This is a genomic window from Actinoplanes sp. CA-015351 (assembly GCF_050955685.1).
In the GTDB taxonomy this organism is placed as follows: Bacteria; Actinomycetota; Actinomycetes; order Mycobacteriales; family Micromonosporaceae; genus Actinoplanes.
In genome coordinates, this window is record NZ_CP192102.1 from 8,200,445 (window position 1) to 8,257,006 (window position 56,562).

At 67.4% G+C, this 56,562-nt stretch carries 55 protein-coding genes, 2 tRNA genes and 1 other RNA gene (2 of these 58 only partly in view); 33 read left to right on the top strand and 25 right to left on the bottom strand.

Annotation, left to right across the window (positions count from 1 at the left end; all coding sequences use genetic code 11):
• Positions 1–730, bottom strand: partial view of a DNA polymerase III subunit gamma and tau gene (locus tag ACQP2E_RS37300; RefSeq protein ID WP_433827632.1) — the 5' end (the start) only. The gene continues 2,255 nt to the left of window position 1, outside the view; the window shows 730 of its 2,985 coding nt (coding positions 1–730); it begins with the start codon at positions 728–730; its stop codon lies beyond the left edge, outside the window.
• Positions 731–801: 71 nt separating this feature from the next.
• Positions 802–898, bottom strand: an RNA gene (ffs, locus tag ACQP2E_RS37305) — signal recognition particle sRNA small type.
• A gap of 85 nt (positions 899–983) precedes the next feature.
• Between ffs and ACQP2E_RS37310 the strand changes: the two genes are divergently transcribed.
• A tRNA-Ser gene (locus tag ACQP2E_RS37310) sits at positions 984–1,071 on the top strand.
• 312 nt (positions 1,072–1,383) lie between these two features.
• Positions 1,384–3,102, top strand: a complete 1,719-nt coding sequence (locus tag ACQP2E_RS37315) for an ATP-binding protein (RefSeq protein ID WP_433827633.1) — start codon at positions 1,384–1,386, stop codon at positions 3,100–3,102.
• 334 nt (positions 3,103–3,436) lie between these two features.
• Here the strand turns inward: ACQP2E_RS37315 and ACQP2E_RS37320 are convergent, their stop codons facing one another.
• The 5 genes from ACQP2E_RS37320 to ACQP2E_RS37340 form a co-directional block, all read right to left on the bottom strand.
• Positions 3,437–7,375, bottom strand: coding sequence for a hypothetical protein (locus ACQP2E_RS37320; RefSeq protein ID WP_433827634.1), 3,939 nt, complete (start codon positions 7,373–7,375; stop codon positions 3,437–3,439).
• On the bottom strand, positions 7,372–9,831 hold the full coding sequence (locus ACQP2E_RS37325) for a hypothetical protein (protein WP_433827635.1): 2,460 nt from the start codon (positions 9,829–9,831) through the stop codon (positions 7,372–7,374). Before ACQP2E_RS37325 ends, ACQP2E_RS37320 begins: the two co-directional genes overlap by 4 nt.
• 145 nt (positions 9,832–9,976) lie before the next feature.
• A complete protein-coding gene (locus ACQP2E_RS37330) occupies positions 9,977–10,318 on the bottom strand; it encodes an STAS domain-containing protein (RefSeq protein ID WP_433827636.1) in 342 nt (113 codons plus the stop codon).
• Positions 10,319–10,486: 168 nt separating this feature from the next.
• A complete protein-coding gene (locus tag ACQP2E_RS37335; protein ID WP_111654164.1) occupies positions 10,487–10,696 on the bottom strand; it encodes a hypothetical protein in 210 nt (69 codons plus the stop codon).
• A gap of 350 nt (positions 10,697–11,046) precedes the next feature.
• A tRNA-Ser gene (locus tag ACQP2E_RS37340) sits at positions 11,047–11,136 on the bottom strand.
• A gap of 115 nt (positions 11,137–11,251) precedes the next feature.
• On the opposite strand from ACQP2E_RS37340, the gene deoD reads away from it, so the two are divergent.
• Entirely contained in the window at positions 11,252–11,959 is a 708-nt protein-coding gene (gene deoD, locus ACQP2E_RS37345; protein WP_433827637.1) for a purine-nucleoside phosphorylase, read from the top strand.
• Positions 11,960–12,004: 45 nt separating this feature from the next.
• On the opposite strand, the gene ACQP2E_RS37350 is transcribed toward deoD, so the two are convergent.
• The 4 genes from ACQP2E_RS37350 to ACQP2E_RS37365 form a co-directional block, all read right to left on the bottom strand.
• Positions 12,005–12,421 (bottom strand): nucleoside deaminase, encoded by a 417-nt coding sequence (locus ACQP2E_RS37350; RefSeq protein ID WP_433834242.1) that lies wholly within the window; start codon positions 12,419–12,421, stop codon positions 12,005–12,007.
• Between the two features lie 26 nt (positions 12,422–12,447).
• Complete coding sequence (locus ACQP2E_RS37355) at positions 12,448–12,963, bottom strand: tRNA adenosine deaminase-associated protein (protein WP_433827638.1); 516 nt, start codon at positions 12,961–12,963, stop codon at positions 12,448–12,450.
• Positions 12,964–13,053: 90 nt separating this feature from the next.
• Complete coding sequence (locus ACQP2E_RS37360) at positions 13,054–13,236, bottom strand: hypothetical protein (protein WP_433827639.1); 183 nt, start codon at positions 13,234–13,236, stop codon at positions 13,054–13,056.
• 102 nt (positions 13,237–13,338) lie between these two features.
• Positions 13,339–13,725 carry a hypothetical protein gene (locus ACQP2E_RS37365; RefSeq protein WP_433827640.1) on the bottom strand — a complete coding sequence of 129 codons (387 nt, stop codon included), beginning with the start codon at positions 13,723–13,725 and terminating at the stop codon, positions 13,339–13,341.
• 137 nt (positions 13,726–13,862) lie between these two features.
• Between ACQP2E_RS37365 and ACQP2E_RS37370 the strand changes: the two genes are divergently transcribed.
• Genes ACQP2E_RS37370 through ACQP2E_RS37380 form a run of 3 tightly spaced genes read left to right on the top strand, consistent with a single transcriptional unit; the run spans position 13,863 to position 16,158 of the window.
• Positions 13,863–14,591, top strand: coding sequence for a M23 family metallopeptidase (locus ACQP2E_RS37370; protein ID WP_433827641.1), 729 nt, complete (start codon positions 13,863–13,865; stop codon positions 14,589–14,591).
• Positions 14,588–15,556 carry a prephenate dehydrogenase gene (locus tag ACQP2E_RS37375; protein ID WP_433827642.1) on the top strand — a complete coding sequence of 323 codons (969 nt, stop codon included), beginning with the start codon at positions 14,588–14,590 and terminating at the stop codon, positions 15,554–15,556. Before ACQP2E_RS37370 ends, ACQP2E_RS37375 begins: the two co-directional genes overlap by 4 nt.
• Positions 15,557–15,585: 29 nt before the next feature.
• Positions 15,586–16,158 (top strand): DinB family protein, encoded by a 573-nt coding sequence (locus ACQP2E_RS37380; RefSeq protein ID WP_433827643.1) that lies wholly within the window; start codon positions 15,586–15,588, stop codon positions 16,156–16,158.
• Here ACQP2E_RS37380 and mtnA read toward each other — a convergent pair.
• Complete coding sequence (gene mtnA / locus ACQP2E_RS37385; RefSeq protein ID WP_433827644.1) at positions 16,155–17,117, bottom strand: S-methyl-5-thioribose-1-phosphate isomerase; 963 nt, start codon at positions 17,115–17,117, stop codon at positions 16,155–16,157. The two genes, ACQP2E_RS37380 and mtnA, sit on opposite strands and share 4 nt — an antisense overlap.
• Before the next feature lie 31 nt (positions 17,118–17,148).
• Here mtnA and ACQP2E_RS37390 point away from each other — a divergent pair, with 31 nt between their 5' ends.
• The 13 genes from ACQP2E_RS37390 (at position 17,149) to ACQP2E_RS37450 (ending at position 32,352) form a co-directional block, all read left to right on the top strand.
• Positions 17,149–18,207, top strand: coding sequence for a PHP domain-containing protein (locus tag ACQP2E_RS37390; protein ID WP_433827645.1), 1,059 nt, complete (start codon positions 17,149–17,151; stop codon positions 18,205–18,207).
• A 19-nt stretch (positions 18,208–18,226) separates the two neighbouring features.
• Complete coding sequence (locus ACQP2E_RS37395) at positions 18,227–19,897, top strand: DUF885 domain-containing protein (protein WP_433827646.1); 1,671 nt, start codon at positions 18,227–18,229, stop codon at positions 19,895–19,897.
• Positions 19,898–20,340: 443 nt separating this feature from the next.
• Complete coding sequence (locus ACQP2E_RS37400; protein WP_433827647.1) at positions 20,341–21,489, top strand: hypothetical protein; 1,149 nt, start codon at positions 20,341–20,343, stop codon at positions 21,487–21,489.
• Positions 21,476–24,625 (top strand): nitrate- and nitrite sensing domain-containing protein, encoded by a 3,150-nt coding sequence (locus tag ACQP2E_RS37405; protein ID WP_433827648.1) that lies wholly within the window; start codon positions 21,476–21,478, stop codon positions 24,623–24,625. The genes ACQP2E_RS37400 and ACQP2E_RS37405 overlap by 14 nt, the downstream gene beginning before the upstream one ends.
• Positions 24,622–25,068 (top strand): roadblock/LC7 domain-containing protein, encoded by a 447-nt coding sequence (locus tag ACQP2E_RS37410; protein WP_111654151.1) that lies wholly within the window; start codon positions 24,622–24,624, stop codon positions 25,066–25,068. Before ACQP2E_RS37405 ends, ACQP2E_RS37410 begins: the two co-directional genes overlap by 4 nt.
• Entirely contained in the window at positions 25,065–25,526 is a 462-nt protein-coding gene (locus ACQP2E_RS37415; RefSeq protein ID WP_433827649.1) for a DUF742 domain-containing protein, read from the top strand. The genes ACQP2E_RS37410 and ACQP2E_RS37415 overlap by 4 nt, the downstream gene beginning before the upstream one ends.
• A complete protein-coding gene (locus ACQP2E_RS37420; protein WP_111654149.1) occupies positions 25,504–26,133 on the top strand; it encodes a GTP-binding protein in 630 nt (209 codons plus the stop codon). Before ACQP2E_RS37415 ends, ACQP2E_RS37420 begins: the two co-directional genes overlap by 23 nt.
• A gap of 92 nt (positions 26,134–26,225) precedes the next feature.
• Positions 26,226–27,029, top strand: coding sequence for a hypothetical protein (locus ACQP2E_RS37425; protein ID WP_433827650.1), 804 nt, complete (start codon positions 26,226–26,228; stop codon positions 27,027–27,029).
• A gap of 322 nt (positions 27,030–27,351) precedes the next feature.
• Positions 27,352–28,686, top strand: a complete 1,335-nt coding sequence (locus ACQP2E_RS37430) for a glycosyltransferase (RefSeq protein WP_433827651.1) — start codon at positions 27,352–27,354, stop codon at positions 28,684–28,686.
• 45 nt (positions 28,687–28,731) lie between these two features.
• Positions 28,732–29,910 (top strand): non-hydrolyzing UDP-N-acetylglucosamine 2-epimerase, encoded by a 1,179-nt coding sequence (wecB, locus tag ACQP2E_RS37435; RefSeq protein WP_433827652.1) that lies wholly within the window; start codon positions 28,732–28,734, stop codon positions 29,908–29,910.
• Positions 29,910–31,529 carry a DUF2334 domain-containing protein gene (locus tag ACQP2E_RS37440; RefSeq protein WP_433827653.1) on the top strand — a complete coding sequence of 540 codons (1,620 nt, stop codon included), beginning with the start codon at positions 29,910–29,912 and terminating at the stop codon, positions 31,527–31,529. Before wecB ends, ACQP2E_RS37440 begins: the two co-directional genes overlap by 1 nt.
• A gap of 6 nt (positions 31,530–31,535) precedes the next feature.
• Positions 31,536–31,886, top strand: coding sequence for a hypothetical protein (locus ACQP2E_RS37445; protein ID WP_433827654.1), 351 nt, complete (start codon positions 31,536–31,538; stop codon positions 31,884–31,886).
• 37 nt (positions 31,887–31,923) lie between these two features.
• Positions 31,924–32,352: a VOC family protein gene (locus tag ACQP2E_RS37450; protein WP_433827655.1), complete on the top strand. Its 429-nt coding sequence runs from the start codon at positions 31,924–31,926 to the stop codon at positions 32,350–32,352.
• On the opposite strand, the gene ACQP2E_RS37455 is transcribed toward ACQP2E_RS37450, so the two are convergent.
• Positions 32,345–33,079 (bottom strand): dienelactone hydrolase family protein, encoded by a 735-nt coding sequence (locus tag ACQP2E_RS37455; RefSeq protein WP_433827656.1) that lies wholly within the window; start codon positions 33,077–33,079, stop codon positions 32,345–32,347. The two genes, ACQP2E_RS37450 and ACQP2E_RS37455, sit on opposite strands and share 8 nt — an antisense overlap.
• 90 nt (positions 33,080–33,169) lie before the next feature.
• Here ACQP2E_RS37455 and ACQP2E_RS37460 point away from each other — a divergent pair, with 90 nt between their 5' ends.
• Together ACQP2E_RS37460 and ACQP2E_RS37465 are read left to right on the top strand one after the other, a co-directional pair.
• On the top strand, positions 33,170–33,730 hold the full coding sequence (locus tag ACQP2E_RS37460; RefSeq protein WP_433827657.1) for a TetR/AcrR family transcriptional regulator: 561 nt from the start codon (positions 33,170–33,172) through the stop codon (positions 33,728–33,730).
• Between the two features lie 89 nt (positions 33,731–33,819).
• The gene (locus tag ACQP2E_RS37465) at positions 33,820–35,319 is read left to right on the top strand and encodes a cellulose binding domain-containing protein (RefSeq protein WP_433827658.1); all 1,500 of its coding nucleotides are present in this window, start codon (positions 33,820–33,822) and stop codon (positions 35,317–35,319) included.
• Positions 35,320–35,413: 94 nt separating this feature from the next.
• On the opposite strand, the gene ACQP2E_RS37470 is transcribed toward ACQP2E_RS37465, so the two are convergent.
• Entirely contained in the window at positions 35,414–36,016 is a 603-nt protein-coding gene (locus ACQP2E_RS37470) for a TetR/AcrR family transcriptional regulator (protein ID WP_433827659.1), read from the bottom strand.
• A gap of 104 nt (positions 36,017–36,120) precedes the next feature.
• On the opposite strand from ACQP2E_RS37470, the gene ACQP2E_RS37475 reads away from it, so the two are divergent.
• The 4 genes from ACQP2E_RS37475 (at position 36,121) to ACQP2E_RS37490 (ending at position 40,865) form a co-directional block, all read left to right on the top strand.
• A complete protein-coding gene (locus ACQP2E_RS37475; RefSeq protein ID WP_433827660.1) occupies positions 36,121–36,588 on the top strand; it encodes a MarR family winged helix-turn-helix transcriptional regulator in 468 nt (155 codons plus the stop codon).
• Complete coding sequence (locus tag ACQP2E_RS37480; protein ID WP_433827661.1) at positions 36,585–38,165, top strand: MDR family MFS transporter; 1,581 nt, start codon at positions 36,585–36,587, stop codon at positions 38,163–38,165. The genes ACQP2E_RS37475 and ACQP2E_RS37480 overlap by 4 nt, the downstream gene beginning before the upstream one ends.
• 167 nt (positions 38,166–38,332) lie before the next feature.
• Positions 38,333–39,934, top strand: a complete 1,602-nt coding sequence (locus ACQP2E_RS37485; protein ID WP_433827662.1) for a diguanylate cyclase — start codon at positions 38,333–38,335, stop codon at positions 39,932–39,934.
• A 118-nt stretch (positions 39,935–40,052) separates the two neighbouring features.
• Positions 40,053–40,865, top strand: a complete 813-nt coding sequence (locus ACQP2E_RS37490) for an SAM-dependent methyltransferase (RefSeq protein WP_433827663.1) — start codon at positions 40,053–40,055, stop codon at positions 40,863–40,865.
• 127 nt (positions 40,866–40,992) lie between these two features.
• Here ACQP2E_RS37490 and ACQP2E_RS37495 read toward each other — a convergent pair whose 3' ends face one another.
• Together ACQP2E_RS37495 and ACQP2E_RS37500 are read right to left on the bottom strand one after the other, a co-directional pair.
• Positions 40,993–41,298 (bottom strand): hypothetical protein, encoded by a 306-nt coding sequence (locus ACQP2E_RS37495; protein WP_433827664.1) that lies wholly within the window; start codon positions 41,296–41,298, stop codon positions 40,993–40,995.
• Between the two features lie 61 nt (positions 41,299–41,359).
• Positions 41,360–41,611 (bottom strand): hypothetical protein, encoded by a 252-nt coding sequence (locus tag ACQP2E_RS37500; protein WP_433827665.1) that lies wholly within the window; start codon positions 41,609–41,611, stop codon positions 41,360–41,362.
• A 260-nt stretch (positions 41,612–41,871) separates the two neighbouring features.
• Here ACQP2E_RS37500 and ACQP2E_RS37505 point away from each other — a divergent pair, with 260 nt between their 5' ends.
• A complete protein-coding gene (locus ACQP2E_RS37505; protein WP_433827666.1) occupies positions 41,872–42,108 on the top strand; it encodes a DUF397 domain-containing protein in 237 nt (78 codons plus the stop codon).
• Between the two features lie 74 nt (positions 42,109–42,182).
• On the opposite strand, the gene ACQP2E_RS37510 is transcribed toward ACQP2E_RS37505, so the two are convergent.
• Positions 42,183–43,073, bottom strand: a complete 891-nt coding sequence (locus tag ACQP2E_RS37510; RefSeq protein WP_433827667.1) for a helix-turn-helix domain-containing protein — start codon at positions 43,071–43,073, stop codon at positions 42,183–42,185.
• 272 nt (positions 43,074–43,345) lie between these two features.
• On the opposite strand from ACQP2E_RS37510, the gene ACQP2E_RS37515 reads away from it, so the two are divergent.
• The 3 genes from ACQP2E_RS37515 (at position 43,346) to ACQP2E_RS37525 (ending at position 44,881) form a co-directional block, all read left to right on the top strand.
• Positions 43,346–43,675, top strand: coding sequence for a hypothetical protein (locus ACQP2E_RS37515; RefSeq protein WP_433827668.1), 330 nt, complete (start codon positions 43,346–43,348; stop codon positions 43,673–43,675).
• 200 nt (positions 43,676–43,875) lie between these two features.
• Positions 43,876–44,202, top strand: a complete 327-nt coding sequence (locus ACQP2E_RS37520) for a winged helix-turn-helix transcriptional regulator (RefSeq protein ID WP_433827669.1) — start codon at positions 43,876–43,878, stop codon at positions 44,200–44,202.
• 67 nt (positions 44,203–44,269) lie between these two features.
• Positions 44,270–44,881 (top strand): malonic semialdehyde reductase, encoded by a 612-nt coding sequence (locus ACQP2E_RS37525; protein ID WP_433827670.1) that lies wholly within the window; start codon positions 44,270–44,272, stop codon positions 44,879–44,881.
• Between the two features lie 44 nt (positions 44,882–44,925).
• Here the strand turns inward: ACQP2E_RS37525 and ACQP2E_RS37530 are convergent, their stop codons facing one another.
• The 7 genes from ACQP2E_RS37530 to ACQP2E_RS37560 form a co-directional block, all read right to left on the bottom strand.
• The gene (locus tag ACQP2E_RS37530; protein WP_433834244.1) at positions 44,926–45,765 is read right to left on the bottom strand and encodes a phosphoribosylaminoimidazolesuccinocarboxamide synthase; all 840 of its coding nucleotides are present in this window, start codon (positions 45,763–45,765) and stop codon (positions 44,926–44,928) included.
• Positions 45,766–45,885: 120 nt separating this feature from the next.
• On the bottom strand, positions 45,886–47,208 hold the full coding sequence (locus tag ACQP2E_RS37535) for a YDG/SRA domain-containing protein (protein ID WP_433827671.1): 1,323 nt from the start codon (positions 47,206–47,208) through the stop codon (positions 45,886–45,888).
• A 164-nt stretch (positions 47,209–47,372) separates the two neighbouring features.
• Positions 47,373–48,473, bottom strand: coding sequence for a PQQ-binding-like beta-propeller repeat protein (locus ACQP2E_RS37540; protein WP_433827672.1), 1,101 nt, complete (start codon positions 48,471–48,473; stop codon positions 47,373–47,375).
• A 146-nt stretch (positions 48,474–48,619) separates the two neighbouring features.
• The gene (locus ACQP2E_RS37545; RefSeq protein WP_433827673.1) at positions 48,620–49,237 is read right to left on the bottom strand and encodes a DUF305 domain-containing protein; all 618 of its coding nucleotides are present in this window, start codon (positions 49,235–49,237) and stop codon (positions 48,620–48,622) included.
• Complete coding sequence (locus tag ACQP2E_RS37550; protein ID WP_433827674.1) at positions 49,234–50,112, bottom strand: lytic polysaccharide monooxygenase; 879 nt, start codon at positions 50,110–50,112, stop codon at positions 49,234–49,236. Before ACQP2E_RS37550 ends, ACQP2E_RS37545 begins: the two co-directional genes overlap by 4 nt.
• A gap of 90 nt (positions 50,113–50,202) precedes the next feature.
• Positions 50,203–51,522 carry a HAMP domain-containing protein gene (locus ACQP2E_RS37555; RefSeq protein WP_433827675.1) on the bottom strand — a complete coding sequence of 440 codons (1,320 nt, stop codon included), beginning with the start codon at positions 51,520–51,522 and terminating at the stop codon, positions 50,203–50,205.
• Positions 51,523–51,532: 10 nt separating this feature from the next.
• Entirely contained in the window at positions 51,533–52,219 is a 687-nt protein-coding gene (locus tag ACQP2E_RS37560) for a response regulator transcription factor (protein ID WP_111654219.1), read from the bottom strand.
• Positions 52,220–52,247: 28 nt separating this feature from the next.
• On the opposite strand from ACQP2E_RS37560, the gene ACQP2E_RS37565 reads away from it, so the two are divergent.
• The 3 genes from ACQP2E_RS37565 (at position 52,248) to ACQP2E_RS37575 (ending at position 55,706) form a co-directional block, all read left to right on the top strand.
• Entirely contained in the window at positions 52,248–52,889 is a 642-nt protein-coding gene (locus tag ACQP2E_RS37565) for a DNA mismatch repair protein MutL (RefSeq protein ID WP_433827676.1), read from the top strand.
• Between the two features lie 107 nt (positions 52,890–52,996).
• On the top strand, positions 52,997–54,958 hold the full coding sequence (locus ACQP2E_RS37570) for a M4 family metallopeptidase (RefSeq protein WP_433827677.1): 1,962 nt from the start codon (positions 52,997–52,999) through the stop codon (positions 54,956–54,958).
• Between the two features lie 136 nt (positions 54,959–55,094).
• Positions 55,095–55,706 (top strand): biotin transporter BioY, encoded by a 612-nt coding sequence (locus ACQP2E_RS37575; RefSeq protein ID WP_433834246.1) that lies wholly within the window; start codon positions 55,095–55,097, stop codon positions 55,704–55,706.
• A 131-nt stretch (positions 55,707–55,837) separates the two neighbouring features.
• Here the strand turns inward: ACQP2E_RS37575 and ACQP2E_RS37580 are convergent, their stop codons facing one another.
• Positions 55,838–56,209 (bottom strand): hypothetical protein, encoded by a 372-nt coding sequence (locus tag ACQP2E_RS37580; RefSeq protein ID WP_433827678.1) that lies wholly within the window; start codon positions 56,207–56,209, stop codon positions 55,838–55,840.
• 220 nt (positions 56,210–56,429) lie between these two features.
• On the opposite strand from ACQP2E_RS37580, the gene ACQP2E_RS37585 reads away from it, so the two are divergent.
• Positions 56,430–56,562, top strand: the beginning of a protein-coding gene (locus tag ACQP2E_RS37585; RefSeq protein WP_433827679.1) for an ArsR/SmtB family transcription factor. It continues 203 nt past the right edge of the window; 133 of the gene's 336 nt are visible here — the first part of the coding sequence; its start codon is at positions 56,430–56,432; its stop codon lies beyond the right edge, outside the window.

Sequence of the window (56,562 nt, forward strand, 5' to 3'; positions counted from 1 at the left end):
CGAGGAGGGCGACCGCTCGCGCGTAGTCGACACCGCCCGGGCCGGCGCCAGCGATCAGCTGGTCAAGAATCGACAGCGAGTCCCGCGCGCTGCCGCCACCGGCCCGCACGACCAGCGGGAGAACGGTCGGGTCGACAGTGACGCCCTCGGTTTCGCAGAGTTTCTGCAGGTAGGGACGGAGCACCGCCGGCGGGATCAGCCGGAACGGGTAGTGGTGGGTCCGCGAGCGGATGGTGCCGAGCACCTTTTCCGGCTCGGTGGTCGCGAAGATGAACTTCACGAACTCGGGCGGCTCCTCGACGAGCTTGAGCAGCGCGTTGAAGCCGGCCGACGAGACCATGTGCGCCTCGTCGATGACGTAGATCTTGTATCGGCTCGCGGCGGGGGCGAAGAACGCCTTTTCCCGGATCTCGCGAGCGTCGTCGACACCACCGTGGCTGGCCGCGTCGATCTCGATGACGTCGATCGAGCCGGCACCGTCGTTGGCGAGCGATTTGCAGGACATGCAGACGCCGCACGGATCCGGTGTGGGTCCCTGCTCGCAGTTGAGCGAGCGGGCCAGGATCCGGGCGCTGGAGGTCTTGCCACAGCCGCGCGGGCCGGAGAAGAGGTAGGCGTGGTTGAGCCGGCCGCTCCGCAATGCCTGCGACAGCGGCTCGGTGACGTGCTCCTGACCGATGACCTCGGCGAAGGTCCGAGGACGGTACTTCCGATAGAGGGCGAGCGCCACTCCTGCCACCTCCTGACGACCGCGCCATTGTCCGCCGAGGGTCTGACAAGAACAAACAAGGTGCCCCAGAAGTGAAGGACCCCTCGTGCACCCGTCAGAGCCCGCTTATCCTTGCTGCCTTCCGGCCCTGGGGAGGTTCACGGGATACACGCCGCACGAGGGGCTACCGAGGAGCCTACCTGGCGGCTTCGAGCCACCGCCGACCCCCTCCCCCGCCTTCGGGGTGCCGGGAAACGTCTGTATTCTGGCGCACGGAGGATTCGCCTAGTGGCCTAGGGCGCACGCTTGGAAAGCGTGTTGGGGGAAACCCCTCACGAGTTCGAATCTCGTATCCTCCGCCAGCCCTGACCAGGGCAGACGCGACAAGGCCGGACCCGCTGGGTCCGGCCTTCTTGCTGTCGCCGTCTCAGTTGATCCTCGCCTGCGCGTCGGAAACCTCACGCGCGTCGATGCGAGTCCGGCCAACCACAGTGCCTCGCTCGCGTACGCGCGAATCATCGCGCCAACATGTAGAACTCAAGGTTCCCTGTAGCACGCTGTAGCACGTTCCTGTACAACGAGAGTGGTACACGAACGCTGAACGATCAGCGCCAAGTTGGCAGGTCGATGAGCACTCGGAGGACTCCATTAACGCTGACAGCATCATCGATCTCGTGAGCAGCCTCCGCAGCATCGGTAACGACACGTCGATCTGCGAAGTGAAGCGATCCCGCGGAGGGCTCCCCCCAAGCATCTGGGAGACGATCAGCGCCTTCGCGAATGCGGCCGGCGGTTGCATCCTGCTGGGGATCGACGAGAAAGACGACTTCCGGATCAGCGGCGTGGCAGACGCCGGCGCCCAGGAGTCGCAGTTGTCCGCAATCTGCTCCGAGATGGAGCCTCCGATACGGGCAGAGATTTATTCCGTCACCATCGATGACGCGATCGTGGTCGTCTGCGAGGTACCGCAACTACCCAGAGATCAGCGGCCATGTCATAAGCGCTCCCTCGGCCCGTGGGCAGGGTCCCGCATCCGGGTAAGCGACGGCGACCGGAAGCTCACCGACTACGAGGTCGGTGTGCTGCTGTCCAACCGACACGAGCAGAAGCACGACCTGTCGCCCGTCCCAGGCGCAAACGTTGACGATCTGGACTCGGAACTGGTGAACGCGTTTCTCCGACGGATCCGCGACACCAGGAGTGACATCTTCCGCAAGGTCGACGACGAACGTGCCCTGAGGATGCTCAACGTTCTGACCACGCAGGGGGATCAGGCCGTTCCCACCCTCGCCGGCTTGCTCGTGTTCGGCCTGTACCCACAAACCTTCGAGCCTCAGCTCGACATCACCTTCGTGGTCTATCCCTCCTCCGAAGCCGGACTTCTGGGGAACTCCGGCGAGCGCTTCACGGAGAACAGATCGATTGACGGCTCCATCCCCTTCATGGTCGCCGAATGCATCCGACTTTTGAAACGCAACATGCGACGACGCAGCATCGTATCCGGCATCTTCCGCACGGAGGAATGGGAGTATCCCGAAGAGGTTCTCCGAGAAGCCCTGGTCAACGCGATCGTCCACCGAGATTACTCGGAGTTTGCCAGGGGGACCCAGGTCCAGGTCGAGATGTACCCCGACCGCCTCCTGATCCGGAATCCCGGTGGCCTGTACGGTCCCGTCGATGTCCGGTCCCTGGGCGTCACCACGGTCACATCCTCTCGCAACAAAGCACTCTTGAAGATTCTGGAGGACACACCCTTCGGTGACGGTCACATGGTCTGTGAAAACCGTGGAACCGGCATTGCCCGGATGCTTCTGGCATTGACCGACGCAGGAATGGAGCCGCCCGGTTTCGCCGATGACATCGCCTCCTTCTCCGCCGAGTTTCCCAATCACACATTGCTGGACGAAGAGGCCCTGTACTGGCTGGGGTCCCTCGACGGGTACCCCCTGACGAGAGCCCAGATGACCGCACTGGTGATGATGCGCAACGGCATCGCTCTCAACAACAGCAGCTATCGCGCGTCGACCGGTGTTCGGGACAGCCGGGCGGCAAGCCGTGATCTCCGGGATCTGGTCGACCGTAGGTTGATCGAACAGTCCGGTACACGAGGGACAACCGTCTACCGCTTGATCGGAACCCGCGCTGAAGAAGCCAGCCTCTTCGACGGTCCGGCACCGGGCAAAGCGATGTCGTCGCCCATCGACCTGACCGCGAACGAGCGTGCGGTGCTGGAATTCGTCCGCCGAGCTGAAACATCCAGAGCCAGCGTCGAAGCAGCTACCGGACTCGCTTATCACCAGGTCGTCCGAGCACTTCAGAGCCTTCGCGAAAAGAATCTTGTCCAGATGAACGGCAAACATCGCTCGCGCTCGACGACGTGGTCCGCGACTTAACGAGTCCAGCTCGGGGTAGAACGTCTCAGTTCCCGTCCCGTTCGCCCGCGTTCACAGGGATACGCTCCTTGCTTGAACCGACACGCAAGCGCTGGTGGCAGGCAGCACTGGATCTTTGGAAAGCGTGTTGGGGGAAACAATCTCGTATTTTCCGCCAGCCCTTAGCAGAGCAGACGCGACAAGGCTGGGCCCCTGAGCGGCCGGTGACCGCCGAGCCCTTCCGGGTTTCCGGGCACACCCGATGCAGGGGGTCACCGGCCGGTCTCGTATCGTTCGTCCTGAAAACAGTGCAGGCGAGGGCCGGCCCCTGATCGGGGTCGGCCCTCGCCGTCTGTCACTTGATTTTCAGAGCCTTCGACGTGGCCTTGCCGTCGTAGTGCCCGGCCCGCTTGGCGATCACCACGACGGTCAGCTTCTTGCCCTTCCAGGCCTTCTTGAGCTTCAGCTTGGAAGCGGTCGCCCCCTTGATGACCTTGCCGTTCAGCCGCCACTCGTACCGGTAGGAACTCGCCGACGGTGACCAGGCGCCGGCCGCGGCCTTCACCGTCTTCCCGACCTTCACGGTCCCGGTGATCTTCGGCTTCGTGGTCGCCGCCGGCGCGATGCCCCAGCCCACCGTCACCCCGGCGGAGACCGCCGGGGAATTCACCCGGTTCGCACGCTTTGCGGTGACAGTCACGGTCAGGCGCTTCCCCCGCTGGGCGGCGGGGATTTGGTACGCGTAACCGACCGCCCCCTTGATCGCCACACCGTTGGCCGACCACTGATACGCGTACCCGGTAGCCGCCGGGCTCCACGACCCGGTGACCGCTTTGACGGTCGAGCCGACCCGTGCCGTGCCGCTGATCGACGGCGCTTTCGTCATCTTGAGCGCGGTAGCCCGTACCGTGACCGCCCCGGCGATCGTGGCCTGCCGACCGTCGTTCGCCGACCGGATGGTGACGTTCCACGACCCGGCCGCCGCGTTCGTCACGTCAGCGGTGACCGTGAGGGTGCCGTTGACGAAACTCCGCACGGCCGCCTTGATCGACGCCGAGCCGGAGCGGGTCAGCGTCACCGTGTTGGTGGCGGAGAAACCGTTGCCCCGCAGAGACAGGTTGACCGGACCGCTGTTGACGGCGCTGTTGGGCGAGACGGCTCCGAGCACGTACGGCACCGAGCACGGGCTGAAGTCGCAGGTGGTGTCGGCCTTGAACGGGTACGTTCCGCCCGGGGTCTCGGTCGCCAGCACCAGCAGCGCCGTGCCACTCGTGTACGGGTAGGGCGCGACTTCACAGCCACGGCCGCCCTCGGCCCAGGAGCAGCCGACGATCGCCGAACCCTTGGCTGGATTTCCGGAGGTGAGTGGGAAGTAATACGGCTCCGGCAACGCCTCCCCGCCCGCGGTGTTGGTCAGTTGGACCTTGAACTCGCTGCGGTTCTTGAAGGGGATCGCCACGCAGACCGCGGTCTTCTGGTCATTCAGCGTGCCAGCGATCGTTCCGAACCCGGGTACGCCGTACGCGGTCTGGCACTGCGTCGGCGGCTTGCCACCGACGCCGAGGTTCCAGGCGTCGAACCGGTATGGGACCGCTACGCCAGGTTTGGCCGACCAGACGAACACCTGATAACTCGTCGACCCGGTCACCCGGCACGGCACCACGTACCCGGAGCACAGGATGCCGCCGGCCGCGTTGCTGATCCAGTAACGGGCAGAGTCACCAGCGCTGCGCAGACCGAGCCAGAACGTGGTCGCCGTCGACGTGGTGACCCGGTAACAGTGCACCTCGTCCGGTGCGGTCACCGTGCCCGCGTTGCCGGGGCTACCGAGCACGGTGGACGCCGGCGTCTGGCACTTCGCGCTGATCGGGCTGGAGTCTCGCCGCGACACCCGGTATTGCACGTTCGCCGTGGACGCGACGATGACCGCCGTGTACGCCTTACCCGCCGCGAAGTCGCAGACGACCAGCTGGGATGCGTAGACCCAGTCGCCGCCACAGACCTGTTTGCCGGTCTCGTCGCGGACGGTGAGTGTTGCGGCGCCGGTCCCGCTCACCGGCGCGTACGAAAGGATCTCCGAGGTGGCACGCTGACTCGCCGGGATCGTGTAGCAGGTGGCGAACCGGTCGGCCGATAAAGCCGTGGTCACCGAGCCACCAGCACCGATGGCGGTCAGCGGCAGGCCGGTGCAGCCGGTGTATTGATCGGTCCGCTGCACGATGACTGCGTAGTCACCGGGTGCCGCCTCCTCCGGAGCGGAGAGCAGGATCCGGTACGGCGCCGGGCCGGTCAGCTCGCACGAGTAGTTCGCGCAGAGTTCCTCACCGCTCCCGTTGATCAGGGTCCAGTCGGTGCGCGCGGCGCCGGCCGCCCGAGCCGGCTTGAGCACGTCGATCGTCGTACCGGCCGGGCTGTCCACCTCTAGGCAGTCGGTCTCGCCGACGACCGCGAAGGACCCGCGGTACGCACCGCTGCTCAGGCCCTCATCGCCCACCGGCACACAGCCCGGTCCCCACGGTGCGGTGAACACGGTCACGTACGCCGACTCCGTGATGGCCGAGTCGGTGAGGACCAAGGTGTAGGTGCCGGCCTCGGGGAACTGGCAGAAGGAGCCGAGCTGGCAGAGCCGGTCGCCCGAGGCGTCGTAGATCCGCCCGTACCGCTCCCAGTTGTTCGCGCTCATCGTGCGGAGCAGGTAACGACCGGCGGCCGGAACGCTCAGCGAGCGGCACCGGATTCCGGCGTACGCGCCGGACGGTCCGGAGCCGTACGCGCCCGGAGTAATCGTGGGGCAGCCAACCGGCGACGAGAGCCGCCGGATCTGCATGGACAGCTCGCCGGCACCTGTTGTCCCGCCGAACGCGATCACCCGGTACGGCCCCGACCCGGGCAGCAGGCACCCGTCCTGCTCGTAATCCTGGTCGCAGATCCCGCTGCCGGTGCCGTCAGTGATCATCCCTACGCCGTAAACGATCACCCGCTCGCCCGGAGCAGCGGTGAACGGCTGGCAGTACACCGTGAGCGGTGTCGTCGGAAACGTGATCGTCGGCTGGTTCCACTCGGTGCCGACCGGCGCGGCGCAGCCCTCGGTCGTGCTCAGGCCGGTGATCACCGCCTGGTACTCCCGGACGGTCCAGTCCGTGTTGTGCAGCCAGAGCGTGTAGTCGCCGGCGGCCACTTCACAGCGTCCGTTGTTCTGATACTCGCCGCACACGATTCCGCTCGGCCCGGTCAGTTCCCATCTGACTTGGCCGCCGTCGCTGGTGCGTACCTCTTTGAACCCGGCCGCGAGGGTGACCGCGTAACAGTCGTAGCCGCCGTTGAGCGCCAGCTCGCCGGCCGCCACCTGGCTCTCCGAGAGCGAGCCGAAAGCCGCTTCCTTCAGCGGCTCGCAGCCGGTCACCACGTCGGTCCGGACGATGCGGAAGGTGTAATCGACGGCGTCGCCGTACATGTCGGCCAGGAAGATCGTGTGAATGCCGTCCGCGGCGAGCGTGCACTGACCGCCGCCGGACTGGAGGGTGCAGAGCCGCGTTCCGGCCGGATCCTCCATCCAGCCCCGGATGTCGGCGGTGCCGCGGGCGCCGGCGGCGGTCTGTGTCGTCTCGACGCTCAGGCGCATGCCAGCCCGGCCGTCGAAGCGGTAGCAGTCGCCCGCTGCGCCACGTGCCAGCTTTCCGGGCAGCTTCGGCCCGGTCACCGCGAAAGTATCCGGGTCGAGGGTGACGCACTTCGAAGGCGCATCCTGCGACTCGAGACCGATCGCGTAGGTCGCCGAGCCGGTGCCGTAGTAGAGAGAGACGTCGATGGTGTGCGTGCCGGCCTCGGGCACCACGCAGGTCCTGGAGTACGGCCCGAGGAAGCAGGAGTTCCCGTCGGCCAGGTTCAGCCGGGCCTGCATGGCATCGCCGGTTGCATGGAACTGGGTGAGCAGCCGCTCACCGTCGATCGTTGTCCGGACCGTGTAGGTGTGCTTCTGGGTGCCGGCGATCGACGCGCACGTGACCGGGCTGCCCAGGACGAGTTCCCCGCCACAACCAGCCGCCGCGGCAACCCGGCCCTGTTTGCTGGGCACAGCTGCCGGACTGGGCGCGGCCTCGCCGCTGGGCGCGGCCGAGGACGCGGCGAGCGAAGGCGTGGGCGACAAAACAGCAGGCGAGGGTACGCCCGACGAAGGCGCGGCCGCGGCCGACGATGTGGACACCGACGGCTCGGGTGTCGCCGCAAATGCGGCCCCCGGTGCCAGGACAGCGACGATGAGGCCGCTCAGCAGAGCACCGCTCCAACGTCTCACTTGACCTTCACCGCCGCCGAGGTGGCCCTGCCGTCGTAGTGCCCGGCTCGCTTGGCGATCACCACGACGGTCAGCTTCTTGCCCTTCCAGGCCTTCTTGATCTTCAGCGAGGAGGCGGTCGCCCCCTTGATGACCTTGCCGTTCAGCCGCCACTCGTACCGATAGGAGGTCGCCTTGGGCGACCAAGCACCCACCGTGACCTTCACTGTCTTCCCGGCCTTGACCGTCCCGGTGATCTTCGGCTTCTTGGTGACCTTCGGCGCCACGCCGTACCCGACGGTCACCGCTGCCGAGGCCACCGAGGTGTCGAGATACCCGGAAGCACGCGCGGTGACGATCACGGCGATGCGCTTGCCGCGCATCGAGGCCGGGATCGGGTACGCCGAACCGGTAGCCCCCTTGATCGCGACCCCGTTGGCCGTCCACTGGTAGCGAACCGAGGACGGCGCCGGGTTCCAGGTGCCGGCGTTCGCCCGGACGGTGAGCCCGACGGCTGCCTTGCCGGTGACCGCCGGCTTCGACCGAACCCCGAGCTTCGGCGTCGGCGCGACGTTGACCAGGTTGTTCAGCAGCGCGGTCCGCGACGCCGAGGAGGCCGACGTGACAGCGACGTTCCACTTGCCGGCCGCCGCCTTGGTCAGGTCGACCTCGGCGGTCATCGCACGGCGGTTCGCGGAGACCGAGCGCACCACGGCGTTGATCGAGGCGTGTCCGCTCCGGGTCAGCCGTACCGTGTCGCCCAGGTTCAGCGCCGAGCCGGTCAGGCTGATCGTCGCCTTGCGCCCGGCCGTAACGTTGATCTGGGTGACCGGGTAGAGCGAGTAGGTCTCCCCACCGCACAGCGGGGTCCTGCAGGTGGCCTCCGCGGAGTACGTGATCGGCGCGGTGTCACCGGTGGCGACCAGCGCGATCACCGATGTTCCCGTGGTCTGCCCGGTGGCGTACCGCGGAACACAGAGGTAGTAGCCGCCGCCCTGACCGTCACAGGCCTCGACCGCGCCCGAGGGGCTGAGGACGTAGGGCAGCGGGGCGAGTCCGGCCGCACCCTGCGCTTCAACCAGAAACTCGTCTCCGGGACGGGACGTGACCACCCGGCACCACGCGCGGTCGGCGGGGGTCAGTGTCCCGGTCACCGGCGCGAATCCATACGCGATCGACTCCGAGCTGCGCACGCAGTCCGAGGCCGATCCCAGCGACGGCCCGATGCCCCAGGTGTCCACCTTGTAGTCGACATCGTCGTACGAGGTCACGAAGACGTAGGAAGCGTTGATCAGGCAGGAGTAGTCCCAGCAGACCTGGAACTCTCCATCCGCGTCGAAGTATCGGACGTACGGCGCGTTCACCGCCGCGTGTACGCGTACCCAAGAAGGGCCGCCGGTGTGGTAGCAGTGGACCTCGCCGGGTTCGTCGAGCAGGCCGGTCGAGGGCGCGCCGCCGAAGGCCGTTGAGACCGCCTTCTGGCAGTTCGCGCCGGTCGCGTCCATCCGTTTGAGCTGGAACGTGCCGTTGGCGTACATCGCGTGTACCAGGACGGTGTAGGCACCACTGTCACTCAGCGCGCAACCGAAGAGCCGGCCGGTCGACCCTCCCGAGTCACCGCAGGCGGCGACGCCGTCCGGACGGAAGATCCGCAGGCTCGCGACGGTGTCGCCGGCGAGGCGGTCCAGCGCGAAAATCTCTCGCGCCGCATGTCCGGCCGGGACAGTGAAGCAGCTGACGAACCGGTCCGCGGTGAAGTCGAAGGTCGCCTTGCCCGCAGGCAGTTCGGCGCACCCGGTCGGCGCTGTCATCCGCTGCACCGCGACCGCATAATCGTCGGAGACCTGGTTGCCTTGCGTGGAGACGAGCATCCGGATTGGACCGCCGACGGCCACCTTGCAGCCGTCGCCGCTCATCAGATGGCCATTGCTGCAGTTGAGCGGCGCAGCCGGGCTGATCATGCGGAGGTACTGCCAGTTCTCGGCGGACGGACGCCCGGGCAGCGCAGCCTGGTAGAGGCCGGCACCGCCGGGCAGCTCCAGGCAGTCGATCTCGCCCGCCTGAGTCACCGACCCCCGGTACGCGTCAGCGCCGAAGCCCTGGTCGCTCACGGCCTCGCAGCCGGCAGCGTCGAACGGGATCAGTACCGTCGCGAACGGCACCGCGATCGCGGCGGCGACCAGGGTGTACATCCCGGCGGACGGCAGATTGCAGTTGGCGGTGCGGCAGACCTGGGCACCCGCCGCGTCGTAGACGGTGAATCCCCGTGAGACGTTCTGCGCGTCGACCACCTCGATCAGGTGGTAGCCGCCCTTCGGCACGGTGAGCCGGCGGCAGTCGCCTCCCTGGAGCGGGCCGGCGGGCGCGGCGCCGAACGTGCCCGGTCGCACCTCCGCGCAGCTGGCCGGATCAACGGCCGGAGCCGCGGTGGCCGGAGTCCCGGAACCGGAAAGGGCGACCGCCAGTGCGACCGCCACGGATACGAACAGGCGCTTCAATCGACTTCTCCCCGCGCAGAGCCTGGACTGCGCGGAGATCATTTCATCGACATGAACGTCGACCTATGCATGTTTCACTATTCGGGAAGTGCCAGCTCGATGAGGGGTATGCACCCGTATCGTCCTACATCCGGGCTGCCGCTATCGCGTCCTCGACCTCCGGGAAGATCGCGAAGTACCGGCTCAACCCGACGGTCTCCAGCAACTGCGCCATGAACGGGTCGGCGCCGGCGAAGCTCAGCCAGCCGCCCCTGGACACGATCACCTGCTTGCTGGTGATGAACGCGCTGAGGCCCACCGAGTCGCAGAACTTCAGCCCGCTGAGGTCCACCACGATCCGGGGCACCGGTCGTTCCAGCAGCTCCGCGAGCGTTTTGTACAGCCGGGCAGCCGAATCGGCGTCGAGTTCTCCGCACAGCTGGAGAACCACGACGTCGGATCGGTGCTCGATGACAATGGCGCGCATAAAAACAAACGCTAGATCCACATGTTCCGGGCACATCGGACAAGACGTGCGTCTGACTTCCCACGGGTAACAACACAAACGGGCCGGACCCCAAGGGTCCGACCCGATCGTGAAGGCTGGCCGAAAATAGTCAAGCAATGGCGGCACAGCCCAGGCTCCTGGCGCGACTTACAGTTCGCGCCACCGCCAGCGTGGACCTCGCCACGCGTCGGCCAGGATCATTGCTGATGCCCGGCCGGGACACTGCTGCACCTTGGACTTGCCCTCAGGGCCGCCCAGTTGGGCCTCGACCTCCCACATCTCGCCGTCGGTCCGGATGTAGACGTCACGACGCTGGAGACGGAGGTCGCCATTCCACCAGTGATGCTCAACTCTCACGTGTCAAATCTAGGACACACATCGACAGATCTGCGTAGGGCGATCCTCCGAATGTTGGTCGCCGCCCGGTCGGAACCACATTGTCTGATCCGGTGGATTTGACCCGCGTGACTTGCGCTACTCCCTACATCGCAGGGCCGTCCAAGATTCACTACGGTACGTAATCACGGCCTTGACGTGCAGCGAAACACCGCTGTTACACAGACAGGCACTGATCATGGGGAACGACCGAACGGATGAGTCGCCGCTCACATGGTCGGTGGATCCCGCCGAAGGCCACGGAGCGTAACAGCAGAGAGGGCGAAAATACAGAGAGCCCGGTCCCTCAAGAGGGACCAGGCTCTGCTGGTTGGCGGTGGCGGAGGGATTTGAACCCTCGGAGGGCGTTAACCCTCACACGCTTTCGAGGCGTGCTCCTTAGGCCGCTCGGACACGCCACCGGTACGTACGTTACCGGACGCCTGGGAGCGCTCGTCGCCGGGTCACCCATAACCCTGCCGGGCCGTGCTGACCTGGCAAGATCGAAGTCATGGACAAGCGAAGCGGAGAAACCTCATGAGCGTGCACATCGGCGGCAAGCCGGGCGACATCGCCGAGCGGGTGCTTCTGCCCGGCGACCCGATGCGGGCGAAATGGATCGCCGAGACGTTCCTGGAGGACGCGGTCTGTTACACCCAGGTCCGCGGGATGCTCGGTTTCACGGGCACCTGGAAGGGTCAGCGGGTCTCGGTGCAGGGCTCCGGCATGGGCATGCCGTCGGCCTCGATCTACACCCACGAGCTGATCAACGAGTACGGCGTGAAGTCCGTGATCCGGATCGGCTCCTGCGGCGCGCTCGCCATGGACCTGAACCTCGGTGACGTGATCGCCGCGATCGGCTCGGCGACCGACTCCAACATGAACCGGACCCGCTTCGACGGCCTGGTCGACTACGCGCCGGTGGCCGATTTCGGTCTGCTGCGTACCGCTGTCGACATCGCCGAGGAGCAGGGCGTCCCGATCCGGGTCGGCCCGATCCTGGCCGCCGACGCCTTCTACACCGACCGGCCCGACCTCTACGACTCGCTCGCCGACTACGGGGTGCTCGCGGTCGAGATGGAATCCGCCGCCATCTACACGATCGCGGCCCGTTACGGCGCCAAGGCGCTGACCATCCTGACCGTGAGCGACCACATCAAGCGCGGCGAGGCGATGGACTCCGCCCAGCGCGAGCAGGGCTTCAGCAACATGGTCAAGATCGGCCTGGACACCGCGATCAGCTGAGCTTGCCGGCTCCGTCCTGCGAATCAGGGCGGAGCCAAGCCGAGCTCATCGGAAGAAGTCACGCAGCATCTGGGCGCATTCGGGCTCCAGGACGCCCCCGTAAACCTCGGGGCGGTGGTTGATGCGGCTGTCGCGGACCACATCCCAAAGTGAGCCGACCGCACCGGTCTTCGGCTCCCAGGCGCCGAAGACCACCGTCGACACCCGGGCCAGCACCAGAGCACCGGCACACATGGTGCACGGCTCCAGCGTCACCACGAGCGTGCAGCCGTCCAGCCGCCAGCTGCCGAGTGCGGCAGCTGCCCGGCGGAGTACCAGCACCTCGGCGTGCGCCGTCGGGTCGCCGGTCAGCTCACGTTCGTTGCCGGCTGCCGCCAGCTCGGCGCCGTCCGGGCCGAGCAGGAGCGCACCGACCGGCACGTCATCGGGCGAGGCGGATGCGACGGCGAGAGCGCGCCGCATCCACTCCTCATGCTGCGAACGACGGTTCACGCGTCGCGCAGCTCCTCCATCTCGTCACCGCAGCCGATCCTCTGACAGATCTCCGCGGTGACGTCGGACGGCAACATCCCGTCCTTGCCACACAGCTCCAGCAGCCGCTGCGCGTTGACACCCAGGTCACCGAGCAGCTCGGCGTCACCGATCGGATCGGCGTCCGGCTCGGCCGCCGGGCGCTCCTCGTCATCGTCGCCGTCATCGACGCTCAGGTCGTCCACCCCGAGTGCCGGCGCCTCCACCTCACCGAGCAGCACCGATCCGATCCTGGACTCCTCGGCGAACGCCGAGTCGGACCCGAAGATCCGCAGGTCGTCACCCTCGTCCAGGCGCAGGATCGAGAGGTACTCGTCGTCGCTCTCGACGAACAACACCGCGAGATCGGCGTCCGGCTCCGCATCGCGCAGCGCGTCCACCACCTCGTCGATGTCGGCCAGGCCCGTCAGGTCCAGCTCCGACGCCGTCCACCCGTTCTTAGTGCGGCCGACGGCGGCAGCGAAAATCGACACGATTCCCCCAACACGACTCTTATCCTCAGCGCCTGACGGTAGCGGGTGGCGCGTCGGGCGCATCGCGCCACGCCTTGACCTGTGACGAAGTCAGTTCGCGGGGCGTCGGCGCGCGGCGATCAGCTCACGCAACCGCAGGCCACGCATCCGTTGGGTCGGGTCCGGCTCGCGGACCGTTTTCGCCTGTGCGAGGGCTGCCAGCAGCGCCTGTCGGCGGCGGCGGCGCTCGGGGTCGAGCCGCGGTGGGTCAAGCCGTTCTGGCGAGGGGGCCATGAAGCCGAGAGTGACCGGCCCTTCCGCGTTCGTCAAGGGTCGTTGAAGAGTTCGGCAGACCCGCTTCTCAGCGCGACGACGAGGGCACGAAAGGTGGCCGTTTCACCACAGCGGCCAGTCGTACGTGTCGGCCCATCGCAGCCCCACGAAAGTCATCGCGATCGACAGCCCGAGGCCGCTCGCTACCGCCACGCCGACAGCCGCGCCGCGGTCGCCGACCACAGCCAGCAGGAGGGCGACGAGCCAGGCGCTGACCGCCGCGGCGATGGTCCACCACGCGTACGACGCGAGGCCGCGCCCGAGGCTGCCGAAGAGAATGAGCCAGATGGCCGCGGCGGACAGGCCGCTGAGCACCGGGCCGGCCTTGACCGGGTGCGGCTCGCGGTAGACCGGCCGGGCCGGGTTGGGCGAGAGCCGGTGGTCCAGCGGCGACGGCATGTACCCGGGGGGCGGCGCGGACGTGCTCCAGAGGCCCTGCCGATCAGCCATCACGGTCCCCTTCCCACCCATCGTCACCCTCAGCGTATCCAGCTACCGGCCCGACTCGGAGTCACAGTGCGGAGTCAGCGGCGGGCGTGGCCTTCTGTCAGGATGGCTCGGTGCGCTTCCTCCGTACCCTCTCGGGCTTGACCGTCGCCGCCGCCTGCCTGGCCGGCTGCGGCAGCGTCGCCGGTGCGGGGTCGCCGGCGGCGACGCCGATCTTCGTGCAGCCGTCCGCCACACCCCAGTTCGGAGCGGCGCCGTCCGCGGGCGCAACCGTCGAGTCCGCCCCGCTGCCGACCGAGGCGACCACGACCAGCGCATCTCCTCCGGCCGCCGCGAGCAGCAGCGCACCGGCACCGGCCACGGTGAAATACGTTTTCCCGGTGGACGCGTCGAACGTCGACTTCCACACCACGCACTCGAAGTACCCGGCCACCGACATCTTCGTCGACTGCGGTGAGCGGTTCGTCGCCACCACCAGCGGCGTGGTCCTGGAGATCAGCCTCAAGGACAAGTACGTCAAGGGCAGCGCCGACGGACCCGACAACGGCGGCCTGTCGGTGTCGATCCTCGGTGACGACGGGGTGCGCTATTACGGCTCGCACCTGAGCAAGGTGCAGTCCGGCATCGAGGCGGGCGTGCGGGTCGAGGCCGGTCAGCTGCTCGGCAAGACCGGGAAGACGGGTAACGCCAACAACGTCTGCCACGTGCACTACGGCATCTCGCCGGCGTGCGCGAAAACCGGCGACTGGAAGGTGCGGCGCGGCGTGATCTGGCCGGCGACGTTCCTGAAGTCGTGGCGCAAGGGCGGGCAGAAGAGCCCGGTCTCGACCGTCGAGAGCTGGGAAAAGAAGAACGACTGCAAGGCATGAGGATCGCTGTCGCCGGTTTGGGCCTGATCGGCGGTTCGCTGCTGCGGGCGCTTGATGCCGCTGGGCACCAGGTGATCGGTTTCGACGCTGACCCGGCCACCCGGGACGCGGCGCGGGCCGCTGGTTTCCAGGTCGCCGAGTCGCTGGCCGAGGCTGCCTCGGGCTCGGAGTTGACTGCTTTGGGCGTACCCATGCCGGTCCTGCCGCAATTGATCACTGAGCTGGCGGGGTACGACGGCCTGGTGACCGATGTGACCTCGGTGAAAGGTCCCGTGAGGGACCTGATGAGGGCGCACGGCGTGGGCCGGTTCGTGGGTGGGCACCCGATGGCCGGCAAGGAAATCTCCGGGTTCGCGGCGTCCGAGAAGGATCTGTTCGCCGGCTGTGCCTGGGTGCTCTGCCTGGAGCCGGGCGAGACCGATCTCGATGATTGGCTGGCGCTGGCGCGCCTTTTCACCGGCATGGGCGCACGGGTGGTTCCGGCGACAGCGGGCGAGCACGACGCCGCAGTGGCCAAAATCAGTCATGTGCCGCACCTGTTCGCGGCGGTGCTGGCCGCGCAGATCTCGAATGACCCGCTGGCCGGGGCGCTCGGAGCGGGTTCTTTCCGGGACGGCACCCGGGTGGCCGCGACGCGCGCCGAGCTGACCGCGGCGATGTGCGGCGGCAACGCGGGCCCGGTCGGCCGGGAGCTTCGCCGGCTGATCGGTCAGTTGGAGGAGATCGCCGACGCGCTCGGCGCCGACGATCTTGTTCAGCTGCTCGAAGTCGACGAGCTTGTTCCGCTGCTCAAACCGGGTGAGCAGGCTCGCCGGGCCTGGCCGGCCACGGCGGGTGAGCCGTCGGCGATGGCAGTGGACGAGACCGCGCTGCTGGAGCTCGGCCGGTCCGGCGGATGGGTGACATCGGTGAATGCCAGCGACGTTGTCACATTGCGGCCAGAAACTGACCGCAACGACCCATAGCGTGGGGTGACAACGACGAAGGAGTCCCCATGCCCGGTCAGGCCGGTCCCATCGCCAACGAGCAGGATGGCTTGCTCGCCTATCTCACCCAGATGCGTTACGTGCTCAGGCTGACCGCGTACGGGCTCACCGATGAACAGTTACGGACAGCCGCCAGCGCGAGCCCGCTCACCGTCGGCGGGCTGATCAAACACTGCGCCTCCACCGAGGAGGGCTGGATGGCGACGGTTCGCGGCGAGAAGCAGCCGCTCGACTACGGCGCCTACGAGGCGAACTTCGCGCTGGCCGAGGGCGAGACCATCGACGACGTCCTGGCCCGGTACGACGTGGTCGCCCAGGCCACCGAGAAGACCGTGAAGGACCTCGCGAACCTCGACCACCAGGTCCCGATCGACCACTCGGTCCCGTGGAACCCGGCCGATCAGGACTTCTGGTCGCTGCGCTGGGTGCTGCTGCACCTGATCCAGGAGACCGCGCGGCACACCGGGCACGCGGACATCATCCGGGAGAGCGTGGACGGCGGCACCGCGTACCCGCTGATGGCCGCCGCCGAGGGCTGGCCGGAAACGGACTGGATGAAGCCCTGGAAGCCGGCTGTCTAAGGTTTCTCGCCGTGGTCCAGGCGGATCACGCGTCGGTCGGTGACGATCGCGGTCACCAGGTCGTGCGGGGTGATGTCGAAAGCCGGGTTCACCGCGTCGCCATAAGCGGTGACCTCGGCCGCACCCCGGTCCTCGATCTCGACCTGGTCGCCGCCGGGAGTGTCCAGGTCGACCGTCGACTCCGGCGCCACCACGAAGAACGGGATTCCGGCCCGCCGGGCGCCGAGCGCGTGCGAGTACGTCCCGATCTTGTTGATCACGTCGCCGTTCGCGCAGATCCGGTCGGCGCCGAGGATCACCGCGTCGATCTCGCCGCGGGCCATCAGGAACGGACCGGCCGAGTCCACTGCGACCCGGTGCTCGACTCCCCACTGGTTCAGCTCCCAGGAGGTCAGCCGGGCGCCCTGCAACAGCGGCCGGGTCTCGCTGGCGATCACTCCGCCCAGCCCGCCACGCCGGTGCAGCTCGCCGACCACGCCGAGCGCCGTACCGATGGTGACCGCCGCGAGGCCGCCGGTGTTGCAATGGGTGAGCAGCCGGGGCCGAGGCCCGCACAGCTCGGTGACCAGGTCGGCGCCGATGGCCGCCATGGCCTGCGACGCGACGATCTCCTCGTCCCGGATCACGCACGCCTCGAAGAGCACGGCGTCCGGGCCGTGCGGCAGGAGACGAGCGGCGCGCAACGCGCCGCGGGCCAGGTTCACCGCCGTCGGGCGCGCGGTCTCGATCTTTCGTACGGCTACCTCCAGCGCGACCGGGTCGTCGTGGTGGACCCGGGCTGCCAGCGCCACCCCGAACGCACCCGCGACACCGAGTGCCGGGGCACCCCGCACCGCCAGCGACTGGATCGCCGCAATCAGCTCGCCAACCGTGTGCAGCCGCAAAACGCGCAGCTCACCCGGGAGGGCGGTCTGATCGATGATCTCGACGGCCCCGTTCACCCAATCGATCGTCCGCATTCCGGTGAGCTTAAGCGCCTAATCTGACCTGATGGCATCCCGTGATCCGGTCGCCGATCTGCGGCGCATCGCGTTCCTGCTGGAACGGGCGAACGAGGCGACGTACCGGGTGAAGGCCTTCCGGTCGGCCGCCGCCGCGGTCGCGAAGCTCCCGGCGGAGGAGCTGGCCGAGCGCGCCGAGGCCGGCACCCTGGCGAAACTCCCCGGGGTCGGCGAGGTCACCGCCCGCTGCGTCACCGAGTCGCTGACCGGCGAGGAACCGGTCTACCTGCGCCGGATCACCGCGACCGAGGGCACCGATCTGCCGGCCGCGGCGCAGGCGTTGCGGTCGGCGCTGCGTGGCGACTGTCACGTGCACTCGGACTGGTCGGACGGCGGGTCACCGATCGAGGAGATGGCCCTGGCGGCGGCCGATCTGGGCCACGAGTACTTCGTGCTCACCGACCACTCGCCCCGGCTCACCGTGGCACACGGCCTGACCGCCGACCGGCTGCGCCGCCAGCTCGACCACGTGGCGAAACTCAACGAGGCGCTGCCCGAGGGCTTCCGCATCCTGACCGGCATCGAGGTGGACATTCTCGACGACGGCTCGCTGGACCAGGAGGACGAGCTGCTGGCCCGGCTCGACGTGGTGGTCGGCTCGGTGCACAACAAACTGCGTGACGAGCCGGCCCGGATGACCCGGCGGATGGTGAACGCGCTGGCCAACCCGCATCTGGACATCCTCGGGCACATGACCGGGCGCAAGGTGTCGGCGAAAGGTGAGGGCGACGCCGCGCACCGGACCGGGCGTACCCGGCCGCCGAGCACGTTCGACCTGGAGAAGGTGCTGGCCGCCGCGGTCGAGCATGGCAAGGCCATCGAGATCAACTCACGGCCGGATCGGCTCGACCCGCCGAAACGGATGCTCACCGTCGCGGTCGAGGCCGGTTGCCTGTTCAGCATCGACACCGACGCGCACGCGCCCGGCCAGCTCGACTGGCTGGGTTACGGCTGCGAGCGGGCCGCGCTCTGCGACGTGCCACCGGATCGGGTGGTCAACACCTGGACGGCCGATCGCCTGGTCGAGTGGACCCGGTCGCACGCGTGATTCCCGTAGGGTCGGCGAGGTGGGACGAATTGACGAACTCGCCAACCGCTACGTCGACGAGTGGGCCGCGCTCAACCCCACCGGGGCGACCGCGGTCGGCATTTCCGGGTACGACGACAAGACCGACGACCTCTCGCCGGAAGGTTTCGCCGCTCGGGCCGAACTGACCCGCCGCACCATCAACGACCTGGACGTGATCGAGGCCGAGCACGAGTCGGAGGAGGTCGCGAAGGACGCCATGATGGAGCGCCTCGGGCTGGAGGCGGCCCGGTACGACGCCGGCTACACCACCACCGAGGTCAGCGTCATCACCAGCGGCCTGCACGAGCTGCGGATGGTCTTCGACATGATGCCGTCCGAGGGCGAGGAGGCGATATCCAACATCGCCACCCGGCTGAACGCCATGCCGAAAGCCCTGGAGCAGTACCGCCGCACGCTGATCGAGGGCGCCGACGCCGGGCAGATCAGCGCTCGCGCCCAGCTGCTCGCGGTAGCCGAGCAGTGCGTCGCCTGGACCGATCCGGCACGCGACGACTTCTTCCACGGCCTCACCCGCCGGCTGCCGGCCTCCGGTGTGCTCGCCACCGAGCTGAACCGCGCCGCCGCGGCCGCGACCGAGGCCACCGCCGCGTTCGGCGTGTTCCTGCGCGACGAACTCGCCCCGCGCGGCCGGGAGAAAGAGGCCGCCGGCCCGGAGCGGTACGCCCTGGCGTCGCAGTACTTCCTCGGCGCCAAGGTCGACCAGGAGGAGACGTACCTCTGGGGTTTTGAGGAACTGCACCGCCTGGAGCAGGAGATGAACGCGGTCTCCGGTGCGATCGCCGGCCGCGGCGCCGGCGTCGACGAGGCCGTGGCCGTGCTCGACGCCGACCCGGCCCGCAGCATCGCCGGCAAGGAGGCGTTCCGGGACTGGATGCAGTCCCTTTCCGACCGGGCGATCACCGAGCTGAACGGCACCCACTTCGACATCGAGCCGCCGGCCCAGAAACTGGAGTGCTGTCTCACCCCGACCAGCGACGGCGGCATCTACTACACCGGGCCGAGCGAGGACTTCTCCCGTCCCGGCCGGATGTGGTGGGCCGTCCCGGAGGGCCAGGAGACGTTCTCCACCTGGCGTGAGGTCACCACCGTCTATCACGAGGGTGTTCCCGGTCACCATCTCCAGATGAGCCAGGTTCTGCTCCGGGCCGACTCGCTGAACCGCTGGCAGCGGCTGCTCTGCTGGTGCTCCGGGCACGGCGAGGGCTGGGCGCTGTACGCCGAACGCCTGATGGACGACCTGGGTTACCTGACCGATCCGGGCGACCGCCTCGGCATGCTCGACGCGCAGGCGCTGCGGGCCGCCCGGGTGATCGTCGACATCGGCATGCACCTGGAGCTGGAGATTCCCCGGGACAACCCGTTCCGCTTCCACCCGGGCGAGCGATGGACGCCGGAGCTCGGCTGGGAGTTCCTGCGGGCACACACCCGGATGCCCGAGGAGGTTCTGCGCTTCGAATGGAAGCGGTACCTGGGCTGGCCGGGGCAGGCGCCGTCATACAAGATCGGCGAGCGGATCTGGTTACAGGCACGTGACGAAGCAAAGCTGCGCAAAGGCAGTGATTTCGACCTCAAGACCTTCCATCGGGACGCCCTGAACCTCGGTGCGCTCGGCCTCGATCCACTCCGAAAAGCACTGACAAGGATTTAAGTCATTAGGGTCTCTCCGCACCGAATCGGGACGGAGGGACCCTTCTTTATGTGCACACGCCACTACCCTCCGTTAGTTGTTAGCCGAGAGCAATTGACTAAATACTTTCCGTGAAGGGCGACTAGGTAAGACGTAACAAATCCGAAGTAGAACTCATATTCACGTCCTGCCCAGGGTGCGGATACGATCTGCGCGGCGCTCGTCACTTGGATTCCAGGCCCCCGTGGACTGGGTGTTTTTTGAGCAACAGCCCCAGCATGGATGTCCGTACAACCGAGCCGACAGCGTCGCGTATCCCCCGATCAGCCGAGACAACTCTGACCCTTGGAAAGGGGTTTTCTGAGGTTTTCTCGGATAGATTGACCCAGATCGGTGCGCCCGCATGGCTACTCTCCGTAGTCAATTGATGGCCCATCGCGTGTGCATGGCGGAGGACAAAAGCAATGTCAGTCTCGGTGAACAGCCGGCGAGCCCGTTTACGCTCCGCCCTCGCGGTGGTGCTGACGGTTCTCGTGCTGCTGCCTGCCGCAGCCCTGTTCCTGCGTGTTCTGGATGACAACACCGAACACCGGGACCGGTTGACGCTCGAACAGCAGGGCGTCGAGTACCTGACCGCACTTTCACCGCTGGTCAGCGCGCTCGCGGAGTCTCAGTCGTCAGCATTGCAGGGTGTCTCTGCGGAGCCTGCATCGCTGACCGCGGCCGTGGCCCGGGTGCAAGGGGTCGACGAGCGCATCGGCGACGCCCTGGGCACCACGGACCGGTGGGCGAACCTGAAGGACAAGATCGGCAAGATGCCCGGTGTCACCGGCGACTCGGCCACGATCTACGAGGCCCACGTCGAGGTGTCCGACCTGACGCTCGCTCTCTACGACACGGTGCGGGAGAACTCCACGCTCAACCGTGACGAGGAGAGCGACATCTGGTTCCTGCAGGAGGCGGCGGGCGTCAACATGCCCGAGGCCGTCACCGCGGTGAGCCGGATGGGCGACACGGCGAACATGGTCGCCGCCGCGAAGTCGAAGACGAAGGCCGCGCTGAACGTGCAGTTCGGCTACCAGGCCCTCACCGTGCAGGAGGCCGGCGACAAGCTCACCGACAACCTCCAGGCCGCGGTGGAGAAGACGGAGAGCCCCACGCTCGCCGGCAACCTGGTCTCCAACCTGAACTCGTTCAAGCGCGGTATCGAGGACGCCAACCGTGGCGCCAACTTCGGCGGCGCGCCGAACGTCTCCGCGATGGTGACCGCCCAGAGCACCCTGCAGACCGCGCTCAACGCGCTCTCCGGTGTCGTGCTCAAGGAGATGGCCACCCTGCTCGATGACCGCGTCGACTCGCTGAACTACCGGCGTGCCGAGGCCTGGGTCCTGCTCGCGGTCGCAATCGCTCTGATCCTGGTCGCCACGTTCTGGACCCGGGCACGTGCCCGTCAGTCCGGCGACTCGCACGAGACCCCGCGCGACGTCTCGGTCCAGGGTGACCGTGGCGGTTACGGCGGCAACAACCCCTACGACCCCGCGCCGAACTACGGCGACACGTCCGGCTACGGCGACGGTGCTACGCGGCGGGAGCGTTCCGGTGCTCTTCGGTAAGTTCCGCATCCTGGGCAAGCTCGCCCTGCTGGTGCTCGTACCGCTGCTCGGGGTCGTCGGCCTCAGCATCCCGGTCATCTACGAGCGCATCGACGCAGCCCGCAGCGCCCAGGACATCTCGAACACGGTCACCCTCGCCACCGAGGTCAGCTCCGCGCTGACCGAGCTTCAGGAGGAACGACTGCTTGCGGTCGGCTTCCTCCTCGGCCAGGTCGACCGGCCCACCTACGTGGTGCAGAGCAGCGAGGCCATCGAGTCGCTGGCCTCGCTCGCCAGCGTCGACGACATGCCGCAGGCTCTGCGCCGCACCCTCTCGGGCGCCGCGAAACTCAACGTCACCCGGCAGAACGTTCTCAACAACGCGGTCGCCAACATCGGCGCCGTGGTGGAGGACTACAACGAGGTCATCACCCCGCTGATCGACGGCCTCGGCCTCGCGACCAGCGCCGACCTCACCACCGGCGTCGGCCGGCAGGTCTACGCCCTTGAGCGCGCCATGCGCTCCGACGACCTGATCGGTCAGGCGGGCTGTTACCTGGCCGCCGCGGTGGTCGCCGGCAAGGACCCGCAGGCGGCGAGCCTGCTGTTGAGCGCGTTCAGCGCGACCTTCAGCCAGATCGAGTCGATCATCACGAGCTCGAAGGTGTACTTCACCGACGCGCAGTACAAGCTCTACATCAACACCCAGGACGCGTTCGCGTCCCGCGTGGGCGACGAGTTCCAGACGGCGCTCAGCACCAACCCGACGCAGGCCCTCAGGGGCCTCGACATCGGCACGCTGTTCCCCTCGCTCCAGTCCGTCACGGTCCTCGGTAGCTTCGTCGAGAAGCGCGTGGCCAAGGACGTGGACATCATCACCAACACCAACCGGGAAAGCGCGCTCCGGCAGGCGTTCCTCATCGGTGGTGGCTCGTTCCTGCTGCTGATCCTGGTTATCACGCTCAGCATCTTCATGGCCCGCGCGGTCGCCCGGCCGCTGCGCCGCCTGACCGTCTCCGCCGACCGCATCGCCCGTGCCGCCGAGGCGGAACTCGAGCGCGTGGCCGACGACGAGGGTGAGGCCCAGGTACGCCCGATCCGCCTCGACGCGGTCGACGTGGAAGCCCGAGACGAGATCGGTGACCTGGCCCGAGCGTTCGACCGCGTGCAGACCACCGCCGCCCGGCTGGTGGAACGCCAGGTGGTCGGCCGTCGTAACGTCGCTCAGATGTTCGGCCACGTCGGTAGGCGTACGCAGAACCTGGTCGGCCGTCAGCTCTCGCTGATCGACAGCCTGGAGCGCAAGGAGACCGACAGCGACCGTCTCCGCGAGCTGTACCGCCTCGACCACATGTCCAGCCGTCTTCGCCGTAACGCGTCCGCGCTGGTCGTGCTCTCCGGTGGCGCCGGCGCGAACGAGCACATGGCGCCGCTGGCCCTCTCGGACGTGGTTCGTCTCGCCCTGGGTGAGATCGAGGACTACACCCGTGTCGAGGTCGACGTCCCGGAAGACATCGTGGTGGTCCCGGCCGTCCTGGCCGACCTCACGCTGCTCCTCGCCGAGCTGCTGGAGAACTCGACCTCGTTCTCCCCGCCGCACACCTCGGTCACCGTCTCCGCCGAGGAACTGCGTGGCGGCGCCCGTCTCGCGATCATCGACCACGGCCTGGGCCTCGCGCCCGAGCGTCTGGCCGAGGAAAACGCGCGACTGACCCGTCGTGAGCGTCTCGACCTGGCACCCACCGAGGTTCTCGGCCTCTTCGTGGTCGGCCGTCTGGCTCGCCGGCACGGCATCGAGGTCACCCTGACCGACACGCCTGACGGCGGTCTGACCGCGTGGGTCGACCTCAACCCGTCGCACCTGATCTCCCGGGTTGAGAACCTCACCATGACGCCGGCTCCGGCCTTCCCGGCTCCGGCCGCGGCGCCGCAGATCCAGGCTCCGGAGTACCAGAACGTGCCCGCGGCTCCGGCGTACTCCGGCGCGCTGCGTAGCAACACCACCGAGATGGCGATCACCAGTGCCGGCGGCCGTCAGGTGCCGGGCAGTGCCCAGCCGTTCGACCCGATCGTTCTGACCCGGGCCACGGCAACGCTGGAGACCGGCAACTCGTGGAACGCGTTCGCCCCGCAGCCGGTCTCGCCCGCCGCGACCACGCCGGCCGCTGACCCGTACGCGGGCCAGCCGGTTTACGACGCCGAGCCGATCTACACGCCTGGTATCGCGTACCAGGAGCCGGTCGCCCCGATCCACGCGGAGCCGATTCCGACATACGACATGGGCACCCCGGTCGCCGGCCGGGTTCCGGCGGCGCTTCCGGCGCTGCCGTCCGCCCCGTCGGCCGGCCCGGCCTGGAACACCGAACCCCCGACCCAGCCGAGCTGGAACGAAACACAGCCGAGCTGGAGCGAAGCACAGCCGGCGTGGAACGCTCCTGTTCCCGCCGTGGAGGCCCCGATGGCTTCTGCCATTCCCCCGCAGGCCCCGCAGCTTCCGCAGCAGCGCAATGTGGACAACTTCCACAACGCTCCGGCGCCGAGCTCCGAGCCCGCACGTAACGGCAATGGCAACGCCACGCCGCTGCGCCGCCGGGTTCCCGGTAGCCAGCTGCCGGCGGAAAGCGGCCCGCAGCAGCACGCCAAGGCGCCTTCTCAGGACGACGCCCTCGCTGCCCGTGCCGCGTTCGACGCCTTCGAAGCCGGTGTCAGCCAGGCGCAGTTCGACACCAGCGTCTCGATGCCGGCGCCTGAGGTCAGCCAGCCGCAATTCAACGGCCAGCCCCAGTTCAACGGCCAGCCCCAGTTCAACGGCCAGCCCCAGTTCAACGGCCAGCCCCAGTTCAACGGTCAGCCCGAGTGGAACACCCCGGCACCCTCTTGGGACACGCCGGCCCCGGCTGCCGCCAGCCCGTCGTGGAACGCACCGGTGGCCGATCCGGCACCGCCGGCACCGCCGACCACGCCCGGGAGCACCCCGCTGACTCGTCGCGTACCCGGCGCCACCCTGCCGGATGACGAGCCGCACCGTCCGACTCCGCCCCCGGCCCCGGCCCAGCTGGACCCGGATGCCGCGCGGGCTCTGATGGATCAGTTCGAGTACGGCGTCGCACTCGCGCTGAATGAAAGCCAGCCACAACACGAGGGACAACCGCGATGACTTCCCCCTATGCAGCTGCACAAAGCCAGCTCAGCGCTGAAGCCAAAACCTTCAACTGGCTGCTGGACTCCTTCACCTCCGGTACCGCGGGTGTGATCGAGGCCATCGCGGTCTCCTCGGACGGCCTCCTGATGGCCATGTCCGCGATCAAGGACCGGCCCAACGCCGAGCGCCTCGCGGCCGTGGTCTCCGGCCTGACCAGCCTCTCCGGCGGTGCCGCGAGCTGGTACCGGCTGGGTGCCCTGAACCGGGTCATCATCGACATGGCCGACGGATACCTCCTGGTCACCGCGATCAGCGCCGGCTCGGTGCTCGGCGTCATCGCGGACCGCAGTGCGAACCTGGGCACCCTGGCGTACGAGATGACTCTCTTCGCCACGCGTGCCGGTGGCGCCCTGAGCCCCCGCCTCATCGCCGAGCTGAAGAACGCCGTTCAGCAATGACCTACCCGGACCCCGACGAACCGGTACCTCCGGCGCGCCCTGGAGTCCGGCCCTTCCTGCAATCCGGTCCGCAGCACTCGACCGGCGGTTACACCCCCACAGGGGAGTACTCGTCGGTCGAGTCGTCGACCAACGCTCTACGCCCGTTCGTCATCACGTCCGGGCGGACCGATGGAGGAGACCCCGACATCGGTATGGAAACTCAGGTGACGGTGGTGCCTGGTGCACCGGCGTCGCGGCATTCTCCGGAAACCAGGGCGATCGTGTCTCTCTGCGAGGAGAGCCCGATCTCGGTCGCTGAGATCTCCGCTCGGTTGCGCCTGCACTTGGGCGTCACCCGAATTCTCGTCGGTGACCTTCGGGCCACCGGCCAGCTGGACGTCCACGTCCTGGAAAACGACACACCTGACCCCGAGACCATCATGCGAGTGATCCGTGGACTTCGATCCATCAGCTAACCGCGTCGTCGGCACCGCGCGCATACCGGGCGCACCCGCGCCCAAAAAGGCGCCGGTCCCGGTAAAGATCATCGTGGCCGGTGGCTTCGGTGTGGGCAAGACCACGACGGTCGGTGCCATCTCCGAGATCTCACCGCTGACCACCGAGGCCGAGATGACGTCGGAGTCCGTGGGCATCGACGATCCAGGTCAGGCGACCATGAAGACCGGCACCACGGTCGCCATGGACTTCGGTGTTCTCACCATCGATCAGACCCTCAAGCTCTACATCTTCGGTACGCCGGGTCAGACCCGGTTCGCCTTCATGTGGGACGACTTGGTCAAGGGTGCGCTCGGTGCCCTGGTTGTGGTAGATACCAACCGAATAGATGACTGTTATCCGGCAGTCGACTACTTCGAGCGCGCTGGTCTTCCGTTCGTCGTCGGCATCAACACCTTCAACGGGCAGATGAGCTACAGCATCGACGAGGTCCGTTGGGCGCTGGCAATCCGCGAAGACGTGCCGGTCGTCTCGTTCGACGCGCGTTTCCGCGCGTCCGTACGGGATGCCCTGCTGGTCGTCCTGGACCAGGCACTCGATAAGGCGATCAGGATGAAGACGTCGTAGTGTGTGCGCGGGTCGCCCGGTAACGGTTCCCAACCGCCCACAACAGGGGCACAGTTGGAGTACCGGGCGACCGCGTGAGGAAAATGAGGACGGTGACCGTGCGAGGCGGACTGGACGACGCGCTGGACAAGCTCGCCCGGCGTGACGAGCTGAGGCGCCGCGCCACCGGAGAGAACCCCAGCACTCCGCCGGCGGTGACCGAGCTGGTCGAGGCGATCGCGGGTGTGATCGCCCGCAATCCCCAGCTGGCGGTCACGGTCGGCGTCGAGGGCGCGGGCGATCCGGTGCTGCTCCACTTCGGTTTCGCCGACGGTGTCGTGCAGGTGAGCGCCGACAACTCGGTAGCGACCCGGGCCGCCGAGGCCGAGGCGAAACACGCCGACTTCGAGATCGATGTGGACCCCGAGCCGGTTTACGCCGAGCCGGTCTACACCGAGCCCGTTTATGCCGAGCCCGTTTATGCCGAGCCGGTCTACACCGAGCCGGCTTACTCCGAGCCTCCCCGGGCCACCCGCGACGATCAGGATCGCTTCGGTCCGACCGATTTTGATTACGAAGAGCCCCCGACGGCCGAGCGTCCGTTCGTCTCACCGTCCTCTTCGGAGGCTTACGAGCCAGCCCCGCACCCCTTCGCCGCGGCACCCCCACCGCCAGTTCCACCCCAAACCCCTCTTGGGTACGCGTCACCGCAGGCGTACGCCGAACCCCAGGCCTACGCCGAACCGCCGCAGCAGCAACAGCCGCCGCAACCGGCCGCGCAGTCCGGTTTCCCGCAGCCGCTGGCGAAACCGATCCCGCTCAAGGTGGAGCGCCCCGAGGAGACCGAGCAGGCCGCCCGCCGACTGGCCGCCCTCCTGCGTGACGACCCCACCCTGCTGGACGCGCCGCACGACTGATCGCATGGCCACGCGGCGGTTACCTAGAGTGACCTTTCCCCTTTGGCGCCGCCGAATCCCGGAATCTCACTCTCCGAAGTTGTATCCCTCCAGCGCGAGTTCAGTTCCCGTCCCCGCGAATCGGGCAAAACACGCCCGGTTTTCGCCAGGTCACGACGTGTGAGATGTCTGGGTTAGACCTTTTGGTCGGTATGCGGCGCCGTTCCTCTCATCGCTCTTGAGTCACGCTCGGTAGTTCCCTAATGTCCTATTACGTCCAAGAGAACGGCCCGCCGGGCTCGACGGACATCACGAACAGTGACTAGGACGAGAGGGGTGCGAGATGTCCTTGGCGAACAGCTGGCTCATCGCGATCACGGGATACGCCATCCTGCTGGCCTGGCCGATCTCCACGCTCGTCCTGGTCTGGTTCGCGGTCCGGTACAACGGAACGCACCGAGCAAAAGTCATAAACAAGGCCGTGGCCGGCGGCGACGGACGCCCCCAGCACTTCTGGGTGATCGTCCCGGCCCTCAACGAGGAAGCCGTCGTCGCCAACACTGTCAACGCGGCTCTGCGACTGCGTGGCCCGGCCGGAACCCTGGCCCGGGTCCTGGTCGTGGACGACGGCTCGGACGACCGGACCCCCGAGGTCCTGTCCGCTATCGATCATCCTCGGCTGAGCGTCATGCGGCGCGAGCTGCCCAACGCCCGGCAGGGCAAGGGCGAGGCGCTGAACGCCGCGTACCGCTTCATCTCGGAACGCACCGCGGAGGCCGGCGTCAGCCCGGAGCGTGTGGTCATCGGCATCATCGACGGCGACGGCCAGGGCAGCGAGAACATCCTGGTCGAGATCTCCCGGCTGATGCGCGACACCAAGGTCGGCGCGGTCCAGGTGCAGGTACGCATCCGCAACCGCAACAAGCTCCTCGGCGCCGTACAGGACCTGGAGTTCGGCGCGATCGTCGACGCCTGCCAGAACCTGCGCGACGTCCTGGACACGGTCGGTCTCGGCGGCAACGGCCAGTTCAGCCGACTCTCCACATTGCAGGCTCTGGGCAACGCTCCCTGGTCCAGCTGCCTCGTCGAGGACATGGAACTCGGCCTGCGGATGCACCTGGGCGGCGTCTCCATCCGATACACCTCCCGCTCCTCGGTGACCCAGCAGGCCGTGGTCGACGTCCGCCGGCTCACCCGGCAGCGGACCCGCTGGGCGCAGGGCAACATGCAGTGCGCCCAGTACCTGATGCGCCTCTTCTCGTCGCAGCGGATCGCCCGGACCGCGCTCGCCGAGATCCTGCACTACCTGCTCTCCCCGTGGGCGAACGCGATGGTCACCGTGATGATCATCGTGATGGGCGTGTCCGGCACGGTCGGCCTGCTGATCGGCCACCCGGTCCCGTTCCTGCCGACCTGGGCCGTGCTGGCCGAGAGCGGCGCCATCTGGATCGCCGTCACCACGTTCCCCGGCCTGCTCTGGGCGCTGGTGCATCGGAGCAAGCGCGGCGACGAGGTCCTGTCGCGAATGCTGATCGCCGCTCTCGCGTACCCGGCCTTTCTGGTTCTCGGTCTTGCCGCCACCTACCGCGCGCTGGGCCGGCAGGCCAGCGGCCGTCAGTCCTGGGCCAAGACCGAGCGCCTCGTGGAGGAGCCCATCCTCCAGCCCATCGCAGCCTGAACAACCCCCTCCCCGGCAAGAAGAGAAGGCTCCCCCATGTCTCTCATGCGTGAAGTTCACCTGATCGGCGGCACCCGCCCCGAGGCCGTCAAGCTCGCCCCCGTCGCCATCGCCATGCGGGAGGCCGGTCTGCTCCAGCCGGTCCTGCTCGCCAGCGGCCAGCACCCCACGATGGTCACCCAGGCGCTCGCCGCCTTCGGCCTCGAGCCGGACATCACCCTCCAGGTCGAGCGCTTCACCGGTACCCAGGCCGAGCTGCTCACCGCGATGGTCCGCGAGCTCGACGAGCTCTGGTCGGTACGCACCCCGGCCGCCGTGATCGTGCAGGGCGACACCACGACGAGCCTGGCCGGCGCGCTTGCCGCGTTCTGGCGCCGCATCCCGGTCGTCCACCTGGAAGCCGGTCTTCGCTCCGGCGACCTGGACTCGCCGTTCCCCGAGGAGGCGAACCGCCGCCTGGTCGCCCAGGTCGCCTCGCTGCACCTGGCGCCGACGCCGCTTGCCGCGATGAACCTGCTGGACGAGAAGATCGCCCACACCGACGTCCTGATCACCGGCAACACCGTGGTGGACGCGACCCTCGCGATGGCCGGCCGCAAGCTGCCGTTCGAGAACGCCGCCGTTGCGCAAGCCCGCGCCAACAGCAAGAACCGTCTGGTCCTGGTCACCGCGCACCGCCGCGAGTCGTGGGGCGAGCCCCTGAGGCGGATCCTCGCCGCGGTCAAGGAACTCATCGAGCGTTACGACGACATCGAGATCGTGCTGCCGAGCCACCCGAACCCGGCCGTCCGGGCCCAGGTGGACGCCGCGCTGGCCGGTGTCGAGCGGGTCACCATCACCGACCCGTTGCCGTACCCGGACCTGTCCCGGCTGCTCTCCGAGGCCTACCTGGTGCTCACCGACTCGGGCGGCATCCAGGAGGAGGCGCCGTCGTTCGGTGTTCCGGCACTGGTGCTGCGCGATGTCACCGAGCGCGTCGAGTCACTGACCGCGGGCTGCGCGAAGCTGGTCGGCTCGGACACCGCCCGGATCGTCGAGGAAGCGTCCGCACTGCTCGACAGCCGGGTCCGCCGGGACGCCATGACCGCCGGCGGAAATCCGTACGGTGACGGGCTTGCCGCCCGGCGTACCGCGCAGGCGACCGCCGCACTTCTGGGTCTCGCGCCCGCACCCGAAGCCATGCCCGTTTCGCAGAACGTCATCACCTCTGGAGTACTTGCCTGATGCGCGCCCCGAAGATCTCCCGCCGCACCCTTCTCGGCGCCGGCGCGGCCACGGCCGCGGCTGTCGCGGTCGGCGTCAACAGCATGGCCGCCGACGCAGCTCCCGCCACGACGACGAGTACGTCGAAGACCGGCAAGGCGGCGCCGGGCGCCGGCTCCGCGAAGACCCTCGTTCTGTACGACACCACGAACGACTACGGCTGGCTCGGTGAGGTCTACGCCACCCAGACCGCGAACCTGGCCTCGCACTTCGGCACCTGGACGGCCGCGCCCGTCGCGAAGTACAAGTCCGGCGACCTGAACGCGTACACCGCTGTCATCTATCTGGGTTCGACGTACGACGAGCCGCTGCCGGCCGCGTTCCTCACCGACGTGATGGCTACCAGCAAGCCGGTCGTCTGGGTCTACGACAACATCTGGCAGCTCGCGGCGAAGGACGGCTTCACCACGAAGTACGGCTTCGCCAGCGGCACCTTCGACCTTGCTTCCGTCACCGAGGTCGCCTACAAGGGCAAGAAGCTGACCCGCAGCTCGGACAACAACTCCGGCATCATGAACCTGCCGATCAGCGACACCGCAAAGGTCAGCACGCTGGCCACCGCGGTCCGCGCCGACGGCACCACGTTCCCGTGGGCGGTGAAATCGGGCAACCTCACCTACATCGGCGAGATCCCTTTCTCGTACGTCACCCACGACGACCGGTACCTGGTCTTCGCGGACCTGCTCTTCGACGCTCTGGGTGGCGGCACGACCGAGCGGCACCGCGCTCTGATCCGCCTCGAGGACGTCGGCCCGGATGCCGATCCCGACGACCTCAAGGCGATCGCCGATTACCTGGCCGCCGAGAAGGTGCCGTTCAGCGTCGCCGTCTACCCGCGGTACCGCGACCCGAAGGGCGTCAACAACAGCGGCAAGGCCCAGGACTACACCCTGGCGTCGAAGCCGAAGGTGGTCGCCGCGCTGAAGTACATGCAGTCCAAGGGCGGCACGCTGATCATGCACGGGTACACCCACCAGTACGGCGCGGTGGCCAACCCGTACGACGGCGTCAGCGCGAACGACTTCGAGTTCTACATGGCGCACGTCGACGCCAACGACAGCGTCATCTACGACGGCCCGGTCAAGGAGGACTCGGTCACCTGGGCGACGGCTCGGATGGTCTCCTCCGGAGCGGTGTTCGTGGCGACCGGCCTGGGCGCTCCGAAGATCTTCGAGTTCCCGCACTACGCGGCCAGCCCGGCCGATTACCAGGCGGTGAACTCCCTCTTCGGCAAGCGTTACGACCGGGGCCTCTACTTCCCGGGCGTGCTGACCGGCGCCAAGTACGACTACGCACGCCAGTTCGGGCAGTTCTTCCCGTACACGGTCCGCGATGTGTACGGCTCGGTCGTGGTGCCGGAGAACATCGGCAACGTCGAGCCGGAGGCGTTCAACAACCACCCGGTCCGGCTGCCCGCCGACCTGATCGCCTCGGCCGAGCGCAACCTGGTCGTGCGCGACGGCGTGGCGAGCTGCTTCTACCACCCCTACCTCGGCACCGACCATCTCAAGACCCTGGTCACCGGGGTCAAGGCCCTCGGGTACACGTTCGTCTCCGCCGACACCATGCTGAACGGCTGATCAGCCGTGGATGTCGTGGATTTCTGGGTCCAGTCGTGGACCGCCGACGACCTGCCGGCCGCTCGCCGCGTGCTCACACCTGATGTCGAGACCGAGTGGAACCTCGACGCCCCGGTGGACGACGAGGAGCTGCTCCAGGTCCTGCACCGGATCGCTGCCTTCTCGGATCGGGTCGATCTGATCGCGCGTACCGACGCGATCGACGGCGCCGCGCTCATGTACGACCTCGCCGGGCCTTTCGGCACGGCGAGGCTTGTCGAATTTCTCGCGGTCGAGGATGGCTTGATCAACGAGATAAGGCATGTGTACGACGTAGCGGCGATCGACCGTTTCTTCCCGGGCCTCTACGCCAATTAGGCCGTTTTCTGTCCTATCTCATGGGTAGGTTCGGGTCATGCCCTACGACTTGCAGATCGTCGTCGACAGCAGCGACCCGCACACACTCGCCGACTGGTGGGCGGAGACCCTCGACTGGCAGGTGGAGCCACAGGACGAGGCGTTCATCAAGGACATGGTCGACAAAGGCTTCGCGACCGGCGACGAGACGAAACTGCACAACGGCAAGCTGGTCTGGCGGATCGGCGGGGCGATCGTGCACCCGGACGGCGCCGGCCGCAGCCGGATCCTCTTCCAGGCGGTGCCGGAAGCGAAAACCGTGAAGAACCGGGTGCACGTCGACGTCCGGGTGGGCGAGGAGGACCGGGAGGCCGCGCGCGACAAGCTGATCGCGCGCGGCGCCGCTTTCGTCGAAGCCGGCCGGCAGGGGCCTTACTCGTGGTTCGTGATGACCGATCCCGAGGGTAACGAGTTCTGCCTCACCTGACCGGCAGTGTCCGTTCCAGCAGGGCGAACAGCGCTTCCCAGTGCCGCTGCTCGCCGGCCGGGTGGTGCATCGCGGTGTCGGCCATCGTGAAACCGTGCGGCGCGCCCTGGTAAAGCTCCGAGGTGTAGGTGACGCCTGCCTCCGAGAGGGCCGCCTCCAGCGCCTTGATGTTGTCCGGCGTCATCGAGCCGTCGTTGTCGGCGTGTCCGAAATAGACCTGGCCGGTGATCGTGCCGACATGCCGGTGCGGGCTGGCCGGGTCGTCGGTGACGACCTTCCCGGCGTGGAAGCTGCCGAGAGCCGCGAACCGGTCCGGCAATGCGGAGACCGCGATCAGCGCGTTCCGCCCGCCCATGCAGTACCCGACGATGCCGACCTGATCCCGGCCCAGGAATTCCAGGTAGACACGGGTGTCGGCGACCACCCGCTCCGCGGTGAGCTGCTGCATCATCGGCATGAGCCGGCCGAACGCGGCACCACGGCGCGCCTCGTCGACCAGGTCAGCCGGGTCGACGAGCGGACTGCGCGCGTTGCGGTAGAAGAGGTTCGGTGCGAGGACCGCGTACCCACGCTCGGCGATGCGGTTCGCCATCTCCATGATCTGCGGACGCAGACCGAACGCGTCCATGAAGAGCAGAACTCCCGGAAACGGCCCGTCGCCGTCCGGCGTGACCAGGTAGGCGTCGGCGACGCCGTCCGCCGTCGGGATATCGACCTGTCGCCGCATTTCGCTGACCTCCGGCACGTCTGATGATGATCGTCCGGACCGTAACATCGGATCTCCGTCTTTCCCTGTGAACGTCGTATCCTCATGCGCATGGCCACCCGGCTGCGTGCGGACGCCCGACGAAACCGAGCTGCGCTGCTCGCCGCCGCTCGTGAAGTCTTCGCCGAGCAGGGACTCGACGCGTCGCTGGACGAGATCGCCCGGCGCGCCGGCGTCGGCAACGCCACTCTCTATCGCCGATTCCCCAGCCGGCGGCACCTGATCGCCGAGGTCTTCGCGAGCTACATGACCGCGGCGGTACGCCTCGCCGAACTGTCCCTGGAACACCCCGACCCGTGGGCCGGCTTCGTCGGTTACCTCACCCGGGTGTGCGAGCTGCAGGCCACCGACCGTGGGCTCGCGGAACTGCTGGTCACGACGGCTTTTGACGACGACGAGCGGCTCGCCGCCCTGCGCGCCTCAGCGCAGCAGCGCGCCGTCGACGTGTACGTCCGCGCCCAGCGGGCCGGCCGGCTGCGCGCCGACTTCAGCCGGACGGACCTGGAGCTGCTGATGATGGCGAACGCCGGGGTGGCCCAGCACTCCGCCGATCCGCAGGCCTGGCGGCGTCAGCTGGCTCTGCTGCTCGGCGGCCTGGCGACCCGCATTTAGGGATCCTTTAAGCCGGAACGCGAGACTCGTTAAGCCGTACCGGACGAGAGTGATCATCCGTCGTCCTCTTCCGCGATCGGAGCTCACTCATGCAACGCAGCCGTCTGCGGCTCGCCATCTACGCCACGGCCGCGGTCCTCGCGGTCGGCGGCGGCATCGGCGCGGCGGTCGCTGCCACCTCGCCCGCGTCCTCGGGCAAGCTCACCGCCGCCTTCGTGAAGGACAGCGACTGGGGTACGGGTTACCAGGCGCACTACACGATCTCCAACGGCACCGGCGCGACAGTGAACGGCTGGGAGGTGGCCTTCGGTCTGCCCTCGACCGCGAAGCTGGGCAGCTCCTGGGACACCACGCTCACCGGATCCGGCGCCGTCAAGACGGCGAAGAACGCGGCCTGGAACGGGACCATCCCGGCCGGCTCGACCGCGTCGTTCGGCTTCATCGTCGCGGGTAGTGGCGCTCCGATCAGCTGCACCATCAACGGCGCGCCCTGCACCGGCGGGGCGACGGCGTCGGCTTCTCCCTCGGTGACCGCCACCGCCACCGCCACCGCGACTGCGACTGCCACTGCGACCGCGACTAAGACCGCCACCGCCTCGCCCAGCGCTAGCAAGACTGCCACGGCTTCGCCCAGCACCTCGGCCCCGGCGACCCCGACGAAGACCGCCACCACGACGGCGAGCCCGACCAGCACCTCCGGGACCAGCGGCAACGTCCTGGTCGCGCCGTACGTCGACATGGGCCTGCTCTCCAACGGCGCGACCACGCTCTCGTCGCTCGCCGCCGGCGGCAACGTCAAGTCGTTCAGCCTCGCGTTCGTGACCAGTTCCGGCTGCAAGGCGAGCTGGTTCGCCGCGTTCGATCCGCGGGCCAAGCAGTTCGCCGACCAGATCACCGCGGTACGCGCGGCCGGCGGCGACGTGAAGGTTTCGTTCGGTGGCGCGACCGGCACCGAGCTGGCCCAGGCGTGCACCAGCGTCGCCGCCCTCCAGGCCGAATATCAGGCCGTCGTCGACGCGTACGACCTGAACTACATCGACCTGGACATCGAGGGTGCGGCCGTCGCGGACAGCGCGTCGGTGGCCCGCCGCTCGACCGCACTGGCCGCGCTGCAGAAGGCCAACCCCGGCCTGAAGATCTCGCTGACCCTGCCGGTGCTGCCCGAGGGCCTCACCGCGGACGGCCTGAACGTGGTCAAGTCCGCCAGGACCGCCGGCGTCGACCTGGACCTCGTCAACATCATGGCGATGGACTACGGCCGCTCGACCCAGGATTACGGCGATCTGGCGATCCAGGCCGTCAAGTCCACGAAGGACCAGATCAAGTCGGTTTACGGAAACAGCGACGCGGCCGCCTTCAAGATGGTCGGCGTGACCCCGATGATCGGCGTGAACGACGACAACGGCACGTTCACCCAGTCGGACGCGAAGGACCTGGTCGCGTTCGCGAACGCCAACCACATCGGGTTCGTCTCGCTCTGGGAGATGCACCGTGACAAGAATGCCTGCTCGGGCGCCCTGTTCCAGTGCACCAACGTGACCCAGACGGCTTTCGAATTCACCCGGATCCTGGCAGGTTTCACCGGCTGACCCACGGGGTAATTCGATGAGCAGCGCTATTCCGGGTCCCCCCGTCCCGGAATAGCGCTTTTCGTTTGCCTGAGTCAGGTTTGCTTTGCTGGGGTCATGCGAAGCCTCGGCCTGCCTCGGCCAAGGACTCGCCGGCCAGCTCCCAGAACGTCGTGTCCGTCGGGTGCTCCAGCCAGACCGTCAACGAGACACGCAACGTCACCAGGAACGTGGCGGAGATGAGCCTCGCGCGTACCCCTCGGGGGTCGGAAGGACCCAGACGGCCGGAAACCTCCGCTGCGATCTCGCGCTCCATCGCTGCGAAACTCTGCATCTGTGCGGCGGCGAGCGACGGATGCCGGCGGATCAAGCGCGTGCGCGCCGTCCACTCCGGATCAAGATCGCCTCGCTCGCTGTAGAACTCCGCTGCGGCCGCGCTGAGCGCGGCCCACGGCGTCTCGTCCGCCGGACGGGCGCGGACCATTTCCGCCACCTGTCGCATCCGCAGGCGGTCGCCGTAGAAGAGCGCCTCCTCCTTGTTGGCGAAGTAATTCGAGAACGTACGCCGGGAGACGCCGGCCTCGTCCGCGATCGCCTCGACCGTGATCCGGTCCGGGCCGTGCTCCATCGCGAGACGGAAGGCCGCCTCGTACAGGGAGAGACGAGTAGCTGCCTTCTTTCGCTCGCGAAGGCCCGGCTCGGTGGTCGGCACGCTCATGGGGATGAGCATATCGGCGTGTGACTCAGTTCCCAATGGGAAAACTTGCGCAACGGGCAAGTTCGGGGAGATAGTTGTATGCAGCAACCATCACGGGAGGTGCCATGGAAAACGACAGCGGTTCGCACCGCTTGGTGGCGGCCTTGCAGGAGCTGCTCAAGGCGGTACGCCTGTTGAAGCAGAGCTCGGTCACCCCGGTCGGCACCGTCGGCGTCCTCACCGCGATTCGCCGCAGCGAGCCGCTCGGCTGCCACATGAAGGATCTCGCCGCCGAGCACGCGCTCGACCCGTCGACCATCAGCCGCACGATCGGCGCCCTGGTCCGCTCCGGCCTGGTGGCCCGCGCCGCCGACCCGGACGACGGTCGCGCCAGCACCCTTCGCCTCACCAGCGACGGCAACACCACGCTCGACGAGGTCATCGCGCATTACGACAAGCGGCTCGCCAGCGCCCTCTCCGAGTGGAGCCCTGAGGAGATCGCCGCCTTTGCGGCATCAGTGCAGCGCTTCGCCCAAGACCTGATCAACCAGCAATCCCCATTCGGCACGCCCAGCTTGGAGGCAGCGCGATGAGCGCCCCAACAACAACCCGGGCCGACCAGACCGCGATGACGCACCGCGAGATCATGGAGGCCCTCTCCGGGCTCCTGCTCGTGCTCTTCGTCGCGATGGCCAGCTCCACCATCGTCTCGACCGCGCTTCCGAAGATCATCGGTGATCTGAACGGCAGCCAGACCCAGTACACCTGGGTCGTCACGGCCACCCTGCTCACCGCCACCGCGAGCACACCGATCTGGGGCAAGCTCTCCGATCTCTACAGCAAGAAGATGCTGGTCCAGATCTCGATCGTCGTCTTCGTGCTGGGATCGCTGATCGCCGGCTTCACCCAGAACACCGAGCAGCTGATCGCGGCCCGCGCGTTCCAGGGCCTCGGCATGGGCGGCGTTCAGGCGCTGGTCCAGGTCGCGATCGCCGCGATGATCCCGCCGCGGGAGCGCGGCCGTTACAACGGTTACCTCGGCGGCGTGATGGCTCTCGCCACCGTCGGCGGCCCGCTGCTCGGCGGCCTGATCGTGGACACCGACGCGCTCGGATGGCGCTGGTGCTTCTTCATCGGCGCGCCGCTCGCCGTGATCGCTCTGATCGTCCTGCAGAAGACCCTGCACCTGCCGGTGATGCGCCGGGACAACGTGAAGATCGACTACCTCGGCGCCAGCCTGATCGCGGCAGGCGTCAGCGTGATCCTGGTCTGGGTCTCGTTCGTCGACAGCTCGTTCGCCTGGATGTCCTGGGAGACCTTCGCCATGGTCGGCGGCGGCCTGATCCTGCTCGCTCTCGCCGTCTGGGTGGAATCGCGGGTCAGTGAGCCGGTGGTCCCGCTGCAGATCGTCCGCCAGCGCACCACGGCACTCGCCATCATCGGCAGCCTCGCGGTCGGCATGGCGATGTTCGGCGGCTCGGTCTTCCTCGGCCAGTACTTCCAGATCGGCCGCGGGTACAGCCCGACCCAGGCCGGCCTGCTGATGATCCCGATGATGATCGGCATCCTGATCTCCTCGACCATCGCCGGTCGGATGATCACCAAGAGCGGCCAGATCAAGCCGTACATCGTGGCCGGCACGATCACCCTGGTCGCCGGTTTCGCCGGGCTCTCGATGCTCGACCACGACACCTCGCTCTGGTACGTCGGCGCCTCGATGGCTCTGGTCGGCATCGGTGTCGGCATGTCGATGCAGAACCTGGTCCTGGCGGTTCAGAACACCGTCTCGCTCAAGGACATCGGCGCGGCCAGCTCGACGATCGCCTTCTTCCGCTCGCTCGGTGGCACGATCGGCGTCTCGGTCCTCGGCGCGGTCCTGGCCCGCCGGGTGTCCGACTCGATGACCGAGCAGCTCGCCGCGGCGGGCCAGTCGGGCGGCAGCAGCGACGGCGTCAGCGCGCTCAACCTGAGCAGCCTGCCGGAGGCGGTCCAGCACATGGTCCGGGCCGCGTACGGCGACGCCACCGGGCACATCTTCCTGATCTCCGCCGCTGTCGCGGTGATCGGCGTGATCGCGGCGATCGCGATGAAGCCCGCGAAGCTGCGCAGCACTGTCGACATCGGCACCCCGCTGGTCGCCGACGTGAAGGAGCCGGCCCTCGCCAAGTAGATCCAACCGCGTCAACGACGCCCGCACTCACGATGAGTGCGGGCGTCGTCACATGTAGGAAATTGTCCGTTTACGCAGAGCTACCCTCGACGAACACAGCGCGAAATCATTCAGGCTTAGCAAGGCGCGGCCGATCGGAGCCCTCAGCAGGTGAGAGGAGAACCCGGGTGGACGAGCTCGTGAACAGCATCGAGGCACTGTCGGCCGCTCTCCTCAAGATCGAGGACGAGCGGTCCTGGAACGCGGCGGCCGAGCTGCAGAACGCCCTCGCGATCGAACAGGCCGCTCTCGCCCTCGGCGACGAGTCGCTGGTGGCCCGGGCACAGCTCTGCCAGGCCAACATGCTGCTGCGCTCCGGGGACGTGGCCGCCGCGTCGGCGCAGATCTGGCAGGTGCACCAGTGGGCGCTCAGCCACGACGACCGGCGGCTGATGGCGCGTACCCACCTGGTCTGGTCCTACATCCACCAGCACCTCAGCGACGCGGAGCAGGCGCTGGAGCAGGCGGTGCTCGCGGTCGAGCTGCTCGACGGCGACTCCACCACGCACATGCACATCTGGCACCGCACCAAGCTGGCCGACGCGCTCTGGGCGGCCGGCTCGATGGACGCGGCCCGGATCCGTTACCAGCAGGCCGAGCAACTGGCCGTCGAGACCGGCTCTCCGGCACTGCTCTGCCTGCTGAACAACTACGCGTACACCGAGTTCGACACCGGCAACCAGAAGCGTGCCGAGGAGGTCGCCGACCGGCTGCTGCGGCTCGCCGACGAGCGTGGCGAGAAGCTCGAGCCGGCATACCTGGACACCGTCGGCTGGATCCAGATCGGCAACGGCCGGTACGCCGATGCCGAGGCCACCATGCGCCAATGCATCGAGCGGCACGAGGAGGGCCGGTACGACGCCGCTGACGCGCTGGCGATGTACCTGCTCACGCTCGCCCGGGCGCAGCGTGGTCTCGGCGCGTACGCGCGGGCCCAGTCCACCCTCGACGCCTCCCGTGGCATGTGCCTGGAGCGCGACCTCGGCGACCTTTTGGTACGCGTTCACCAGGAGCAGGCCGAGCTACATGCCGCCCAGGGTGCTTTCGAGGAGGCGTTCGAGGCGCACAAGGTGTTTTTCAGCGCGTACCAAAGCAGGCACTCGCTGCAGCGGGAGGCACGGACCCGGACCCGGCAGGCGATGTTCGAGACCGACGAGGCTCGGCAGGAGGCACAGCGGTTCCGCGAGCAGGCTCGGCGCGACCAGCTGACCGGCCTGCACAACCGGAGGTTCGTCGACGAGAGGCTGCCGGAGCTGATCCAGAGCGACCCCGCACTCACCGTCGCCCTGGTTGATCTCGATCACTTCAAGCAGGTCAACGACCGGCTCTCGCACAGCGTCGGCGATCAGGTCCTGGTCGCGGTCGCCGACCTGCTGGCCCGCGGGGTCGCGGCCGCCTGTCCGGACGGTTTCGCGGCCCGGATCGGCGGCGAGGAGTTCCTGATCGTGCTGCCGAGCACGAACCCGCGCCGGGCCAGAACGATCCTGGACACCATCCGGCGGTCGGTCCGCGCCCACGATTGGGGACCGATCACTCACGGTCTGCCGGTCACGGTGAGCATTGGTGTCGCGGTCTCCGACGAGGTCCCGGCACCGACCCAGCCGACCCTACTGTCCACAGCAGACAGTCGCCTGTACGCTGCCAAGCACGCCGGACGTGACCGTGTCGTGTCCGCCACCGACCATCGGGGCGGCGCGAGAGGGCATGCCGAGCACGCCTCGGCAGCCTGAAGAACCGGCACATTCGGTAGCCGTATTCGGTCTCCGGGGGTTAAGTCGGTCAATCATTGCCGCTACCCTGGACGGACCGAGTTGATCGGCGACGGGGTCGTGGCGCAAGGAGGCGGTCGTGGACAAGGGCAGCAACGAGGTGGCCCCGCCCGGGGTCAATATCAACGTCCCGCACTCCGCTCGCATCTACGACTACTGGCTGGGCGGCAAGGACAACTTCGCCGTCGACCGCGCCGTCGGCGAGGCCATGATGAAAGCCATCCCCGGCATGCGTTACATGGCTGGGGAAAACCGCAAGTTCGTCCACCGGGTGGCTCGCGACCTGGTGGCGAAAGAGGGCATCAGCCAGTTCCTGGACGTCGGCACCGGCATCCCGACCAGGCCCAACCTTCACGAGATCGCCCAGGGGCTCAACAAAGAGGCCCGGGTCGTCTATGTGGACAACGACCCGATCGTGCTGGTCCACGCCCGCGCGCTGATGATCAGCACGCCGGAGGGCCGCAGTGAGTACATCTCGGCCGACATCCGCGACCCGCGGTCGATCCTCGACGACCCGGCGCTGCGCGAGACGCTGGACCTCACCAAACCGGTCGGTCTCACCCTGATCGCGATCCTGATGCTGCTCTCCGACGCCGACGACCCGTGGGCCACGGTCGACGCCCTGCGCGACGCTCTGCCGTCCGGCAGCCTGCTGGCGATCACCCACCCGACCGCCGACTTCAACCCCGACGAGGTGAACGCGGCCGTCTCCGCCGCCACCGGCGCCGGGATGACGCTTGTCGCGCGGACCGAGGCCGAGGTGGCCCGCTTCTTCGGCGACTGGGAGATGCTGGAGCCGGGCCTGGTCCCGGTGTCGAGCTGGCGGCCCGACGACGAGGTCGCCGACCCGAAAGCCGCGTATTACTGGTCCGGGGTCGCGCGCAAACCCTGAGACGTCTCAAGCATGTGAAAACCCCCGCCGGCTCGGCCCGGCGGGGGTTTTCCAGTAAAGCTGAATTTGTGAGTTTCCAAGACCGGATGGGCGGCCCAGCACGGGGAACCGGACCGTCCATCCGGCGTCAGACGGGTGCACTCCGTAACACCCGCAAGCGCGGACGCTTGCACGCCGGCGGGACGGGCAACCGCCCCGCCCGGATCAACATCTCCCGGACCTCGCCGGCGTGGCCGGCCCGGTCGACGACCACGCCTCGCACACCGAACCAGGTGTCACCGTCGTGCGGGATCGGCTTCGACCGGTCGACCCGCGTCACCCGGAGCCGGATCGAGCCCACGCCGTAGCAGTAATCCGCCTCGGCGAACTCGTACACCGGCCAGAGCGGGGTGCTCGGCCGCAACCGATCGTCACGGATCCGTGGCGCCGACACGCCCCACCTGCTGCGGGCGGGCCGCTGCCCGGCTGGCCGTGGCTGGCGGCAACGAATGAGGTCACTCGCGCGCGTCGGACTCACCTTCCTCGACAGGCGACCCGGTGGTGGTCCAACCACCGGGCCGGCTCAACGCGTACCTCACCCCGCCGAACCGGTGCGAGACCGTGCTGGCCCGCGAGTCCGCCGCGACAACTTCGCCGATGGCGGGCTCATCTCGGAACAGCAGCGCCGGATTCCCGCGGCGCGTCAAGTCGGGCACCGACGGACCCGACGGATCGGGATGTTCCGGGCCGATGTTGGGTATCGACACACTCGTCACCTCTCGCTCAGATCGCCCCCGCCAGGGGAGCCTCGCGCTGAGGCCGCAGACGTCGCTCCGCGACCGACCCATCACCTAAAGATGTCACCCTAAGTGACAACCATGGGGACCAGTACGTGCGTTATCATGCTCAAAATCACGTGACTACGCAAGGCCAGATGCACGTGCATCTGCATTCTCGGCCCGATTGGCACGTGACATCACCACCCCCGGATCGATCGGCGGTCCGGGGCTGACCAAGGGAGCTTGGAATGGCCTACATGGTCAACGGCATGCCAGCCGGCCAACTGCAGGGCGCTGTCTGGCAGAAGAGCCGTCGCAGCAACCCGAGTGGCAACTGTGTGGAGTGCGCTGTCCTGCCCGGTGGCGACGTCGCCGTGCGCAACTCCAGGGACCCCGAGGGTGCTGCGCTGATCTACACCCGCGCCGAGATCGAGGCCTTCCTCGGTGGCGTCCGCGACGGAGACTTCGACAACCTGGTCGCCTGAGACCGGATACCGAAACGGTCCGGTCGCCGCGCGACCGGACCGTGCTTTGTCCGAGATCTCCACGGTCCGCCTGCTCAGGCGGGCCGGCCAACCTCGTGCAGCAGCTTTCCGAGGATTTCGGGCGTGTGGTTCGGCGGCTCGGCGTCGATGCAGACCCGCTCCATCGCCATCGCGTAGTGGTCGACGTCCTCGCGCTTGTCCAGATAGATCGCGCTGGTCAGCTGCTCGACGTAGACCACGTCCGGCAGCTCCGGCTCTGGGAAGCGCAGGATCGCGAACGGGCCGCCGGCCGCGGCGTGCCCACCCGCGTGGAACGGGATGATCTGGAGCCGCACGCCCGGCATCTTCGAGGCCTCGATCAGCGCCTCGATCTGCTGACGCATCACCTCGACGCCGCCGATCGGCCGGCGCAGCACCGCCTCGTCGATCACGGCCCAGAGCTGCGGGCCACCCGAGCGAGTGAGAATCTGCTGCCGGTGGCGCCGGACCTCGACCCGCCGGTCGATCTCCGCGGCGCTCGCGCCCGCGTGACCCAGCATGATCACCGCGCGCGCGTAGTCCGGCGTCTGCAAAAGGCCCGGTACGAACTGAATCTCATAGGTACGAATGAGCGAGGCAGCCGCCTCCAGCCCGAGGTACGCCTGGAACCAGCCCGGAAGGACATCGCTGAAGTGGTGCCACCAGCCCGGGTTGTTGGCCTGCCGGGCGAGCCCGATCAATGCCTCGCGCTCGTCGCTGTCGACCACGCCGTACATGGTCAAGAGGTCGGTGACGTCACGTTCCTTGAAGCTGACCCGGCCCAGCTCCATCCGGCTGATCTTCGAGCCGGATGCGCGGATCTCGTAACCGGCCGCCTCACGGGTGATTCCCTTGGACTCTCGCAGCTTCCGGAGCTGGGAGCCGAGCAGAATGCGGAGGACGGTCGGGCCACCGCCCGGCGCCTCCTCCTGCGAACCCGCGCTCACCTGACTCCTCGTCGCCACGATGTGACTGCCCGGCACAGTCACAAGCATCCTAGAGCGGAGATCGTCCGCCGCGAAACCACGTCCGACAGTCGACCGGGCGCATCTGCGCGAAGCAGATGCACGTGCAGACGGCCTTGCGGACGCACTTGATGACGAGCATGATAGCTGACAGACACGTACCGACCGCTAACACAGCGTGCCGAAAAGTCAGACTGCTCGGACGATGTGTGGTCCCCGCCACCAGCCTCAGTGAGAAAAGTGGAGGCACGCACATGTCGAAGACGCACTTGTCGGACACGATGGCGTCCACGCCGACCGTCACGCCGCCGCATCGCGACCCGGCTGACGTGGCCCCGTCCGAGAGCTACCGCCCGGCGGATCCGGTGTGGGTCTACCGAGACGGCTGGCGGGCCGGCATCATCGAGGCGTCCTCCCCTCGCGCGGTCACGGTGACCTACCGGCCGGACAGCCACCGCGGCACCGGGGTCGACACGTTCACCGCGCCTTACGTGACGTCGCGCTTCGACAACGACCCGACGCTCGATCACCGCGGCCTGCGCCTGGTGCGCCGCACGCCGATGAACAGAGGCCCGCTTTCATGACCGGCGCCGTGACCGTCTCAGCCATAGTCGGACTGCTGAGCCTCTTTTCCGGAGTGGCCCTCGGGTGGTACCTCCGGCGTACCAATGACTGGTGCCCGACCTGCGGTGAGCAACTCACCTGCGGCGGTGTCTGCCAGCTGAGCCTGAGCCACCGGGCCGAGCAGCCCCTGCGCACCTGAGCCTGCGGTACTTTTGCATTCATGACGGTCGTGGGTCTGACGTGCGCCGAGCGTGACGCCGCCCTGTCCCGCGCATTCGAGTTCCTGGGCCGCAGGTGGAACGCCGCGGTGCTGGGCAAGCTGCAGGACGGGCCGGCCGGTTTCCGAGAGCTTTCCCGCCTCATCGACGGCATCAGCGACTCCGTCCTGTCGAACCGCCTGTCGTCACTGGCGGCTGCCGGCCTGATCGATCGCAGCGTCGACGAGGGGCCGCCGGTTTCGGTCACGTACTCACTGACCGGTTCCGGGCGAGCGCTGGTGCCGGCGCTGAATCAGGTCGCCCTCTGGGCCGACGAGCATCTTCCCTGATTCCTCGTGATCAGCTTCACGCGGCTTTCTGACCGCTTTTTCGTGACTGGCCGCTACTTTTTTAGAAGTGGATACTGTTTCTGAAGCGAGCCCTCGCCTGAGCGCTGACGGGCGCGCCCTGCTCTTCACTGACGCACGCACCGCATCGGCCTTCGCGCCAACCCCGGTCACCGACGAGGAACTCGCCGAAATCTGGGACCTGGCGAAATGGCCGCCGACCGCGGCGAACACTCAGCCGTTGCGGGTGCTGTTCGTGCGTACCCAAGAAGGTAAGAACCGATTGATCCCGCACCTCAACGAAGGCAACCGGGCGAAGTCGCAAAGCGCGCCGGCCGTTGCCGTGCTTGCCCTCGACACGTCGTTCCACGAGCACGTGCCGCAGATCTTCCCGCACAACCCGGGCCTCAGGGACGTGTACGAGGCGAACGAGGGACTGCGGATCACCAATGGCACGTTCAGCGCCGCGCTGCAGGTCGGATACTTCGTTCTGGCGGCCCGCGCGGTCGGCCTGGTCGCCGGCCCGATGACCGGTTTCGACAAGGCCGGCGTCGACGGCGAGTTCTTCCCGGACGGCCGGTTCAAGTCTCTGGCCGTGGTCAACCTCGGACACCCGGGTGAGAACCCGTGGCGCGACCGGCTGCCGCGGCTGGAGCCGGCGACGACGGTGCAGTGGGCTTGATCGTGTTGTTGGGGGCCCGGCGCTTCCCAGCCGGGCCCTTGTCGTTACTTCCAGGTGTCGCCGGTGAGCCGCTCGTAGACCTCGACATAGCGGTTCCGGGTCGCCTCAACCACCTCGTCGGGGATCTCCGGTCCGGGCGCGGTCCGATCCCAATCGGTCAGCTGGCCTGACCAGTCCCGCAGGAACTGCTTGTCCAGGTACCGCGGCACACTGCCCGGCTTCCACTCGTCGGCACTCCAGAAGCGCGACGAGTCAGGCGTCAGCACCTCGTCGCCGAGCTTCAGCGTCCCGTCTGCGGCCCTGCCAACCTCGATCTTGGTGTCCGCGATGATGATGCCCTTGGCTGCGGCGATCTCCGACCCACGCCGGTAGATCTCCAGCGTGACGCGGCGCAACTCCTCAGCCAGCTCCTTGCCGACCCGTTCCTCGGTCTGCTCGAACGTCAGCGGCTCGTCATGCCCGCCACCGACCGGCTCCTTGGTGCTGGGCGTGAAGATCGGCTCCGGAAGCCGCGACGACTCCACCAGCCCGTCCGGCAGCAGGTTGCCGGAGATCTTCCTCTCCCGCTCATAGTCCTTGAGCCCCGAGCCCGCCAGATAACCCCGGGCGATGCACTCCACCATGACCATCTCAAGGCGCTCACACCGAATGGCCCGCCCCTGAAACTCAGCCGGCACGTCGGTCGCCGAGATCACGTGGTTCGGCACGACGTCGGCGAGCTGCTCGAACCACCAGAGCGAGAACTGAGTGAGAATCTTGCCCTTGTCCGGAATCGGCGTGGGCAGGATGACGTCATAGATCGAAATCCGATCCGAGGTGACCAGGAGAAGGTCGCCTCGGTCGGCATAGACGTCCCGAACCTTGCCGGAGTGCAGCAGCTCCACGTGAGTGTTCCCCTTGGTCGCGGTGGTTACGGTGCGGGTCAACGCTATCGAGTTCAGCTCAGTGCTATGAACCCAACCTCCAAGACACGTCGGTTCACGTCTTGGCGTTACCGATGTTCTTCACTGCTGGGGGAACATATTGCGGTGGTATGCCAAGTTTTCCGAGCTGATCTCGTGGCCATCGACCAGGCTAAGTGATCCGAGGTTCGGGTAAGTCGAGATAATCCTAAAGTCGTCGCCCACTAGGACCTCCCCGTTATCAAAAAGAATGTGACAATTAGGGCACAGGCAGAGGAGGTTGTCCGCAGTATCTGTGCCGTCGTGCGGTCGGCCTACCGGCCGAATATGCGCTCCCTGCGCATAGCCGCGGCCGGCAACCGCCAGGCGGACTCCGCATAGTTGACATGTGAAGTCATGCAGCACCTTTATTGCACGAGACAGCGCGCGAACTCGTGCAATCTGACCAACAGTCGCCACTCTCCGGCCAGGCGTGATATTTCCCTGCGGGAGAACCACTTTGTCCACGATGGTCGCGGCCGATTGCGCGACTTCTGAAACCTTCACTAGCCGATAACGGCACACGTTGAAGCCACTCTTTCCGCGCTCCTGCCAGAAGGACTCAACGTAGAACAGACCGTCGTATCGGTATCCACCTCCGCTCTTCGCGTCCAAGCCGCGGATCACCCGCACCGGCGCTTGGTTCACATGGCTGGTAACGAGTGCCGCATTGCCGGAACCTTCAAAGCTCTGATCCTTAATTTGCTTCCCCGTAGCGTGGTCTCGTCCGCCATGACCGGTATAAATGATGAGGTCATCGTAATCTTCATCATCTTCGTACCCGCCAGAGACGACAACTGACTCAGCCCCCCGCTCGCCGCTTCCGACGATTCCCGCTTGATGGTTAAGATGAACCTTACGATCCGCGAGTGCTGCCCGATTCTCAAACACTGTCCCCTCCGGCACGCCCGGAACTTCGCCAAATCCCGCAAATAACCCGAAGTATTCTCGGACGAGGCGTGCTTTAGGTTTCGGAAGGCCATCGAGCGCAATCTCCGCGAATTTATCGAAGTTGCCCTGCTCCGCAAGAGTTTCATAAGCGTCATCCGTCAACCCCATAAAGGGGTTCTGCTGATCGAAGAGAAGACCAGTCTGCGCAGCGGTACCAAATTCGTGCGGCGTTTCAAATACGAGGTCGATAATTGACGAGTCACCCAGCCGCAAGATTCCGGTGGCTACGGTTTCGCTACCGCCCTGCTCCCCCATTGCCGCGACGAGCTCGGTCAACTGGCTGCGGACATCGTGCCAAGCGGCCACCCGAGGTTCACCGGCGGCAGCACGCTGCGCCGCCCAGAGCAGAGTCGCTGACTGGTGAAGGGACTTCGGTCCGCGAGGCCGACCCTCACGAATCTGTTCGAGAGCAACCGCAATCTCGTCGAAGTCCACAACCACACCCCATGTCCGCTGTAACGCCAGCCGATGATCAACAGGTCAAGATCCGTGATCTTAAGACGTGGGCACTCTCGATGTGATCCGCCAGCAGCGCTCTAGTCCACATGAGACGAAGTTGCTACACCCGAGCTCCCGCAAATCCGGCACTCGACATGACCTCATGGCGCGTAAGCGGTGAGCCTTCTTTCGTTGACCTGGTAGAGCCTTCCGCCGCTGACGACCACATGCCCGCCAAACGTCGGCCCTGGGACGTTCCCGTTAAAAGCCGCCAGGACTTGGCCCCCTGCGTACAAAAGGCCCCCAGCTCGGACCGGCTGCCCTGCCTCAACCGCCATTGGGGTTTTCCAGACTCGCCGACCGGTCTGGCCATCCACTGCCTCGACCACCCTGCCGCTCGACCGGTAGACCCGTTGCCCGTCCACCGCGATCAGCGCGCTCGCCTTCCCCTTTGCCGTCCAGTGCACAGACCCATCCGTCTCGTCAACGGCGATCAAATTCCGTTGCTGGTCGGTCACGTAAAAGCTGCCGTCGAAAGCGGCCTCTGCCACCCAATTCTCCAACCGGCTCCACCTCAGCACCCCGTCCCGGACTGAGATCGCCGACGTCCCACCATCGGCCGCACCGAACCCGTCTGTCTTGCGCATCAGGATCACGCCGTTCGCCGACACACCCGACGACGACCAGCCCGGTTTGTCCCACAACCGCCTGCCGTCCGAGGCCCGGAAACCCGCCACCAGCTCCTCATCGGACTGGGACCAGCCGGAGATCACCACGACGCCCTGGTCCACCACCGCCGACCGGATCGGGACGTCCAACGGAAGCTTCCAGTGGACCTTCCCGTCTGCCAGATTCAGGGCCGTGAGCTGCCCGCTCTGGGAGTTGCAGTCGCCGTTGGCGGCGATCAGCAAACCGCCACTGACCGCCAAGGTCGGCGTTGAATTATCGGAAGGCCAATTCCAGTCGAAACGCCACCGGACAGCCCCGGAATCAGCGCCGTAAGCCGAGATCCCGAGCTTGTCGGTGACGATCACCTGACCGCCTGCGACCAGCGGCGGCGACCAGCCTGAGCAGCTCTCCGGGACATCCCGCAGCCGCACCGACCACTTCTTCGCGAGCCGTCCGACGCTGCCCGCGTTGATCACCGACTCGGCCGGGTTGTAGTGGCTGTCCTCAGCGTCGAAGCCGGGATGCTCCCAGCCGGGCGCCGGCGCCGCGGTGGCTGGGCTCGCTGCCGCGCCAGCGGCGATGACCAGGGACAAGACAACAGCATGGGTACGCACAAGAGCCTCCTAGAAGCTCCAACGCACGCAACCTATGCCCGGAAATGCCCGGCAAATGGGGAAACAGAGCGGCCCGCCGTTCCCCGGGCGGGCCGCTCTGTTTCCTAAGTGCTGAAGAAAGAACGTCAGCTGTTGAGCAGCTTCAGCATCTGCTGTACCTGGTCGGCACGGGACTGCTTGACCCGCTCCGCATAGGCCCGAGCCTGCTCGTTGCTGCCCTTGTCCAACTCCAGCGCGGCGAACTCGACCGCGTTGTGCTGGTGCGCGAGGAAGAGGTTGAGGAAGGCGGTCTCGAAGTCCGCCTTCTTGACCGTCTTCAGCGACGCGATCTCCTCGTCACCGGTGCTGGGCAGGCCACCGTGGTCGGCGTGCAGGCTCTGCCGCTCGTCGAGCTTGGTGGGCTTGTCCCATTCGGTGAGCCAGTTCTTCATCATCTCCAGCTCGTCGTTCTGGGTGAGCTCCACGGCCTTGGCCATGTCGATGACGTCCTGGCGCTTCGCCCGGTCGATGGCGATCTCCACCATCTGCTGGCCCTGCTCCTGGTTGTCCACAAGCATCTGCAGGAACATCACGTCGGTGTCGTTGAAGGTCGACCCGGCGGTGATCTCAGCGACCGTCTTGACGTTCTGCGTCGTGGCGGACTGCGTCTTACCGGAAGCCACCGGCTCCTTGGAGACCGCGGTACCGCACGCGCCGAGCAGGAACGGCGCGGTCAGAGCGAGAGCTACGAGCCGGCGCTTCACAGCGGGAGCCAGAGAGCGAGCGTGAAGATCGACGGCTCCCAGCTGCGGATCGACGAGTGGGCCTGGCGGCACTTGTACTTCACGCCCTGGTAGGTCACCACGTCATTGATCTTGTAGGACACGCCCGGCGCCCACTCGGTCCCGTTCGCCGGCGCGGAGGTCGCCGTCTTCGTGGGGGTCGCGGTTGCCGTCGCAGTCGCGGTCGCCGTCGCCGTCGGAGCCGCGGTGGTCGGCGCGGTCGTGGCCGGGGCGGTCGTGGCCGGGGCGGTCGTGGCCGGGGCGGTCGTGGCCGGGGCGGTCGTCGGGGAAGAGGTCGGCGCGGTGGTGGTCGGCGAACTGGTGGGCGTCGTCGAGGATCCGCCGCCACCGATGTTCAAGTCCACGCAGCTGTAGAAGGCGTTCGTAGTATCCCCGATGTTCCACACGGCGAGAACCGTGTGGTTGCCGGAGAACTTGCTCAGGTCCACCGTGTGCGACACCGTCGCCGCGGGGATCGCGTTGTTGTCGTTGAACGTGGCGACCTCGGTACCGTCGACCGAGTACACCCAGGTAGCGGTCCGGTGCCGGGCGGTCAGAACCCAGTTGAAGGTGACCGAGCTCCCGACGCTCTTGGCCGGCCAGGCCTTTGATTCGTCGTTGAGCTCCGCGAAGTTCGCGTTTCCACCGTTGCATTGCGATGACCCCTTCGGAGCCTCGACACTCTGCGGCTCGAACTGAATCGCGCCACAGCCCGTGACCGTTCCCGCGGCGCAGTTCGCCTGGCGGCTCGGGGGCGAGGAGACGTATCCGTGTGCCAGGGCCGGTGACGCGACAGCGACGGTCGAAGCAGCGACCATCCCGAGGGTAGCCAGCGGGTAGGCGATCTTCCTGCGCATGTCAGCTCTCCGAACATTTCGACCTGGCGGTTACGAGCCAGAACGTTAGGGAGTGCCGCCATAACGGATCCTTAAAGCGACCGAAAATCCTTACGAAACCGCGCGACGACGCCGCCGAGGCTGAGGTTCGGGCTCTTCGGGGGCGGCGTGGAGCAGGAGCCCGACGCGGGCGCCGCCCAGCGGGCTGCGGTCGATGACCAATTGCCCGCGCACAGTTTCCGCCGCACGGCGAACGATGTCCAGGCCCAGTCCGGTAGATCCGGCGCCGCTGAATCCGCGTTTCACCGCGTTCTCCGGATCCGGGATTCCGGGGCCGGCGTCGTCGACGAGCAGACCGCTGCTGGAGACGATGACGCGGAACGCGACACCGTCCGGCGTGTGCGAGAAGACGTTGCCGAGCATCGCGTCGACCACCAGGATCACATCGCTGCGCGACATCGGCACCATGACCGGCTCGTGCCCGCCGACCACTTCCCACGGCCGTTCCTGGTCCTCGGCCAGCACCGACCAGAACGCCAGCCGGTCGGCGAGCATCTCGACCAGGTCGCATTCCTCGGTGCCACGAGCTTCGACACTGCCCAGCCGGGCACCCGTGATGATCGCTTCGAGTTCCTCGTCGAGCAGGTCACAGGCCTGCTGCATCCGCTCCGCGATCGGCCCGGGCGGCATCGCTTCGACATCGAGGCGCAGGCCTGTCAGAGGCGTACGCAATCGGTGTGAAAGGTCTGCGGCCAGCTCGCGTTCGCGATCCAGAAGCCGGCGCAGATCATCGGCCATCGTGTTGAAGTCCCGGGCCGCGTCGCGCAGCTCGCGCGGCCCGGTCGGGGTGATCCGCTCGTTCAGTTCGCCGCCGCCGAGGCGGCGAGTGGCAGCAGCGAGTTGCCGGGTGGATTTGACCAGCTGGCTGCCGAGCCGGTCGGCGAGCAGCACCGAGCCGCCGACCAGGACGATCGCGAGTCCACCCAGGGCGAGCCACGCCGACGAGACCCCACGCCGGGTCTCCTCCTCCGGCACAAAGACCTCGACCACGACGGTACGGCCGTCGGTGAGCACCGTGGGCTGCAGGTACGCGATCCCGCCCGGTGCCTCGGCGGTGGCCGACCGGCGTTCCCGCGCGGCCCGGCTGACCGTCGCGTCGGTGAGGTGCGTGACGCCGATCGGGTCCAGCTCGGGCAGATGGATAGCCAGTCGTCCGGCACTACCGGCCGCAGTGCTGGCCACCGCGTTGGTGAGTTCGGTCAGATCGCTGTTCACGCCGAGCACTGTCACCATCGAGGTGGCCTGCTGACGTGCGTCGGAAATCGCTCGGTCGTACGCAATCTGCCTGGTCGCGACCGCGAGCGGAACCAAGAATGCCAGGGCGACCATCGACGTGATCGCCAGCGCCAGGCGGTTGAGGGCCCACCTCACCGTGTTCTCCTCATTGGGGATCGACCATCATGACGCCGACTCCTCGGACGGTGTGCAGGAAGCGCGGCTTCGCGGCGGTCTCACCCAGCTTGCGGCGCAGCCACGAGATGTGGACGTCGATGGTCTGCTCCTCGCCGATCCGCGCCTGCTGCCAGACCTGGTTCATCAGCTCACGCCGGCTGATCACCTGGCCCACCCGCTCGGCAAGGTACGCGAGAACGTCGAACTCCCGCCGGGTCAGCTGCAACGGCTCACCACGCAGCTCGACCCGCCGCTGCCGAGGCTTGATCACCAGTTCCCCGACGGTGATCGCGTTCGGCTGCTGCTGCTCGATCGTGCGCGCCCGGCGCAGCACCGCCGAGATCCGGGCCAGGATGTGCCCGCCGGAGAACGGCTTCGTCACGTAGTCGTCGGCGCCGGCCGACAGCAGTGCGATGATGTCCGCCTCGGACCGCCGCGCGGTGGCGACGATCACAGGAACATCAGAGACCGTACGCATCATCCGCAGCGCGTCCGTGCCGTCGATGTCAGGCAGCCCGAGGTCGAGAATCACCAGGTCAGGACGCTCCTGGGTGACGATCCGCAACGCCTGGGCAGCCTGACCGACCGGGCGCACCACATGCCCGGCATCGGTCAGCGCACGGGTCAGCGCAGCCGTGATGATGCGGTCGTCCTCGACCAACAGGATCATCGCCATGGCGTAAACCATAGGGCCAGGTGAGAGGATGCCGTTCGTGCGATCTACGAGGTGGGTGCCGATAGCCGGGTGGTGTCTTGCCACCGCGACCAGCATCGTGCTTTCCTCCTTCGCACTCTCTCCGGTTCTGAACGCGGCGAAGACCGACGTGGGAGCGTTACCGGATCTGGGACAGGTGCCTGCGGCCGAAGTGGCGGTTACCACAACGACCGAAGCACCGTCACCGACAGCGACCGAACCCTCGCTTCCGGAGGACGACGAATCAGCCGCCGCCTCGGCGACGCCGAGCCGGACATCCCGTAAGCCGACCTCGAAACCGGCCACCGCGGACCCGACCGCTCCCGCCACGACCAAGCCGACGGCGGCCGCCACCACGACCCGGCCGACGACCACGACCGAGGACGGCTGGACAGTCACCACCAGCGACGACGGCGTGAAGACGTACGTGAAGACGTTCACCACCGACGGCGGCCGCGCGGTCATCAAGATGATCAGCGACGGCACGGTGTACCTGGTGACGGCGACGCCGGCGGACGGTTACACCGTCCAGAAGAACGGTTCCGACGTCAACCTCGCTGTCTATTTCAACGAGACCGGCCACAGCTTCATCATTCACGCGCAGTGGTTCAACGGCGCGCCGTTCGTGGAGGTCAGCGAAGTCGGCGAATGAACGACGAGGGTTTTCCCTGATTCGGTGAAGTTCATCGATGCTTAGCGTCTGCGTCAACTTATCCCACGCCTGCCCGGACACCCCACGGGCGGTAAGGAGCACGCAGCGTGAAATCCCGTACCCCTGTCGTCATCGCCGTGACTGCCGCGACCGCGGCCGCCTCGGCGATGGTTTGGGTCACCGGCCCGGCGACCGCCCAGCCGGTGAGCCCGTCCGCAGCGGCCGAGACAGCAGCCGATTCCGCCGCCGACCTGGTTGCCGCCCAGCCTGCCACCCTGCAGGCCAGCGATGGCGAGGCCTACGTGCAACGTCCGGTGATCTCCACCGACAAACTCCAGTACGTGCCTTACGAGCGCACCTACAAGGGACTGAACGTGATCGGCGGCGACTTCGTCGTCGTCACCGACCACGCCGGCAACACCAAGTACACCTCGGTGGCGCAGAGCAGCCCGATCGGCGACCTCGCGGTCACGCCGAAGCTGACTGCCGCGGAGTCCCTCAAGATCGCCAAGAGTGAGCTGAAGACGGTGAAAGACGTCGAGAGCACCAAGCTCGTCGTCGTCACCACGACCGGTGACCCCGCACTGGCCTGGGAATCCACCATCAACGGTACGGGTGACGAGGGCGTCAGCCGGCTCACCGTCGACGTGGACGCGGCCACCGGCTCGGTCCTTCGCACGTACGAGCACGTGATGGACGTGGCCGGCACCGGCAACGGCTGGATCACCGGTTCGGTCGGCCTGGACACCACGCTGTCCGGCTCCACCTACAGCCTGCGTGACCCGTCGATCACGACCCTGAGCTGCCAGGATGCGTCGACCAACACGGTCTTCAGCGGCACCGACAACGCCTGGGGCAACGGCACCGGCACGGCCAAGGAGACCGGCTGCGTCGACGCCTTCTACTCGGCACAGAAGGAAAAGGGCATGCTGTCCAGCTGGCTGGGCCGTACCGGCTTCACCAGCAGTGGCGGCGCCTGGCCGATCCGGGTCGGTCTGAACGACCAGAACGCGTACTACGACGGCACCCAGATCCAGATCGGCAAGAACACCGCCGGTCAGTGGATCGCGTCCCCCGACGTGGTGGGCCACGAGGTCGGTCACGGCATCGACGACAACACCCCGGGCGGCATTTCCGGCAACGGCACCCAGGAGTTCGTCGGCGACGTCTTCGGTGCGGCCACCGAGGCGTTCGCGAACAACCCCAACGACCCGCCGGACTACCAGGTCGGCGAAGAGGTCAACCTGGTCGGCAGCGGCCCGATCCGGTACATGTACAACCCGTCGCTCGCCGGTGACGACAACTGCTACTCCAGCAGCACCCCGACCCAGGAGGTGCACGCCGCGGCCGGCCCCGGCAACCACTGGTTCTACCTGCTCGCCGAGGGCACCAACCCGACGAACGGCCAGCCCGCCAGCACCCGGTGCAGCGGCACCGGCGCGCTCACCGGCATCGGCATCCAGACCGCCACCAAGATCATGTACAACGCGATGCTGATGAAGACGTCCAGCTCGTCGTACCTGAAGTACCGCACCTGGACGCTGACCGCGGCGAAGGCCCTTGACACCACCTGTGGGCTGTTCAACAAGACGAAGGCCGCCTGGGACGCGGTGAGCGTTCCGGCGCAGACCGCCGACCCGACGTGCACCACGACGACGACCTCACCGAGCCCCTCGACGACTGTCTCGCCGAGCCCGACCACCTCGACGAGCACGCCGCCGGCCTCCTGCACCGGCACCAACGCGACCGACGTGTCCATTCCGGACGCCGGCGCCGCGGTCTACAGCAACATCACGCTCAGCTGTGCCCGCAACGCCTCGGCCACCTCGACGGTTGCGGTCAACATCGTTCACACGTACCGGGGTGACCTGCGGGTCGACCTGGTCGCGCCGGACGGTACGACCTACAACCTGAAGGCCACCTCCAGCTCGGACAGCGCGGACAACGTGAACACCACGTACACCGTGAACGTCTCCAGCGAGGCGGCGAACGGCATCTGGCGACTCAAGGCCCAGGATGTGTACTCGACTGACACCGGGTACATCAATACCTGGACGCTGACGGTCTGACCTGGACGGGCCGCCGGGTGCAAACCCGGCGGCCCCACAGGATCACCACAACATCACATTCGCACCCGGGCCCCTGCCGTTCCGAACGGCACGGGCTTACAGTGCGATCAAGATCTAGGTAGTGGAAGGACACGCGGTGGCGTACGGCATGGTGGTACCCGGTCGGCCTACAGGCGTTCTGGCTGATGTCTGGGGCCGCTCCGTCGTCCGCGACATGGTTCTCGTCCTCGGTGCCGCGAGCGCCGTCGGCCTGGCCGCACAGATCTCCATCCCGGTGCCCGGTTCGCCGGTCCCGATCACCGGCCAGACGTTCGCCGTGGTCCTCGCCGGCGCCGCGCTGGGCGCCTCTCGCGGCGCGGTGAGCATGCTGATTTACGCGATTGCCGGCGCGGCCGGCGTTCCCTGGTTCGCCGGCGGCACCGCGGGCTGGCCCGCCGCGACCGGTGGTTACCTGATCGGCTTCGTCCTCGCCGCCGCCCTCGCCGGTCAGCTGGCAGCACTCGGAGCGGACCGCCGCCCGGTGCACACCGTCGGCCTGATGGCTGCCGGTAACGCGCTGATCTATTTGATCGGGGTGCCCTGGCTCGCCTTCGCTACGGGCATGGGCCTCGCCGCCGCCCTCAGTGCCGGGCTCATTCCGTACCTGATCGGCGACGTGCTGAAGACGCTCCTGGCCGCAGCCCTGCTCCCGGGCGCCTGGAATTTGGTCGGAAGGCGCGCCAGCGCCGCACCCGACCGGCGCTTCTGACCCTTGCGCGGCGAAACCCACAGGCTGTGCACACAGGCTGTGGATAACTCGAACTGATGTTCGAATAGCCTGACCGACGTGCGGCGGAGTGGCGGAATCAGCACTGAGACCACCATCCGCCTCGTCGACCGTCAGATATCGAGGTTCTCCTCGATCCGCTTGAGCTGGTGCCGGGCCAGCGCCAGATTGGCGCGGTCCTTGTTCAGCGCGAGGTACAGGAACAGCCCCTGACCGGATCGGCCGGTCAACGGCCTGAGCAGGTGGTACTGCGAGTCCAGGGTCACCAGGATGTCCTCGACGTTTTCGCGCAGGCCGAGCATCTCCATCGTGCGCAGCTTCGCGCGGATCACCTCGGTGTTCACGGCCGCGGCCACTCCGAGGTCGAAATCCTTGCCCCCTCCGGCGATGCCCAGCGCCATCCCGCTGCCGCGGTCGACGAGTGCGGCCCCGATGGCGCCGTCGACCTGCATCGCGTCCTTGAGGGCTACGTCCATGTCCGGCATCTCAAGTCCTCCCACGTCCTTTGGTCTGACCGACACTGAGGGACGCGAGACGTATTCGATCGCACACAATGTCCGCTTCGGACAGACGGGCCCGTGAAAATGTCCATGTCGTCGAACGAGCGAGTTGCACATTTCTGCAACTCCGAAACTGCGAAAGAGCCGTAACCGGTCCGCGCCTGCCACGTTGTGCCCACGCGGGGTCTATGCGGAGGGACGCGACGTGTCAGTGCCGCTGTACCAGGCGAAGGCCGAGATGTTCCGTACCCTCGGCCATCCGGTGCGGATCCGGGTGCTCGAACTCCTCCAGGACGGCGCGAAACCGGTCCGCGACCTGCTCGCCGAAATCGACGTGG

What these genes read in the sequence shown, in the direction of transcription:
- ACQP2E_RS37460 (WP_433827657.1), top strand. Translation starts at nt 33,170, where the DNA reads ATGGCCACCCGGCTGCGTGCGGACGCCCGACGAAACCGAGCTGCGCTG.
- ACQP2E_RS37550 (WP_433827674.1), bottom strand. Translation starts at nt 50,112, where the DNA reads ATGCGCAGGAAGATCGCCTACCCGCTGGCTACCCTCGGGATGGTCGCT.
- ACQP2E_RS37415 (WP_433827649.1), top strand. Translation starts at nt 25,065, where the DNA reads ATGACCTACCCGGACCCCGACGAACCGGTACCTCCGGCGCGCCCTGGA.
- ACQP2E_RS37330 (WP_433827636.1), bottom strand. Translation starts at nt 10,318, where the DNA reads ATGCGCGCCATTGTCATCGAGCACCGATCCGACGTCGTGGTTCTCCAG.
- ACQP2E_RS37470 (WP_433827659.1), bottom strand. Translation starts at nt 36,016, where the DNA reads ATGAGCGTGCCGACCACCGAGCCGGGCCTTCGCGAGCGAAAGAAGGCA.
- ACQP2E_RS37450 (WP_433827655.1), top strand. Translation starts at nt 31,924, where the DNA reads ATGCCCTACGACTTGCAGATCGTCGTCGACAGCAGCGACCCGCACACA.
- ACQP2E_RS37410 (WP_111654151.1), top strand. Translation starts at nt 24,622, where the DNA reads ATGACTTCCCCCTATGCAGCTGCACAAAGCCAGCTCAGCGCTGAAGCC.
- ACQP2E_RS37375 (WP_433827642.1), top strand. Translation starts at nt 14,588, where the DNA reads ATGAGGATCGCTGTCGCCGGTTTGGGCCTGATCGGCGGTTCGCTGCTG.
- ACQP2E_RS37390 (WP_433827645.1), top strand. Translation starts at nt 17,149, where the DNA reads ATGGCATCCCGTGATCCGGTCGCCGATCTGCGGCGCATCGCGTTCCTG.
- deoD (WP_433827637.1), top strand. Translation starts at nt 11,252, where the DNA reads ATGAGCGTGCACATCGGCGGCAAGCCGGGCGACATCGCCGAGCGGGTG.
- ACQP2E_RS37400 (WP_433827647.1), top strand. Translation starts at nt 20,341, where the DNA reads ATGTCAGTCTCGGTGAACAGCCGGCGAGCCCGTTTACGCTCCGCCCTC.
- ACQP2E_RS37440 (WP_433827653.1), top strand. Translation starts at nt 29,910, where the DNA reads ATGCGCGCCCCGAAGATCTCCCGCCGCACCCTTCTCGGCGCCGGCGCG.
- ACQP2E_RS37360 (WP_433827639.1), bottom strand. Translation starts at nt 13,236, where the DNA reads ATGGCCCCCTCGCCAGAACGGCTTGACCCACCGCGGCTCGACCCCGAG.
- ACQP2E_RS37520 (WP_433827669.1), top strand. Translation starts at nt 43,876, where the DNA reads ATGACGGTCGTGGGTCTGACGTGCGCCGAGCGTGACGCCGCCCTGTCC.
- ACQP2E_RS37465 (WP_433827658.1), top strand. Translation starts at nt 33,820, where the DNA reads ATGCAACGCAGCCGTCTGCGGCTCGCCATCTACGCCACGGCCGCGGTC.
- ACQP2E_RS37350 (WP_433834242.1), bottom strand. Translation starts at nt 12,421, where the DNA reads ATGCGGCGCGCTCTCGCCGTCGCATCCGCCTCGCCCGATGACGTGCCG.
- mtnA (WP_433827644.1), bottom strand. Translation starts at nt 17,117, where the DNA reads ATGCGGACGATCGATTGGGTGAACGGGGCCGTCGAGATCATCGATCAG.
- ACQP2E_RS37515 (WP_433827668.1), top strand. Translation starts at nt 43,346, where the DNA reads ATGTCGAAGACGCACTTGTCGGACACGATGGCGTCCACGCCGACCGTC.
- ACQP2E_RS37455 (WP_433827656.1), bottom strand. Translation starts at nt 33,079, where the DNA reads ATGCGGCGACAGGTCGATATCCCGACGGCGGACGGCGTCGCCGACGCC.
- ACQP2E_RS37565 (WP_433827676.1), top strand. Translation starts at nt 52,248, where the DNA reads ATGCCGTTCGTGCGATCTACGAGGTGGGTGCCGATAGCCGGGTGGTGT.
- ACQP2E_RS37380 (WP_433827643.1), top strand. Translation starts at nt 15,586, where the DNA reads ATGCCCGGTCAGGCCGGTCCCATCGCCAACGAGCAGGATGGCTTGCTC.
- wecB (WP_433827652.1), top strand. Translation starts at nt 28,732, where the DNA reads ATGCGTGAAGTTCACCTGATCGGCGGCACCCGCCCCGAGGCCGTCAAG.
- ACQP2E_RS37365 (WP_433827640.1), bottom strand. Translation starts at nt 13,725, where the DNA reads ATGGCTGATCGGCAGGGCCTCTGGAGCACGTCCGCGCCGCCCCCCGGG.
- ACQP2E_RS37580 (WP_433827678.1), bottom strand. Translation starts at nt 56,209, where the DNA reads ATGCCGGACATGGACGTAGCCCTCAAGGACGCGATGCAGGTCGACGGC.
- ACQP2E_RS37480 (WP_433827661.1), top strand. Translation starts at nt 36,585, where the DNA reads ATGAGCGCCCCAACAACAACCCGGGCCGACCAGACCGCGATGACGCAC.
- ACQP2E_RS37505 (WP_433827666.1), top strand. Translation starts at nt 41,872, where the DNA reads ATGGCCTACATGGTCAACGGCATGCCAGCCGGCCAACTGCAGGGCGCT.
- ACQP2E_RS37560 (WP_111654219.1), bottom strand. Translation starts at nt 52,219, where the DNA reads ATGGCGATGATCCTGTTGGTCGAGGACGACCGCATCATCACGGCTGCG.
- ACQP2E_RS37430 (WP_433827651.1), top strand. Translation starts at nt 27,352, where the DNA reads ATGTCCTTGGCGAACAGCTGGCTCATCGCGATCACGGGATACGCCATC.
- ACQP2E_RS37475 (WP_433827660.1), top strand. Translation starts at nt 36,121, where the DNA reads ATGGAAAACGACAGCGGTTCGCACCGCTTGGTGGCGGCCTTGCAGGAG.